We start from the raw sequence: 57671 nt of genomic DNA on the forward strand, positions 1-57671 counted from the left end.
CAAACTTTTTGAAAAGGTATTAAAAACCTCACAGCAGTGGGCTACCAATGAGCAGATGATGTACGTGGTAGGCGCTACCCGTGGGGCGGCTTTTGCTGATGTGCGTAAACTTGCCCCTGATCATTTTCTGCTCGTACCGGGGGTAGGTGCGCAAGGGGGAGACCTGCAGGAAGTTTGTAAATATGGACTAAATGCCCAGTGTGGATTATTGATCAATTCCTCCAGAGGGATTATTTATGCAGGTAAAGGGGAAGACTTCGCCGAAAAAGCAAGAGAAGAGGCTTTGAAGCTGCAGAAGGAAATGGAAGGGATACTGTCAGCCGCAGGACTTTTATAATTTTATGCAAATCATAATCTTAATGGGCGGGCTCTTTAGGATGAGATACCTTGTCAGCTACGCTGGTTTTAATCCTCCCGAATATGAAACCCAAAATAGACCTTAAACTTATACTTGCCTTAACCGGTGTTGCGCTGATTTGGGGAACAACTTACCTGGGCATTCGGGTGGCTGTTGAAAGCATTCCAGCCTGGTATGTTACCGCCATACGCCAAACCATTGCTTCACTAATCATTCTGGTTATTTTAATTAAGCAAAAAGAATTAAAATGGATCGGGTGGCCGGCCTTTAAAAGACAGATTTTACTGTCGCTGCTAATGGTTGTTGTTGCCAATGGCATGACCACGGTAGCAGAGAAAACCATTCCAAGCGGTTTAACATCGCTAATAAATGCCACCTCACCCTTGATGGTATTTTTAGGGTGTGTATTCCTTGGAATTCAAAAATCAAGTTTAAAAGGATTTATCGGCGTATTCATTGGCTTTCTTGGGATAGTTTTTATATTCAGGGACGGTATCAACGATCTGTTAGAGCCTAATTACCGCAATGGTATTTTATCTTTGGTTGTGGCAGTTTCAGGTTGGACCATTGGTACTATTTATTCAAAAAAACACAGCGGAAAGCCTCAGTACATATTTTTAAATCTGTTTTATCAGTTTGTATTTTCTGCAATTGTGCAGTTTGGACTTGCGTTAATCTTTTCCGGAAATGCCGATGTGGCATCCTGGAAAACATCAAGCATTTTTGCTGCAGTTTACCTCGCCATTTTTGGTTCGGTTCTGGGCTATTTCTGTTATCATTATGCATTGAAAAAGGTATCGGCATCAGAAGTGTCAATTCTGACTTACTTCAATACAGTTATTGCTATATTTTTGGGTTGGCTCATCCTCGATGAACACGTTGATATGGATTTAATTGTAGCAACGATTTTGATTATTGCGGGCGTTTTTATCACCAATTATAAAAAGAAACCTCAAATCGCATAAATCAGACATATCGTTGAATGCCCTTTGTTCAACAACTATTCCAAGCCCGTAATAGATTTTTTTTAAAACTATTGAGAATATATTTTATTTTCAGTAATGAATTTTACTGAAGACTTTCTTCATTATGTATGGCAGTTCAGGTCATTTAAAAACCGGGACCTACAAACATGTGCCGGAGAGTCGCTGAATATCATTTACCAGGGTTTGTTGAACCGAAATGCAGGTCCTGATTTTGGCCATGCTAAAGTTCAGATTGGTAATACGCTTTGGGCCGGAAATGTTGAAATTCATATCAAATCGTCAGATTGGCTAAAGCACAACCATCAAAGCGATTTTGCCTATGAGAATGTCATTCTTCATGTGGTATACGAGAACGACGTTGTGATCAAGCGGATGGATGGGACAGTGTTACCTGTGCTGGAATTGAAATCTCTGATCGATGATGCCCTTATTTCGAGATATGAAACACTCTTTCTAGCTCTTAGTGATTTTCCATGCATTGCACAGATCAAAAATGTAGATCAGCTGGTGATTAACTCGTTTTTGTCGCGTACCCTAATTGAACGCTTTGAGAGCAAAACAGCTGCCGTAATGGAAACTGTAGCGGCGTTGAACGGAAACTGGGATGAAACATTTTACAGGTTTTTAGCCCGTAATTTTGGCTTCAAAGTAAATGCAGTTCCTTTCGAGCTTTTCGCAAAAGCGCTGCCGCAACAAATTCTAGGTAAACACAAAAATAACCAGATGCAGATCGAGGCGCTGGTCTTTGGTACAGCGGGATTCCTGGAGAATGATTATGAGGATGAATATCCTAATCGTTTGAAATTTGAATTTCGTTTTTTGCAAAGCAAATACAATATAAAGCCTATTGAATTTTCCATGTGGAAATTTTTAAGGATGCGTCCGCAGAATTTCCCTTCCCTTCGCCTGGCTCAGTTTGCGGCACTGATTATTAAAGCAAACCATCTTTTTTCGAAAGCGATGGAGATAGAGGATGTGACTGAGCTGCGGGCTTTATTTGAGTCGTTGCCTGTAAATGAATATTGGCTTACGCACTATCATTTCAGGAAAGAAACAGCACGGGTAGGGATACAGATTGGTAAAGCATCGGTCGACAATCTGTTGTTGAATACGGTTGCGTTGTTTTTATTCGCTTATGGCAAGCATACCGGAACGGATGGGTATGTTGCAAGGGCAATAAAACTATTGGAAAGCCTCCCGGCCGAACACAATGCAATTACCGATAAATTTGCAGAAGCAGGTGTTAAAATTGAACATGCCTTTGCCTCTCAGGGAATTTTGCAGCTAAAAAAATACTATTGCGATAATAAGAAATGTATGTGTTGTGGCATTGGTATCAAAATTTTAAAGCAAGCCTAAAACTTTCTAACATCTAATCGGTTTGATGAATATGGAATTCCCACATGAACTTAAAGAACATTACCCTGATAAAATTATTGAAGTTAGAGGGAATGCAGATGCATTGACCGTAATTCTGAACGCAGGTGTAGACATTGAGAAGTTCAAAAATGAACTGAAGAAAAAATATACAGGTTTAGAAGAACAACAGATTTTGTTCATTAAACATGAGGACCGGCAAGATTTCGAAAAATTGATTCTGGAATAATTTCAAATCTCTTTCTACGTTTTAATCAAATATTATTGCTAAATTAGTTATCATAAATAACTAGTTGTTTTGCTTTTGATAGTTTTGTTTTTTAGTGAAATTTAATAAGCTTAAAATGTTCCAGCGAATTATAACTTATTTTGAGCAACAGAGCTTTGGTGTATCTACCTATTTGGCTAACAAGTTAAATATGAGTACAGCAAAAGTTCGCCTCTTTTTTATCTATTCCTCATTTCTCGCTGTAGGTTTTCCTATATTATTTTACTTTCTCGCCGCTGTTGTGCTGGATATCAGGACTTATATGAAGCGGATGCGGTCAAGGATTTGGGAGTAACAATTAATCTTCCCTTAAAATTTCTGCAATTTCATTATAGCCTTTTTCTGCAGCCAGATCTGCAGGCAGTTTTCCTCCCTCCATACGCAGACCAACTTCGGCTCCATGTTCCAGGAGGAGGATAATCATCTCAATATTCCCCAGTTGCGCGGCACTGTGTAGTGGTGCGAGCCCGGCCTTTTGGCAAACGTTAGGATACGCACCTGCATCCAATAACATTTTAGTAATATTAATGTTGTTTGCCGCTACCGCAGAATGTATTGGGAATACGTTGAAACCATTTTTGGAAGCCAGGTTAACTTCTGCTCCTTTCAGTACCAGGAACCTGGCGAGATCTTCGTGACCAAAGTAGCAAGCCAGGCCAAGAGGAGTAAAACCATCTTCCGAAAATTCGTTAAGGCTATCCGGTTTTTGAAAAATCAGTAGAGTAGCCGTATCGAATTTACCTACAGCACAAGCTTCAAACAGGGTCAGATCATCGGTAAATTCGGCAATCACATTTGCAATATCCTGCTTCTTGTAGTAGCAGGCTAAAAGGAGAGGTGATATATTGTGGGACGTATTTGTATTTGCTAATCTTGGGTTTTGAACCAAGGTTGCTTTTACAGCCTGCAAATTACCTGTTTCAATATATTCTTCGAGCTGGGCTATACTCATAATTGCGGTTTTGTTTCAAAAACTGTTTAATTACAGATAATAGACAACAATTTAATTCTAAATATATATAGAGTTATGTTAAATGCAAAATATGGACAACTTCTTTATCGTAATTGATCAAAGCATATCAAATTAATAATAGAAATCTTTCGGCTGCCTTGGGGTATGTTTTAAACAAGAATCCCGTTTTCTCCTCTCGCAGGATAAAACGGGATAAACCTAAAACAAAATCCGTTTCATTTGACAAAACGTACAACTTGTGTGTTGTATTTAAATAGACAGATTTTCTTCGTTAAGGTTTAATATGGGTGGAATATATTATTTATGGTACTAATAAAACTATATCTTTTATATTTGTTAAATATTAATTTGAGTACAGAAAATGGCGATAAGGGGAAACCAGTTTAAAACCAATACGTTTAAAGATAAAGGTGCCGAAAATGCATCGGGGAGGTCGTCTTCTAGTCGCCAGCCTAAAGAGAAAAGGGAATTTCTGCCAAGTTTCGACTTGCAGGACGGGCGTGCAGTAAAAATTGTAGGTTTATTTTTTGTTATCCTTTCTCTTTATTTTTTAATTGCCTTTACCTCATATCTGTTCACCTGGCAGGACGACCAGAGTTATGTTATTGATGCAAACGGTGGCTGGGGAAATCTTTTCAAAACCAGCGAAGAATTAAAAAATTCTGGTGTTATGATTCCTGTGGTTCAAAACTGGTTAGGGAAGTTTGGTGCATTATTGTCTCACCAGTTTATTTACGAGTGGTTTGGAATTGCCTCTTTCTTATTTGTGCTGGCATTTTTTATTATTGGCTACCGCCTTCTTTTTAAAGTTAAAATTCTTTCTATCTCAAAAACACTAGGATATAGCTTTTTCTTTTTACTATTTATTTCATTAACATTAGGATTTGCCCATAGTTTCTGGTCAGAATCACCACATTATGTTGAAGGAGAGTTTGGCTTCTGGAGCAATAGGTTACTGGCTGCGCAAATAGGTGCTGCGGGTGTAGCAGGCTTAATTGCATTTGCAGGTTTAACCATCCTCATTATTGCATACAATATCGACTTCAAGCTACCAGAGCGTAAGGAAAAAGAAGTTTATCTTGATAATGATACGCCGGATTACGTAAATGAAGTGAGGGAGAAATTTGCGCGTAATAAGGAAGTGGAAGAACCTTCCGAATCTATAGAATTTCCGCTTAGGGATAAGCCCAATTTAAATAACGATCGTAAACAACAAAACGTGGTGCTCAAGCCTGGCAGATTCGAAGATCGAGAAGAACCTGAGGATGGCGTCATTGCTCCTGTGGTTCTATCTCCGTTGGCTACTAATTTACCTTTACCCACTCCTCCGGCATCCATACCAGTTGCAGCTGCCGTAGCGGCTTCGATGCCACTGACTGTTGAGCCTGCAATAGAAGAAGAGCATGAACCTGATTTTACGATCGAGAAAACCGAAGAAGAGAAAAAATCTGATGATCTGGTTGAACAGTTTGGTAATTACGATGAAAAACTGGATTTATCCGGTTATAAATATCCTACCATTGATTTACTTGAAAATTACGGTACCAATAAAATTTCTGTAAATGCAGAGGAACTGGAGGCCAATAAGAATAAAATTGTAGAAACGCTTAATCACTACAATATCGAAATCGATAAGATTAAAGCAACGATAGGTCCGACCGTTACGCTTTACGAAATTATCCCTGCACCCGGAGTAAGGATTTCCAAAATCAAAAACCTGGAAGACGATATTGCACTTTCACTGGCGGCTTTGGGGATTCGTATTATTGCGCCAATGCCAGGAAAAGGTACTATAGGTATTGAGGTGCCTAATCAGCATCCGGAAATGGTGCCAATGCGCAGTATTTTAAATACAGAAAAATGGACCAGCAATACGATGGATTTACCTATTGCCTTGGGTAAAACTATCAGCAATGAGGTTTTCATTGCCGATTTGGCCAAAATGCCCCACTTACTGGTAGCAGGTGCTACAGGCCAGGGTAAATCGGTTGGTATCAACTCTATTCTGGTATCGTTACTGTTTAAAAAGCACCCCGCCCAGTTAAAGTTTGTACTGGTAGATCCGAAAAAAGTGGAGTTAACCCTGTTCAACAGAATAGAGCGCCATTTTCTGGCTAAACTCCCAGGAGAAGCTGATGCAATTATTACCGATACCAAAAAAGTTGTCAATACTTTGAACTCTTTGTGTATTGAAATGGATCAACGGTATGATTTATTAAAAGATGCTCAGGTAAGGAATTTAAAGGAGTACAATGATAAGTTCATCAAGCGTAAACTTAATCCGAACAATGGTCACAGGTTTTTACCTTTTATTGTACTGGTGGTAGATGAGTTTGCGGATCTGATGATGACTGCCGGCAAAGAGGTGGAGGCGCCAATTGCCCGATTGGCACAGCTGGCACGTGCTATTGGTATCCATTTGGTTCTGGCTACCCAGCGTCCTTCGGTGAATATTATTACAGGAACAATCAAAGCCAACTTCCCTGCAAGGTTAGCATTCAGGGTACTCTCTAAAATTGATTCACGGACCATTCTTGATAGTGGTGGTGCGGATCAGCTGATTGGACGGGGAGATATGCTTTTGTCCACGGGAAGCGACTTAATCAGGCTACAGTGTGCGTTCGTTGATACACCAGAGGTAGACAGAATTTCCGAATTCATCGGTAATCAGCGTGGTTATGCGGATGCTTATCAGCTTCCAGAATATATCGATGAAGCAGGAGAGGGAAGCAAAGCTGATTTTGATCCTAATGAACGCGATAAGTTTTTTGAAGATGCTGCACGCCTCATCGTGATGCACCAGCAAGGTTCTACTTCACTTATACAACGTAAGCTGAAACTTGGTTATAACCGTGCCGGGCGTATTATTGATCAGCTGGAGGCTGCGGGCATTGTAGGCCCTTTTGAAGGAAGTAAGGCCAGAGAAGTTTTATATCCCGATGAATATTCTTTGGAACAATTCTTGAACGGTATGGATGACAAAGATTAGATTAAACCAATACTAGTTAATCTGCTCTAACGTTTCAACAAAAAATTAAATATACAAGATGAAAAAACTAATTTCGGCATTAATGGTTGTGGTTGCCTTTGCTACCTCAACTTATGCTCAAACCGATGCGAAGGCTAAAGCTATTTTGGCAGAGGTAAGTAAAAAATACAAATCCTACAATATTGTAAAGACTGATTTTACCTTTACTTTAGATAATCCGAAAGCCAAAGTGAAAGAGACTCAGCAGGGTACACTGTATGTAAAGGCAAATTCCAACAAATATAAAGTTGCAATGACTAACCAGGAGTTATTTAGTGATGGTAAAAGCCAGTGGACCTACCTAAAAAAAGATAAAGAAGTTCAGGTGAGCAGCATCGACCCTAATAGTGATGCAATTAATCCGGCCAAAATCTTTACTGTTTATGAAAAAGGCTTTAAATACATCTACACTGGTGACGAGAAAGTGGGTGGCAAAACATATCAAATGATCGATCTTACGCCCGTAGATGCAAAAAAATCGATCTTTAAAGTGAGATTAAGTATAGACAAAACAGCCAAGCAAATTGCAAACGTAGTTTTGTTTGATAAAAACGGAAATAAATACACTTATAATGTGAAAACCTTTTCATCTAACGTGAACGTTCCGGAAACTACTTTTGCTTTTGATGCCAAAAAATATCCTGGTGTTGAGGTTGTCGATTTAAGATAATATTCTTTTCCTTTTTCGGAATGAGATTAAAAGGTTCAGGTATCGTTACCTGAACCTTTTTTTATATCTTTTCGTCGCTGTCTTTATGAATGCTGCTCATATTTCTCTAAGTTTGTTCCAATGTCATTGCCACTAACAAACCATACTTTAGAAAAACTCGAACTGTTGCTTTTTGCGATGGGTTATAAGGTACGTTATGAGAAAGGGAATTTTAAAACAGGATCTTGCCTGCTGGAGCATAACAAAGTTATTGTGGTTAACAAATTTTCTAACCTTGAAGGCAAAATAGCTGCGCTGGTTACACTGGTTAAACAAACCAACGCTGACGAAAATCTTTTGGATGAAAAGCAACGTCAGTTTTACCATTCACTACAGCAAACGGAATTATTTTAATGCACACAGAACAAACAATTTTATGCGTAGAGAGGAGCGTTTTTTAGGATGAAGATTACTTTTTTAGGCACCGGGACCTCGCAGGGAGTTCCAGTAATTGCATGTAATTGTGCTGTGTGTACTTCTACAGATAAAAAAAATAACCGGTTACGGACATCAGTTCTAGTTGAAACAGACGATAAAACCATAGTGGTAGATAGCGGCCCTGATTTTCGCTACCAGCTCTTGCGTGAAGGGGTAAAGGATTTAGATGCTGTATTATTCACTCACGAACATAAAGATCATATCGCGGGCTTGGATGATATCCGTCCCTTTAATTACCTTTTGCACAAGGTTATTGATGTGTACGCTACGGAACGCGTTCAAAATGCTTTAAAAAGGGAATTCTATTACATCTTTGCGGATACTAAATACCACGGATTGCCACAGATTAATCTGCATACTGTGGTAAATGGTGAGGATTTCCAGATTGGTAAAAATACCATAACACCAATTGAAGTGATGCATCATTTGTTGCCAATCACTGGTTATCGTATCGGCGATTTTACATACATCACTGATGCAAAAACCATAACACCAGAAAGTGTGGAAACAATCCGTGGAACAAAAGTCCTTGTAATTAACGCATTGCAGAAGGAAGCCCATATTTCGCACTTCAACCTGAATGAAGCTATTAATTTTGCACAAATGATTGGTGCTGAAATAACTTACCTTACGCATATCAGTCATAATTTAGGACTACATGAACAAGTAGAGCAGGAGTTGCCTGCGAATATCAGACTGGCTTATGACGGTTTAAAAATAGAATTGTAATTCGCTGTTCCGAAAATCTAAAATTAATTTATATTTGCAGCACAAACCCAGGTGGCGAAATTGGTAGACGCACCATCTTGAGGGGGTGGCGCTGGCAACGGCGTGGCAGTTCGAATCTGCTTCTGGGTACAACCGGACTTTGAACATTTCAAAGTCCGGTTTTTTTATGTTAAATCGGCGTTTTTTGCCATGTTATATAGGAGCAATGTCTTTTGTCTTTCCACAAATACCCAATAGATGGCATGTTCGTGATATGCCTAGTGGATTGGCTTCCAGTACAATAAAGTCAGTCTTTTTACCAATTTGTAAAGCACCCTGTTTATCCTTGATGCCAAATATTTTCGCGCCGTTCTGTGTTGTGGGAACAATCGCATCCATCGGGCTTCACCCTGCTTTCACGAAAAGCTCCATTTCCGTGTATTCGTGAAACCCATGTGGCCGGATGGACTTGACAAAGCAAGTACTTTTTTGTTTATCGTTTATACACTCATAAGCATTCCAAACCCATAAAATAGCATCCTCGTCCCTGAAATAAAACTACGATGTAGTTTTGCGTTTGCCCACCATAAATACATATTTAGGTCAATACATACATTTGGGAAGGATCAGGTAACCTTCCTCCAGGGTTCCGATGGCCTCATACTTATTGTCGGCGAAGAAATGGCCTACCAGTGCGGCGGTTATCGCATCAATCTCATCATGGCTGGTCAGTTCAGAGCTAAAATTGCCCTTTAAACCAAATTGCTGTAAACCGTTCATTAGTTGAGGTAAGTCTTTCTGTTTTCTTGGTATGCCCAGAATATCTTGTGCAGCGCCAGGAAAGCTTTCTATCACCGTGTAGCCCAAGGATCGAAAAATGTGGGCCAGCTTAATCCCCCTCAAAGTCAGCTGCTGCATACTCCTGATCAATGGAGGATAAGATCTGATCCCTCTTTTGGACATGATTCGTTCACAAGTTCTGGTTATTCCAAAGGCTGCTCTGCCTGGGTCGTCGTCAAACACCGACAATCGACCAAATGGGAGCGAAAGGGGAGAATCAATTGAAACAACGGCCGGATTTGCAGAGACAGTTTTATTGATAAGATCCTCGTTGGTAAACAATCTTGAGGTGCTGGCCAAATCGCCACGTAATGCGCACCAGCCCGAAGCTTTTTTCTCATTACCGGTAAGGTCAATGCCTACCGAATTAAGTAATGTTCCAGATGTAAAATCAGAAAAACTGAATGGCAATTTTTTATTGCGGTCAATATCTATCATAAGTCTCTTATTTAGACGTGGTATGCAATCTTTAGCTAGTAGATGAGAGCATGCGATTGAAGGGTCAAACTTGCTGATCGAATTAATAAGATCTTAAGTGAACCCTTCGAAATTTTCATAGACTTCGCGAAATTCATCTCAATGATTAGCAAACCATTCTTTGGTATTGTATTTCTTCAGTCCCTTAAGAAAGGTGAAGGTTGTTTTTTAGCATATTTTTTTCAGTTAAAGTCTACCGCCCAGTTTTGCTGCTCAATTTTTTTATTACTAGGAGTATCTTTTTTTCCTGACTGTTCTCGTCATTTTGTGAGAGGATATCTTTGAGGATAGGTTCATGCACCATGATTTGGGATATAATTTAATTTCAGTTCTTTGTTTTTTAATAGTTCTTTCATACCCTTTTATATTCAAAAAACCAATGAGTTTAAGTAATCTTCTAACTATTATTTAACAGCGAAATTGTTTTTTCTCTGATAAAACCTTCCTTGTCTTTTTTTACTTCTTCGAGCATTGCTTTTCTTTCTTTTGGAAGTGCAAAATATTTATCAGCCCATAAGTTGATTTCCATCATCAAGGGAAGTAGGTCAACGCCTTTTGGGGTTAGCTTGTATAAAACTTTCGCTTTGCTTTCCGGATGGCCATGCTTCGTGATTATTCCATTTGTTTCGAGGGTCAGCAATCTGGAAGCCAAAATATTGGTCGCTATTTTTTCATCCGACTTCAAGAAGTCGCCATACGTGCATTCTTTGGCAAACATCAGGTCCCTAACGATCAGCAAAGACCATTTGTCTCCCCAAATATCCAATGAGCTGCTAATAGGGCAGTCAGACCTTTTTTTTATATCCTTCATAAAAAAAAATTATAAAATCACTTGCAAATTAAAAGTTGTTTATATATTTGCACTTGCAAAACGCAAGCAAAATTACTTAATTAAACTATAGATGCAATGGAAAAAGCAATAATTTTTGAACCTTATAGCCTAAGCGGCTTAATGCTGAGCAACCGTCTGGTTATGGCACCAATGACACGTTCCCGTGCCAATAACGAAGGTAATGTAGCTACAGAATTAATAGCAGAGTATTATGCCCAAAGAGCCACAGCAGGACTTATCATTACAGAAGGAACATTCGTGAACGAAGAGGCTATAGGTGTGGTAAATGTGCCCGGAATTTATACAGATGAACAGGTAAAGGGCTGGAAACTAACTACAGAGGCCGTACACCAAAAAAGCGGAAAAATATTCGCACAATTATGGCACACTGGTGCTTATTCGCATCCAGACCTTCACAATGGTAAAAAACCCTTAGCACCATCTCACGTAAATCCAGAGCAACAGGTATTTACTGCTGAAGGTTTTAAAGCATCAGAAACACCCCAGCCCATGACGATCGAGGATATCAAAAGAACAGTTAACGCTTTTAAACAAGCGGCAATCAATGCTTTTGAAGCAGGTTTTGACGGTGTTGAATTGCACGGCGCCAATGGTTATCTGTTACAACAGTTTTTCAGCAAAAACACTAACCTGCGTACAGATGAATATGGTGGTTCGGTAGAAAACCGGGCAAGGATCCTGTTTGATATTTTGGATGAACTGAAACGATCGGTTGACATTACAAAAGTTGGTGTTCGTTTAAATCCTTCGCTAAATGGCATTATGGGCATTCTTGTAGATGATGAAACCATAGCTCTTTATGATTATATCGTAAACAGGTTAAATGACTACGGACTGGCGTACCTGCACCTGATAGAACCTTTTACCGATGTGTCTGCAATCCCAGAGGCGGTACAGGAGGTAGCCAAACATTTCCGTCAGATTTACAAAGGTACCATCATCATCAACCGCGGTTTTAACAAGGAAACAGCAACCAAAGTATTAAATAATGGGGATGCGGATCTGGTGTCCTTTGGTGTTCCATTTTTAGCAAATCCTGATCTAGTTGAAAGATTTAAAGCAAATGCTGCCCTTAACATACCTGACCAGAATACTTTTTATACACCAGGCGAAAAAGGGTATACCGATTATCCAACGTCGGATAAATAACATATAAGTTTTTAAACTCAACAATCATGAAAACAACAGGAAATACAATATTCATCAGCGGCGGAAGTGCCGGTATTGGTTTGGCGATTGCCAAAAAATTAAGTGGGGCAGGTAATCATATAATCATCAATGGACGTGATGAAGCGCGTCTTCAGCACGCCTTAAAAGAATTGAATAGTGCAGTAGCCATTCAGGGCGATTTATCTATAAAAGCAGATAGAGTTCGGATCGCAGAAGATCTGAGAACCAACCATCCAGAGGTTAACATCGTCATCAATAATGCTGGTGCTGCTTTTATGAATGATTTAAGCGATACCAACAATGATGCTGCTGAAAAAGCATACCACGAAATGAATACCAATTACATCAGTGTAATTGATTTTACTGCCTTAACTTTGCCTTTACTTTTACAACAGGAAGAGGCAGCAATCGTAAATGTTTCCTCCATCGCTGTATTCAGGTCAAATAAATATCTGCCAACCTACTCGGCAAGCAAAGCGGCACTGCACAGCTACACGCAGGGGTTGAGAGATACATTTTCAGATAACGAAAATTTAAATATTTATGAGCTTTATCCGCCTTTGGTAAATACCGGGTTTTCTGCAGAAATTGGTGGAGCGAATGGAATTCCGGCGTCGGAAGTGGCAGATGAACTGTTCATCGCATTGGAAAAAGATCAAGTTGAGATTCCGGTTGGCGACACAAAAAAAATCCACGAATTGGTTATTCCAGTTACGGAAAATGTTCCGCATTAATTTCAAGGAGTAATGGATTTAAAAGGAAAAACAATACTCATCACAGGCGGTGGTTCGGGTATAGGACTGGAAGCGGCAAAGCAATTTTTAGAAATTGGGGCAAGTGTTATCATTACGGGCAGAAATCAGGAGAAATTAAATGCAGCAAAGCAATTGTACCCTAGTTTAATTGCCATACAAAGTGATGCGGGTAATGAAGCAGATGCGCAATCTCTTTTCGACAAGGTTAAACAGTTGGGGGGCATTGATATATTGTACAATAATGCCGGTGTTGGTGTTCCGCCTATTAATTTGGGTATAGCAAACGACAAGCATCTCAAAGGCGCTGTTTATGAAATGGAGGTCAATTATTTTGGTGTTATCCGCCTCAATAATCTTTTTATGGAAATGCTCAATTCAAGAAAGGAAGCAGCTATCATTAATACTACCTCCATTTTGAGTATTGTGCCGTCAATGATAGAAGCTACTTATTCGGCATCAAAATCTGCACTGGCCTTCTATACCAAGTCTTTAAGGGGGCATCTACAAATTTTGAACAGCAATGTAAAAGTTTTCGAATTGTTGCCTCCACTGGTGGATACAGAAATGGTTGCAGACCGCGATGATAAAAAAATTAGTCCCGAAAAATTGGTAAAGGAACTGATAAAGGGATTGGAAAAAGACCAATATACCATTCGTGTTGGCGATACGAAGTTGATCTATGTATTGAACCGACTTTTCCCTAAATTGACATTTGGATTGATCAATCCAAAGAAATCAGAAGCAATATTAAAATCATAACCATCAGAATGAAAGCATACACCATTAATAAGTACGGGAAAAAGGAAACGTTACACCTTGACGATGTGCCGGTTCCACAGGTAAAAGACAACGATGTGTTGATAGAGATTCATGCAGCAGGCTTAAACCTATTGGATTCTAAAATAAAATCAGGTGAGTTTAAACTGATTTTACCTTATAGGCTTCCGCTAGTGTTGGGACATGATGTTGCAGGTGTGGTAACCAAGGTGGGGAAAAATGTGAAAAAATTCAAGGTCGGCGATGAAGTTTATTCACGACCTGCCGATTTTCAGATCGGTACATTTGCAGAATTTATTGCCATAGACGAAAAGGACGTTGCGTTTAAAGCCAAAAACCTGACGATGGAGGAAGCCGCATCAATTCCATTGGTAGGGCTGACCGCATGGCAGGCGCTGGTAGAAAAAGCAAATCTTAGAAAAGGGCAAAAAGTTTTCATCCAGGCAGGTTCCGGTGGTGTAGGTACCATTGCCATTCAATTGGCAAAAAACTTGGGTGCAACGGTTGCCACAACGGCCAGCGAAAAAAGTTTTGCCCTGCTTAAGGAACTTGGTGCAGATGTGTTGATTGATTATAAAACACAGGACTTTGAAGATATACTAAAAGACTATGATGCCGTACTGAACAGTCAGGATACGAAAACCCTTGAAAAATCAATCCGCATCCTAAAACCTGAAGGAAAGGCAGTTTCCATTTCTGGTCCGCCAACACCAGAATTTGCAGAAGAAGCAGAAGTACCCTGGTTTGTAAAAATCATTCTTAGACTTATTAGCAGCAGAATCCGCAGGAAAGCAAAAAAACAAAATGTCAACTATACTTTCTTATTTATGAGGGCAGAGGGCGAGCAGTTAAATAAAATCACTGAGCTTATAGAGGCAGGTGCCATTCAACCGATTATAGACAAGGTATTTCCATTTGAGCAAACCAACGAAGCTTTAACTTATGTTGAAAGTGGACGTGCCAAAGGGAAAGTTGTAGTGAAAGTGAAGTAAGGCCATAGCTTCTATCCTGGAATTCTCAGCTCAGATTTCCCAGTATTTCTACGAAAGGAATAAATTTTAGCTGTAGCTTATTTCTCTTTTTCCTGTACTGGCTCCTGCACTTTTTCCATTTGCGCCGCCTGGATACTATCTGGAGTGATATTACCCATAGCTACTTGAACCTTGTTTTTAAAGCCTGATACCACCATGTCTTTTCCCGCTAATAAAGCATCATAACCGTCTTTGGCGACAATGGCCGGATCAGAAAGTTCACCCTCCTGAACAATTTTAGAATCCAGCATATCCGCTTTATTGAAAAAGTCAGTATTGGGATAATATCAAACGACGGTTAAAAACCGGAAACAGAATCAGCTGAAAATTTATAACAGAGTAGGCAACATTTAAAACTTGAAATCATGAAAATGCAAGAATTGAATTTAAACGAAATGAAAGAAATTAACGGTGGTGGAATTTTTGGTAACAATGACTCCGCAAGTTCTGGTGGTTTGGGCGGTGCGCTGAATATCGGCAATCTGTTATCATTTTCTAATTCTACACAGGATGGAGATGAGTCCAGCAGTACCTCGTTCTCATTAGGTAATAACATTGGTGGCAGCGAAGCTGGTATCTTTGATAGCCTTAAATCATAATCCATAACGGGTCATGATAGGATGGGAAGCACTACAAAGTGCTTCCTTTTTAGTTTTAGCGACCTGTCTATCTAACTGCATCGAACTACTTTATTAATTAATTTCACGGAAGGCCTCGAAGTTAGCGAGGTTTTTTTCGTTTAGCGGTCCCTTAAAACCAACAGAAGTGTTTTTTCAGAGAACATCTCCCTCATTACGCTTGTTTTAAGGAAACATTAACATCAAAATAAAAACCTATGAAATTTATCAAAACCACATCCGCTAGCGGAGAAGAAGTCAGTATCCATTACCAGGACCTTGGAAAAGGCCGTCCGGTGATTCTCGTCCATGGCTGGCCGTTGGACCACCAGATGTGGGACTACCAGTCTGCTGCCTTGACTGATGCGGGCTTTCGCGTAATCAGTTACGACCGCAGGGGATTCGGTAAATCCGATAAACCCCTGGATGGTTACGATTATGATACCCTTGCCGATGATCTCAAAGCGGTAATTGAAGAGTTAAAGCTGGAAGATGCGGTACTGGCCGGATTTTCGATGGGCGGAGGGGAAGTGGTGCGTTACTTTAGCCGCCATGGCGGAAAGGGTATTGCCAAAGCCATCCTGATCAGCTCCATTGCGCCATACATGCTACAGACCGCAGACAATCCGGACGGAGTGCCCCAGGAAAAGATTGATGAGATCACCGCTGGCCTCATAGCAGATCGTCCGGGATTTCTGGGCACGTTTACCAAACAGTTTTATGGACAGGGACTGCTTAATAAACCGGTAAGCAGTGAAAGACTGGCTACCGATCTGAATATTGCCATGCAGGCAACGCTGAAATCGACTCTTGGCTGCGCGGCAGCTTTTTCTTCGACGGATTTACGGGGGGAAATGAAAACGATCAATGTACCAACCCTCATCATTCACGGCGATGAAGACCAGACCGTGCCGATCAAAGCGACCGGTGAACAAGCGGCCCAGTTACTCCCTGAAGCAGAGTATATCGTTTATGAAGGGGAACCGCATGGACTTTTCATTACTGCAAAAGACCGTTTAAATGCTGATCTGATAGATTTTATTTCCCGGAGCTAAAACATCGCATGCTAACAATTAAAAAGCAGCGCCAATCGGCGCTGCTCTTAAGTTAAAAACAACTTATTATCACTAACTGGCAAAAAGGATTTTTACTTATTTCTCGTATACTTATCTCATCTGGAAATTTGCACCTGCGACTAAAGCTGACCTACGAAACCGTCACTTCAACGCTCAACTCCCAAACCTTTTACCTGTTTGCCTGGTTAGTAAAGAAATAAATTTATGATATACCATGGAAAATAATAATGAAATCATCAGTGACCTCAAAGGACTAATCAATATTTTAAATGACGGTAAAGAAGGCTACGATTCTGCCGCCGAAACCACAGATAGCCCAGAACTAAAAAGCCTGTTTACCGGTTTTGCCAAACAGCGTGAAGCCTATGCAAACGAATTAACGGCTCACATTACCCAGCATGGCGGACATTCAGAAAATGAGAGTGGTGGCATACTGGGCGCACTACACCGCACCTGGATAGACATCAAGCAGGCATTAAGTAGCAAGGATGACATCGCCATTTTAAGCGCCATAGAAACCGGAGAAAAAGCAGCAATTGAAAAATTCGACGCCGCACTCGATGACCAGGCTATTCATGCCGATCACATAGAACTGCTACAAAAACAAAGAACCGCCATCCGCGAAGCGTTAAATGAAATTGAAACTTACCGCGGGCGCCTCGAAGGCCTTAACAATTTGTAAAAACCTGTCTTCCATACTCCATCAGCTATGATAGTAAAGACATGATAGCCAACTGGGATAAACCGGATCAGGAAGAAATTCCTGATCCCGGGGAAATCGGGGAACACTTTACCAATCAAAAAAAGCGGTGGAGAATGGTCTATTTTGCATGCTTTGACCGGTGTGCAAAACTATTGATTCTCTTTAGCAGCCACTTAAAAAAAGTAGCTTGCAGATGGACTTAAAGATGGTAATTTTGTTACATGAAGGTTACGGTAAAAGCTATAGAAGAGACAGATTTCTTGCAGGATCAGGCACTCGCAAAGATCATGAACAGCCGGCTGAAGCGTGCTGCAACCGAACTTCAGGATTTTCATCTGGTCCTTCTCTCTCAAAAAAGGTTTGCCATTGACGAACTGCTCATCCACATCAGTTATAATTCAAAATATAAAATCCGCTATCATATTTTAACGGCCGTGCCAGCCAATATTGAAGGTTTTGTTGCAGAACGATGTGGCAGACTAGGTTATATTTTATGGAAGTCGATGGTTCCTTCCCATTACTAGAGAATCTCAATTAGCGTATTTGGGCGCAGTTTTAGATTGGAGGTGTTATATTGCTGAAATTATTTTCGCTCATTTCCAATCGCTTAAGGAAATTCACTTGTTAGTGTCCGATATCCTGATATTTTTGCTGCATGACAGTAACAGTTCTTCCCATCTTCGAAACTGATTTTAAGCCTGAAAAAGCCCTTGCCAAAGTGATGAACGACCGTTTGAAGCGTGCAGCAACTGAATTACAGGATGTACATTTAAAGACATTGTCGGGCAGAGGATTTTCTTCTGATGCTCTGGTAATCTACCTGAGTTATAATCCTAAGTTCAAAATTCGCTTCCGCATTGTAAATGATGTTCCAGCTGATATAGAATACCATGTGGCTGAACTATGCGGCCGCCTTGGATATATACTTTGGAAAGCAAATGCAATAGGGGTAAGTCAGGAAAAGGGATAAATAAGCAAAAGTTAATTAAAAAATAAAGACCGTACCCTCCGGATACGGTCTCTAATCTAAATTAACGCTCTCAATCTTATGATTGATGCAAGGCTCTCACCCCTTGCGGTATCAAAGGTATAACTTAAACTCTGAAAAATAAAATAGCTGTAGTCATTTTTTTGTTTAATTCTATACTTTAACCCGCTATACCTAATCGTTCCAGATTTTAAAAGTTTTTAATTTAACTTTTCTGACTTTAACCATATCAGGGTATTATGATCTGAATACCGGTAAACATCTTTCCACCAGTTTGCACCGCCGCGGCAGGAGGTATACAGTAATTTGTTTTTTTGATTTAAGGTTACGTCACACAAACCAGCGCAACTGGCTTTAGGATGATCAGGATCAGTCAGGGCCTCAAACCTTTTCGACGAAGGATGGTACAGATAAATACTGAATATTCTGTACACACCCATTCCGGCATCGGGAATGGAAAATGCCACATCATCATAGCCATCAAAATTATAATCGGCTATAGTACCCATGCGAAGTGGATCTGGTTGATCAAAGTCGGGCAGCTGCTTAAGTTTTGAACTGCCATCTGGATAGCTAAAAAGCAGCGGCTTATTTGTGCTATGACTGAATGAGATCAACGTGCCATGAAGCAGGTATTTATCCAGTGTGGTAATGGTATCCCTACTTGTCGCTACCGCAAGCTTAAATATTTTGTTGTCTTTATTACGCTTATACCATGCCGTTGATGAACTTCCAGCTTCCATACTCAATCCATAGCTGCCGGTCGCCTTCCCATCAATTACCTCGTCCCAAACGTAAACTACTTTTGATACACCACCTTTTGCCACTCTGCTTTTTAACTTCAAAGGTATAAAACCATGTTGGCCAAGGTATTGCACACAAGCCCCTTTACCATCGGCGCCGGGGTAAATAGAGAGCTGAAAAGCTTTACGGATCCCCGTAGACCGGAGCACAACAGGCTGTGCACCGGCAAAGGAAAATAGCATTGAAAATAGGATTATGATCGTGAATTTCTTGGACATACTTTTCAGTTTGAGTTACCACTTGTGAACATAAATAATGGCTCCGCCGTAAATATCGTAAAGTTTGCCAGTACTTATCTACAGCGCATTTAAGAATTCTATATATAGTTTTACACTTTTTTCTATGCTTTCTTTCGATGAATTATATTCAATTCCATAGTAAGCAAATATCGGGCGATAGTCTGCCTTGACATATTCGAAACTAAGTTCAAATGGTCGCGTAAGTTCTGTTAAAGGGTATCCATATTTTCCTGTGTTGCTCAACTCCTCTTCATCAACCCCTAATGATATAGCAAGCGTAACCTTCTTCCCTGATATTGGGTAGCCACTCTTACTTCCATATGCCCATCCATGAGTTAATACCTCATCAAGCCATTTCTTCAGGAACCACGGACTGTTAAACCAATAATAGGGAAACTGAAAAACGATTTTATCATATTGCTCAATGAGCTTTTGTTCAGCCACAACATCTATCTTTCCATTCGGATAAGCCTCGTGAAGCTGGTGAACAACGTATTGATCAGGAAATTTATTGAGCTCCTGAATCCACCTTTTATTAACCAGTGAATTTTCGATATCTGGATGGGTAACAATGACTAGTGTTTGCATTTTTTCAAAATTATTTAATACAAAAGTACTGTCCCTTACCCAGCTTTTGTATATTAACAGCCCGTTGTAATATACTATATTAAATGTAAGTAATGACAGATATTAAAACAGCATCGACCAATTTTGCCAATAAACAGGCGCTTGCAGAGGAATGTCCGGAAGCTTACGCTTCGAATATACTAGGTGGACAGTGGACGTTGGTAATATGTTCGTGGCTATTGGAAGGAAAACTGAGATTTAGTGAGTTGAAAAAGCGTTTGCCCAATATCACTGAACGAATGTTAAGTCTGCAATTACGCAAACTGGAAGATAACAAAATGATCAGCCGGACAGTCTATCCGGAAGTACCCCCAAGAGTAGAATATGAACTGACGACGATTGGATATGAATTAAAGCCTATCATTAAGGCGCTGGAGGATTGGGGAAGCCGGCATAAGGCCACGATGGAGGAGGCTTAGATACAAGTAGCCTTAAAGTTGAATTTTTCTGAAACGAAAGGTAAGCAAGCGCAAGCTTGATTGCTGAAGCAGTGACTTGTGGAAAACAGGCAGGCATGTTAGTACTTGGGGCGGGAGGAAAAATTTTCTGTTGGCCTATAGTACATTGTTTAGTGCTAAGGGATATTAGTAGTGAGGACCATTAATTGATACCACATTAAATGAAACACTTATTTTTATTCTTTGCGCTGATTACAGCAAGCCAGTTTACAAAGGCCCAGGTTCAAATACCGCTAATCCCAAAACCGGTTGAAGCCGTTCAGCTGGGTTCAACATTTATTCTTGATCAGCACACGCAGATTTTCGGCGATGAAAATACGGCTGCTATAGCCCACTATCTTCAAGCAGAGATATTGAAATATAGTGCCGTAAGTTTGCGTACAGGTAATCAGGGTAGCGCAAATTATATCCATTTGAAGCTTACGCCCAAAGTGAAGCAACCAGCTGAGGCTTATCAGCTTTTGGTTTTGGAAAATAAGATCGAAATTAAGGCATCATACCCTCAGGGTTTGTTTGCAGGTGTTTCTTCTCTGCTTCAGCTTATCCGGCAAACAGATGTGGTTAAAGGCCGGATTAGCCTCTCAGGCTGGCAAATAAAAGATCAGCCCCGTTATGCCTGGCGTGGAATTATGCTGGATGAATCCCGTCATTTTTTCGGTAAGGAAAAAGTAAAGCAGCTATTAGACTGGATGGCTTTTTATAAGCTTAACAAGTTTCACTGGCATTTGACTGATCAACCAGGTTGGCGGATTGAAATTAAAGCTTATCCGAAGTTAACCCTGGTGGGTGGAATTGGCAATCAAACAGACTCTTTGGCCAAGGCTCAGTATTATACACAGGAAGAAATAAAAGAGATAGTGAGGTATGCTGCTGAACGGTATATTGATGTAATCCCGGAAATTGATATGCCTGGTCATGCCACAGCTGCCAACAGGGCGTATCCGGCATTCAGTGGCGGTGGCTCACCCAAATATCCGGAGTTTACTTTTAATCCGGGTAAAGAGGAAACATATGCGTACCTGTCAAGTATTCTGAAGGAAGTCGATGTGCTTTTCCCATCACAGATGATTCATATAGGTGCTGATGAAGTTCATTTTGGTAACGCACACTGGAATAAGGATGAGGCTGTGCAGCAACTGATAAAAAAGCAGAATTTTAAAGACCTGACAGAGGTTGAAGCTTATTTTGTGAAAAGAATGGCAGATAGTATCAAAAATTTGAACAATGAAGTTTTGGCATGGGATGAGATTGTTAGTGGAAAGTTAAGTACTGATGAAACCACCGTTTTCTGGTGGAGGCATGATAAACCGGAGGTATTAAAGCAGGCCCTGCAAAAAGGGTTTAAGGTTGTACTTTGCCCACGTTTGCCACTATACTTCGATTTTGTTCAGGATTCATCTCAAGTGCTGGGCCGTAAATGGTCGGGCAGTTTTGTTCCGATACAAAATGTTTATAATTTTCCGGGAGCGGCCATAACAGATTTGCCAAATGCCGGTAATTTAATACGGGGAATGCAAGCCAATTTATGGACAGAAGCTTTTGTAGAAAACCAACAAATGGATTATATGCTTTTTCCACGTATGGCGGCACTCGCCGAAGCAGCATGGACAAATCAAGCTGGCAAAAACTACGAAGGATTCAGCGATAGATTAAAAAAACACTTTAGGTTATACAGTGTAGACGGACTTTACTTTTTTAATCCCTTTAGACCTAAAACTTCACCCGAATGGCTTACTCCCCTGCAGCGAAAAGGGCTTGTTCCAAATAATGAAGCTCAAACAAAGCAAGAAAAAGGAGGTTAATAAAGCGCGGTTAATCGTGGTTTTTAATGAGTTCAAAGCTGATTTCTGAAAGGCTTTCCAGACTTAACGCATTAACAGTGGCGCCGATACTGGCAAGTTTTATGAATTTCAGGTTAGTCGGTTTGTTGTCCTGATGGTAAATGATCGAGATCCGACCATCAGGCAGATAGGAGACATCGCCAATAACATGCTGCTTTTCAACCAGACTCTTAACAGGAAGTTTGGTGCTTAGCAGGGCATACTTTTCACGGTGGTCGATGTCCTTCATTTTAAGCGTCATAGGCAATCTGGTGATAAATGCTCTGGTGGTAGCATTTTCAGTCAGTACAGCCTCTACGCTACGGCCTCCGCTGCTGATTTTTAGTTTTTTACCACTTATATTCTGCTGGCGGCTGGCGATAGGTCCCTTATAGTGTTCGCCCTGGATCAATATTGCAGGAATACCAATCAATAAAACAAGAATAAGAATAGCAATTAAATTGAGCCTCTTCATCATAAAATACCGTACGGTTCTTATTGCTTTCATATTTATACAGGAAATTGAAATGGTTTTTATCCTCCTGGTTAGGAAAGGGCTCGTTTTCCAAATGTCGGGATTATTTAACTGAGATTTGGCTCGAATTCAAAACTTATTGTTGTAATGTTGCCGATCAGGAACATGGTTAGCAGGAGCCTTGCAATATATCCTTATTATTGAAACCATTTTTGGGGCACGGCGTTGTAGCTTGTATTGATTAACACCATATCATGAAGATACTGTTCAGATACCTGCTTCCCTACAAATGGCTGATTGTTGCATCGCTGGCACTGGCTGCAGCGTCGCAACTTCTGAGTTTACTTGATCCCGTTATTTTTGGGAAAATTATTGATGATTACTCAACAAATAAACTTGGCCTGAGCCAAAAGGAGCTGATATCAGCAGTAGTTTACTGGTTAGTAATCGCACTGGTGATTGCACTGGTTGCCAGGTTATGTAAATCGGTTCAGGAGTTCATTACCCGCAAGGCAGTGGCCAGCTTTGGAATGAGTATATTCAACGATGGCTTAAAGCAGACGCTTCGGCTTACCTTTCAGGAGTTTGAAGAAAACAGGAGCGGAACCACATTATCTGTATTACAAAAAGTTAAAACTGATGCAGAAAGGTTTATCAATGCTTTCATTAATATTCTGTTTTCATCGCTCGTTGGTATTGCTTTCCTTTTGTGGTATAGCATTAATAAAAACTGGTTGCTGGTTCCGGTTTTTTTTATTGGGGTACTGGTTCTGGGTTCACTAACAGGACTGGTTTCGAAAAGAATAAAGTTTATTCAACGCTCCATTAATCGTCAGGCCGATAAGCAGGCCGGTATTATCACAGAAAGCCTGCGAAACATCGAGCTGGTGAAAAGCCTTGGTTTAACTTTTGCAGAAATCAGACGGCTGAATGAACAAACTAAAAAGATATTTGATCTGGAAATGCTGAAGGCAAAAAAGGTGAGTAGTTTGTCTTTTCTTCAGGGTGGACTATTGATTTTATTAAAGCAATCTGTACTATTTATATTGTTGTGGTTAATATTCCGGAACATTCTCAGTACAGGTGAACTTATTGCCATGCAGTTTATTTCTACGGCTATATTTACGCCGCTACAGGATCTGGGTAATATGATCATTCTGTACCGGGAAGCCGATGCTTCGCTGAATACTTTTGATATGCTGATGCGGAAATCTATAGAGACGCGTCCTGAAAACTCAGTTGAAGTGGCAGACCTTGAAACACTGGCGTTCAAAAACGTGGTCTTTCGTCATAAAACAGCATCTTACAATGCCATCGACGATTTATCCTTCAGCATCAGTAATGGGCAAACGGCTGCCTTTGTTGGTCCCTCGGGATCTGGTAAATCAACGTTAGTGAAGTTATTGGTTGGACTTTATTTGCCTATGGAAGGTGAAATTTCTTTCAATGGCATTTCTTCCAGCCAGGTTCGCTACAATCCCCTCCGCCGGCAAATCGGATTTGTTACTCAGGAAACTCAGCTTTATGCCGGCTCAATCAAAGATAATATGCGCTTTGTTAACCCTGCAGCAACCGACCAGGAGATACAGGATGCCTTGGATAAAGCTTCTGCAACAGGTTTGATTGCCAAAGCAACCAACGGTATAGACACTGTGCTCGGAGAAAATGGTATGAAACTGTCGGGAGGAGAGAAACAGCGTATTTCCATCGCCAGGGCACTACTGAGAAAACCAAGGCTGTTGATTTTCGACGAGGCCACATCAGCGCTCGATTCTATTACTGAAGAAGAAATTTCAAAAACCATTCGGGAAATATCTGACAAGAGGGAACAAATGACGATTTTGATTGCACACAGGCTTTCTACCATTATGCATGCAGACACCATCTATGTATTGGAAAAGGGAAAGGTCTCTGAAGTCGGTTCACATGATTCGCTGCTTGATCAGAAGGGATTATATTATTCCATGTGGAGGCAACAAATCGGGGAACGCAGATAAGTAATTTAAAACTATAGTTAATGTAACTTTTGATTAACGCTGCGCTGTTGTACCTTTGCGCGGAAATGATGAAAGTAATTCAGGTGTCTTAATCGACTGTAGATGCTGATCTATTCAAACTTTATGCGCCCCAGTGGGTTGATTAAGAACCGGATCTTATTTACATCCACCATTTGATCTCAGTGATCCATCAATATAAAATAAAATGAAAAAAGTTGTTATCATAGGAGGAGGTTTTGCAGGACTTAACCTGGCGAAAAAACTTTCCAAATCATCAGAACATCAGGTTACGCTGGTTGATCAGCATAACTACCATTTCTTTCCGCCACTGCTTTATCAGGTAGCTACTGCGTTTATAGAACCATCTAATATCAGCTATCCGTTCCGGAAATTATTTCAGGAGAAAGGGATACGTTTTTTTATGGGGAAACTGGAATCAATTGCAGTTGAAGAGCGTAAGATTACAACAAACAATGGCGTGCTGGACTATGATGTACTGGTACTTGCCATGGGAGCGGAAACCAATTTTTTTGGAAACGAGGAGATCAGCCAGAATTCACTACCAATGAAGAGCATAGAAGATGCCGTAGAAATGCGAAACCATATTTTGCTGCAGTTTGAAAAAGCCATGCGTGCGGAACATGTGGAGGAAAAGAGAAGGCTTTCGAACATTGTAATTGCCGGTGGAGGACCTACAGGTGTTGAACTGGCAGGTATGATGGCCGAAATGGGTAGAAATGTACTTGCAAAGGATTATCCGGAGGCAGGCTTCAAAATGGGCAAGATATATCTCGTTGACGGTTTGAAAACATTGCTTGCACCCATGAGTCAGAAAAGCCAGAATGAGGCCATTAAAGTTTTGAAAAATTTAGGTGTTGAGATATTGCTGGATAAACTGGTGAAGGGATATGATGGGACAAAAGTGAGTTTGTCTGACGGTACGGATATAGAGGCGGCAACGCTAATATGGGCATCGGGGGTTATTGCAAGGTCAGCAGAAGGAATCCCAAAAGAGTCGGTTGGAAAAGGCAGGAGAATTCTGGTGAACGCCAATAATCAGGTTAACGGATTAAAAGGGGTTTATGCCATTGGTGATCAGTGTCTCCAGCTTACCGATCCGAAATTTCCTGATGGGCACCCTCAACTGGCGCAAGTTGCCATTCAGCAGGGAGATTTATTAGGAGAGAACCTAATGCATGAAGTACAGGGGAAGCCTTTGAAATCTTTTGCTTATAATGATAAAGGCTCGATGGCAATTATTGCTAAATTCAAAGCTGTGGTTGATTTACCTAAAGGTTTTTTCAAAGGATTTTTTGCCTGGTTAGTGTGGTTGTTTATCCATATCATTCCAATAGCCGGATTTAGAAACAAAGCAAAACTGGCTTTTAACTGGTTATGGAGCTTTATTACCAACGATCCGACATTAAGGCTGATTATCAGACCAGATAAGAAAGATTAAAGTTTCTATTCGGTTTTACTGTAAAAATGGACGCTTTGATGATTTCGAAGTGGTGTGTCTGTGGTGTAATAAAAATTTTACAATTTCTGTTTGATAATTGTGAAATCTTTCTAATTTCGTAACAGAACTAATAATTAATTATCCTACAAACTCACGCAGCAGATATCTGTCAGAGGTATTGTTGCATCCATTTTTTTATGCATAAAGCGAAATCATTCCTGTCTAGTCTGGTGTACAACAAGTTTTTCTGGCAATTTTTTCTGGCAATATTCATGTTGGGCATGGCCGTCTTCTTCATCAGGTCTCAACATGTAGAGGTTGTTCAAATCACCAGACAACTGGATACAGCAGTCCCCGCCTATGTGGTTTTGGGTATGCTGCTAACAGGAGTTTACATCATAGCACAAGGGCAAATGTATGTTTACAGTTTTAAAGCACTGGATGTAGACATTTCCCTGGTCAACTCCATCAAGCTCTTCTTAAAACGGAATCTGATCAGCATTTTTCTTCCTGCAGGTGGGTTTTCATCTCTCATATTTTTTACCAGGGAAATAGAGGAAAAAGGCATTTCGAAATCAAAAATACACCTCTCTTCTACACTTTTTGCTTTTTGTGGTATTTTATCGGTGGTACTGGTTGCCATTCCGGTTTTGGGAGTTGCGTTATTATCGACCAAGCTTGGGCAGAATGAAATGCTCAGCTTCTTTTTTCTGCTGGTACTAACCGCATTCTTATTTATCACGATTTATTCGATATCACAAAAAACCTGGGCATACCGTTATATTTCAAAAATAAGACCATCACTATCCACTGTGTTTGATGACATGATTGAAGAACAAATCAGTCGTAAGCACTTTTGGCTTACCCTGCTTGTTTCCATTGCAATTGAATTTATCGGTATACTGCATCTTTATATCTGCATGCTAGCCCTTGGTTTTGAAGCCAGTATTCCAGCGGCAATTGTGGGTTATATTGTAATGGTAATCCTACTTATAGCTTCTCCCTTTTTACGGGGATTAGGAACCATCGAAGTTTCTCTGACCTTTATTCTCGGACAATTTGGCTTTCCCCTCATTGCTGCAGCTACGATTACTTTAATGTTCAGGTTTTTTGAGTTCTGGCTACCACTAATCGGGGGGATTGTTAGCTTCGTTATGAAAAAGGACAGTATTGTTCTTCGTTTGTTGCCTGCATTCATTATCCTGATCCTTGGCGTTGTCAATATAATATCCTCTATTACGCCATCTATTCCTACACGGTTACGTTTGGTAAAAAATATCATTCCTGAAGATTTGATCGTAACCAGTAATGCTTTGGTATTGATTTTCGGTTTAATACTAGTCATGCTTAGCATCTTTCTGTTGCAGGGATCGAAAAGGGCTTGGTACGTAGCACTTGCCCTTACTTTGTTTTCGATTATCGGACATTTACTAAAAGCAGCAGACTATGAGGAGGCGCTATTGGCTTTGGTTGCCGGAGCATCATTATTTTATACCCGGGAAAATTACCAGCTGAAGCCGCATCCAAGGTTCGTTAAAATTTCGTATGCTGTATTTGTTTACGCCATTGTTGCCGTGTTTGCCTACGGCGTTGTTGGGTTTTACTTTATGGAGAAACGGCATTTCGGCGTAGAGTTTAAATTTACAGATTCGGTAGTTGCCGTATTGAAAGTGATTTTTTTTATCGACGACCGTGCATTGCACCCCCTTACCACTTTTGGTGTTCATTTCGAAGAATCTATATATGGGGCGAGTGGGTTGGTTATTTTGTTTATTATTTTCAGTTTACTTAAACCGTACTTTTCAAAACCATACAATACAACTGAGGATTTCACAGAAGCAGATGTTTTATTGAAAGATAATGGTATTTCCGCGCTCGACTATTTTAAAACATACCCTGACAAGTTTGTGTACTTCAATGAAGCCAGGACTGCATTCATCAGTTTTAAGATCACCCGCCATTTTGCGCTTGTTTTAGAAGATCCTGTGGCCGGATCAGTTGAGGATAAACTGGCAATGATTCAAAAGTTTGAGGAGCGTTGCCGTGATACCGGATTTATTGCCGCTTATTACCGGGTGCCTGAAGAATCTCTTCAAATGTATAGGTCGCTTGGGAAGAAATCAATCCCGATAGGGGAAGAGGCTGTTTTGGATCTGACTAAATTTACCATCGATGGGGGAAAAATGAAGACCACCAGAAGTGCGATTAACCGGCTAACCGGAGAGGGTTATGTATTTAAGGTATATAAAGGACAGCAGAAGGAGGGGTTTTTACAAAAGCTTCAAACTGTTTCTGATAACTGGCTCAGGGATTTAAATCAAAAAGAGGTAGCATTTACGCAGGGTGTATTTGATAAAACAATCTTAAAAAATCAAACAATCCTGACTATTGAAGATCAGGAAGAAAAAGTATATGCATTTTTGAATCTGGTGCCAGACTATGCTCCTGGAGAAGCAACTTACGATTTAATCCGTAAAGAGACAGATGCTCCAAATGGCGTGTTGGATATGTTGCTGGCTAAAACATTCTTGTTTTTAAAAGAAGAGGGTTACCAGTATGTGAATATGGGCTTAGCGCCTCTATCAGGCATTGATGGAGAAGACCTTACCCAAAAAACCATTAAATATGCCTATGAGAATCTCAAAGCCTTTGCTCAGTTTAAGGGCTTAAGAAAATATAAAGAGAAATTCTTCCCGGAATGGAAAAAGAAATACCTTATTTACGGACACCATTACCATCTGCTTCAGGTGCCAAACGCACTGAAAAGAATCTCTGAAGGAAGCTAGATCAGAGGGCTGTTTGAATGGTAGCAACTACTTTTTTAATGTCATTATCAAATTTGTGCGATCCGGGTATTTGTGTTTTGGTGATGTTTTTCTTTTCCGGGATTAATTTATAGAGATCGCTTTCTTCATCCTTGCCGAAAATAAATAATAATGGACTGGTGACTTTACTGATTTCTGGTACCAGTTTATATTTAGCTTCCTTATTGCCAAAACCCATCATATCCGTAAGTTTAATCACCAGATCGGTAGAGGTTGAAGGCGAAAGCAGGATCGTGGCTTTCAGTTTTACCTGCAAGTCTTTTGATAAGCGATGGCTCAAAAACAAAGCTGCATCTGCACCAAAAGAATAACCAATAATCGCAAATTCATCCTTATCCCAGGCTTTCAAATAATATTCAACCGCCGCACTTAAATCCTGTGTCAGCTTTTCAGGAGATTTTTGCTCCCAGAAATACTTTCTGCTGTCGAGGCTTACCACGGCGTAATTTTTATCATTTAATGAAGTGGTTAAACTCTGGGAAAAGCTATTCATGCCACCATCGCCGCTTAGATAAAAGATGACTTGTTTTGCCGTTGATTTTGCTTTAGCCGTTAAAGGTAATTTTGATACATCTTGTGTCATCCCCTTAAGGCAGATAAACATTAAAGCGATAATGAATGTAAATTTGTAATGCATTGCTAGGGTTTTTGCTTTAATACAGAAATAATCTTGTCATATTCTGAGTCCTTATAATGATGATCGCCATAAAGGCTCCCAATTACGAAGTTCTTTTGAACAATAGTTTCCAGGGCTTTTTCATTTTCGTCGAGGCCATAAAAGCAAAATACAGGTATTTTTAATTTCTTCACCTCAAGGTCGACCTTATAAGGATAGTTATCGCTGGAAATATTTGCCAGATCACCAAAGTGAACCATAAAGTCGGTAGTTGAAAAAGGAGAGAGCATTTCCAGTGCCATGACATGTCTTTTTGCACGAAGGGGAAGTTGATTGTAAATAAACGGCAGTACGTCGGCACCAAAAGAATAGCCTAACAGGTAAACCTGATCAGTTTTATATCTTAAGGCATATTTCCGGATCAACTGGACCAGATCGTGTGCAGTTTGTTCGGGCGTTTTCTGATCCCAGAAATAATCACGGGAATTTATCCCGATGGTAAAAAAGTTATTTTCAGCAAATTTTACAGACAGATCATCTTCAAATTTGATCCAGCCACCGTCTCCTGAAAGAAAAATAAGCAGCTTTCTGGTCTGCGGTTTTTTAGCAGGATATAAAAATATAGGAAGGTTGAATTCTCTGCTTTCAATTGCATTGTGTTCGTGTACCCTGGCACGTTTGAACAAGGCACAGCCGCTCAAACTTATGATTCCAGTGACCAGTAGTAATAACCCCGCTGTTTTCATTTTAAAGGAATGTAAAACCCAGCATAAACGATAACCCATGTGGATTAATATCTAAATCATTGGTACTCATTTTATAACCTTTAAAGCCTACAGCTAAAAACGTATTTAACCCAGGAGTAATGCTGTACTTGGTACCAAATCCTGTGTAAACATAAAATCCCTGTTCTTTGACTTTAGACTTGATATCAGGCGTGGCATCTACGGCGATGTCATATTTGTTAAATGATATCCCCAGTGAAGATTCTACATAAGGTTTGATTTGATGGCTTGTTTTGAAGTTGTATTTCAGGTTCCCGTAAACAGGTAAAAACTTAAGTTTGTACAGTACATAGCCGTTATCGTGATGGAGTGGTGTGGTAGCATACTCGAATCCAAAACCAGGTTCCAAGCCATTTGCAAACAGATAATTTGTTTTTAAAGAGGGGGCATAAAACAGGTTGCCATGTGTTGATCTTAACAATTCAAATGCGGGTGATAAGGAAAATTTACCAGTACCGTTCGCTTCTTTCTGTGCAAAGGTAACAATAGGAGCATAGATTAATAACAGATAAATGATTGTTCTTTTTAGCTTCATGAAGGGATAGTTTAGTTTGTTTTTTCACTCGCTGGAATCGAATTCCGGGCGTAATGTTATCATAGTTTGTGTAACAAATATATTATAAATAAGAATTTCTGCAAATAGCGGTTCTTTTTTTTCGCTAACATGAAATTGTTTACAGTAAACTTCAGAGTAAGCCTTAATGACGGTTCAGGGAGGTAAAGCTTCTATGCAGAAAGCCAACTTCATTATAACTTCATAATTCTGTAGTTATTTCGTATTAGAAAATTAAGAAATGGAGCATGACTTATTGAAAATACCTGGTCATTATTAAAAAAAGGTATTTTAAATCGGCTTACCATCTCATAATCAGTAAAATAATCAGATAAACTATCAGACAAACGATGAAAAGAGTTTTCATTTCCCTTAGCCTGTTCACGATGCTTTACGTAACAGGTTGTTCTCAAAAGAAAGAAGAAAAAGCAGAAGAAGTTACTTACACCGCAACATCGCCGCTCACAATCGACACCTCTTTTACCAAAGAGTATGTGTCACAAATCAAGTCCGTGCGCAATATTGAAGTGAGGGCTTTCGAAAAAGGTTACCTGCAAAACATTTATGTTGATGAAGGTCAACATGTAAAGGCAGGACAGGTTTTATTTAAAATTATGCCTAAAATGGCACAGGCTGAGTTATTGAAAGCGCAGGCTGAAACCAAGGCGGCAGAAATTGAATTGGAAAACACCAAACTGCTTACCGACAAAAACGTAGTTTCTAAAAATGAACTGGCTATGGCGAAAGCTAAATTACAGCAGGCTAACGCTGAAGCCAGTCTGGCCAGATTCCACCTGACCAATACTGAAATCAAGGCGCCATTTGATGGAACCATCGATCGTCTGCCGATTAAGATAGGAAGCCTGGTTGATGATGGCGCATTGCTTACGAGCCTGTCTGATAATAGTCAGGTATTTGCGTATTTCAATGTGTCGGAACCAGAATATCTTAACTATCAATCATCTAAAAATAAGGGCCAGCAGGAAGTAAGCCTGCTCATGGCTAACAACGAATTACTGAAATCAAAAGGTAAAGTCGAGGTAATTGAAAGCGAATTTGATAATGAAACCGGAAATATCGCATTCAGGGCACGCTTCAATAATTCGGATAATCTGCTGAGAAATGGTGAAACGGGTAAAATTCAAATGGTTGTTCCTTTGAAAAAAGCGCTTATCATCCCTCAAAAAGCCACTTACGAATTGCAGGATAAGACCTATGTGTTTGTAATTGACCATAACAATACCGTTAAATCGAGAGAGATTACCATTGGGGGTGAGCTTCCGGATATTTATATCGTGTCCGGAGGCCTATCATCAGGCGATAAAATCCTTTTGGAAGGTGTACAGAAAGTGAAGGATGACGATAAAATCAAGTTCAAATTTGTATCCCCTAAAGAAGTGATAAGCCAATTGACATTAAAAGCCGAATAGTTTAATCTAAAGAGATTTATCATGTTTAGTAAATTTATTAAGAGACCCGTTCTCTCTATAGTAATATCCCTTGTCATTGTGTTTTTGGGTATTCTGGCCTTAACAGGTTTGCCGATTACACAATTTCCTTCCATTTCTCCGCCAAAAGTTAATATCACGGCAGAATATCCGGGAGCAAACAACGAACTGTTAATTAAGTCGGTTGTGATTCCCCTGGAACGTGCATTAAATGGTGTACCAGGGATGAAATATATTGCTTCCGACGCAGGTAATGACGGCGAGGCATCCATTCAGGTTATCTTCAACCTCGGAACCGACCCGAATCAGGCTACGCTTAATGTGCAGAACAGGGTAGCCGCAGTGACCAACAAATTACCACCTTTGGTTATCCGTGAGGGGATCAAAATCAGCCGTGAAGAATCGAGCATGTTAATGTATATCAACTTGTATAGCAAGGATAAAAACATGAACGAAAACTTCCTCTATAATTATGCGGATATCAATCTTTTGCCTGAGCTCAAACGTGTTGACGGGGTTGGTTTTGCAGATATTTTGGGTAACAGGGAGTATGCCATGCGCGTTTGGCTGAAGCCTGACAGAATGCTCGCCTATAAAATCTCGGCTGATGAGGTAATGGAAGCTTTGAATAATCAGAGTTTGGAAGCTTCGCCTGGTAAAACAGGTGAAAGTTCCGGAAAGCGTTCGGAATCGTTTGAATATGTATTAAAGTATTCAGGCCGTTTTACCACGAAAGAAGGATATGAGAACATCGTATTGCGTGCCAATCCGGATGGGCAGTTGCTCCGCTTGAAAGATGTAGCCAATATTGAATTTGGAAGCTCGATGTACGATTTGTATTCACACCTGAATGGTCGCCCCTCAGCAGCAATTGTTTTAAAGCAATCTTATGGAAGTAATGCACAGGAAGTAATTGATAATATCAAGGCCAAAATGAAAGAGATCAAGGGTGCATCTTTTCCAAAAGGTATGGATTATGAAATCAGTTACGACGTTTCTAAATTTCTCGATGCATCAATTGAAAAGGTTATCCACACGCTGATTGAAGCATTTATTCTGGTAGGATTGGTTGTATTCATCTTTCTTGGCGACTGGCGTTCAACCTTGATTCCGGCTATTGCTGTTCCGGTATCGCTGATTGGTACGTTCATGTTCATGCAGTTTTTCGGGATCACGATCAACCTGATCACGCTGTTTGCACTTGTACTCGCTATTGGAATCGTGGTGGATGATGCCATAGTAGTGATAGAGGCGGTGCATGCCAAGATGGAAAAAGACCGGCATTTATCGGTACTTAAAGCGACCCAGCAGGCCATCAGTGAGATTGGAGGTGCCATTATTGCAATTACTTTCTTAATGGCATCAGTGTTTATCCCTGTTGCATTTATGGCTGGCCCTGTCGGTATATTTTACCGCCAGTTCTCTATCACCATGGCTACAGCCATCATCTTGTCAGGTATTGTAGCGCTTACCTTAACACCGGCATTATGTGCCATCATGTTGAAGAAACACGATCCGCACCATACCAAAAAGAAAACTATTGTTGATAAAGGCCTGGATGCCTTTAACAACTGGTTCTTTAAACTAACCGGTCGCTATCAGAAAATTCTCGACAAGGTAGTTACGCGCAGGCTGGTAACCTTTGGAGTACTTGCTGCTTTCTGTGCCGGTACTTATTTCCTGAGCAGTACTGTTCCCTCAGGTTTTATCCCGAACGAAGATCAGGGAATGATTTACGCCGTAATTCAAACCCCTCCGGGATCCACGTTGGAGCGTACCAATCAGATTTCTGAGCGTTTGGAAGAAATATCTGAACATATTGAAGGTGTTAGATCCGTTTCAGCGCTTGCAGGTTATGAGGTACTTACAGAAGGTACAGGCGCCAACTCGGGTACTTGTTTAATTAACCTTGATGACTGGAAAGATCGTAAACAAACTGCTCAGCAGATTATTGAAGAACTTGAAGAAAAGGCCAAGGATATTCCAGGGGCGACCATCGAGTTTTTCCAGCCACCCGCAGTTCCTGGCTATGGTGCAGCAGGAGGTTTTGAGCTTCGTCTTTTAGATAAAGCCGGAAATAACGACTATGCAAAAATGGAGCAGGTGAGTAAGGATTTTGTAAAAGAGTTAAATAAACAAAAAGAACTACAGTCTGTATTTACCTTTTACAGTGCCAGTTTCCCACAGTATATGCTTGATATTGATAATGATAAGGCACAGCAAAAAGGGGTAACACCTGATAACGCGCTTAATACCTTATCTACATTGATTGGTAGTAACTACGAAACCAACTTCATCAAGTTTGGCCGTCAATATAAGGTTATTGTACAGGCTTTACCTCAGTACCGTGCTTTGCCAGAGGATATCATGAAACTTTATGTCAAAAATGATAAAGATCAGATGGTTCCTTACTCTGCCTTCATGAGAATGAGAAAAGTGTACGGACTTTCGGAAATTACCCGTCACAACATGTATAATGCAGCTGAGATCAGTGGATCTGCCGCACCGGGATACAGTAGTGCCGAAGCGATTAATACCATTAAAGCCGTTGCAGAAAAAACACTTCCAAGAGGTTATGGTATTGATTGGGCTGGTATCTCTAAAGATCAGGTATCAAGAGGAAATGAAGCGATTTACATCTTTTTAATCTGTTTAGGTTTTGTTTATCTGGTTCTTTCAGCACAGTATGAAAGCTTTATTCTGCCTTTGGCTGTAATCATATCATTACCTGCAGGTATTTTCGGCGCTTTCTTCTTTCTGAAGTTATTCGGACTGGAAAATAACATTTATGCACAGGTATCGATGGTGATGCTCATTGGTTTACTGGGGAAAAACGCGGTACTGATTGTAGAGTTTGCGGCATTGAAACATGCTGAAGGCAAAACTATTCTGGCGGCAGCCATGGAAGGGGCAATTGTAAGGTTCAGGCCAATCCTGATGACATCATTTGCATTTATTGCAGGATTGATTCCATTGGTATTTGCTACAGGACCGGGTGCCATTGGTAACCGTACCATTGGTTCAGCTGCGGCCGGCGGGATGTTGTTCGGTACCATTTTCGGTGTAGTGCTGATCCCCGGACTTTATTATGTGTTTGGCACCATTGCCGACAAACGTAAGTTGATCAAAATTGAAGAAGAACATCCTTTAACCGAAGACTTATAATATCATGTTAAATAAAAATATATATAAAATCGTTGGTTTAGGCTTTATATGCGCTGCTTACAGCGCATGTAAAGTGCCTGATTTTGCCCAACGTACAGAAAATAAAAATGTGCCGGGAAGTTTTAATACTTCAGTTGATACATTGAGCAGTGGAAAAGTACAATGGCGTCAGTTTTTTACTGATCCACATCTGGTAAGTCTGATTGACACGGCTTTAAAAAATAATCAGGAGCTGAATGTTACTTTGCAGGAGATTGAAATCGCCAAAAATGAAATCAAGGCCAGAAAAGGAGAGCTTTTACCTACTATTGGATATAGGGTTGGAGCAGGTTTAGATAAAGTTGGACGCTATACCAGCAGTGGTGCGGGTGATGCATCAACCGATATTACGCCAGGGAAAGAAGTTCCGGAGGTTTTACCGGATTATGCTTTTGGTTTGGAAGCAAACTGGGAAGCGGATATCTGGCACAAGTTGCGCAATGCAAAAAAGGCAGCCCTAACCCGTTATTTATCTACCGTAGAGGGCAGAAATTTTGTAATTACAAACCTGATTGCCGAAATTGCAAATACTTATTATGAGTTGCTTGCACAGGATAACCAGCTGGAAATTGTAAAACAAAATATTGCTTTACAAAGTAATGCGCTAGAACTGATGAAAGTACAAAAGCAGGCCATGCGGGTTACTGAACTGGCGGTTCGTAAATTTGAGGCAGAAGTAATGAGTTCCAGGAGTCTTGAGTTTGATATTCAGCAACAGATTACAGAATCCGAGAATAAAATTAATTTTTTGCTCGGTCGCTACCCACAACCAATTGCCAGAGATCATTCGGGCTTTACTGATTTAGTTCCGCCAACGGTTCAGGCAGGTATTCCTTCGCAATTGCTGGCGAACCGTCCTGATATAAAACAGGCAGAGTATGATCTGGCGGCTGCAAAATTAGATGTTAAAGTGGCTAAGGCTCAGTTTTACCCTTCATTGGGTATTTCAGCTACTCTAGGTTATCAGGCATTTAATCCTTCTTATTTATTGAGAACACCTGAATCTTTAGCTTATTCATTGGCAGGAGATCTGGCTGGTCCGATTATAAACAAAAATGCAATTAAAGCAGAGTACCTGACCGCAAATTCGAAGCAGTTGCAGGCGGTATTTAATTACGAAAAAACCATTCTCAATGGGTATATTGAGGTGGCCAACCAACTGTCGAATATCAACAATCTGCAAAAAAGCTATGATTTAAAGTCAAAGCAGGTCGTGGCGCTAACACAGTCAATTGATATTGTGAACGATTTATTCAAAGCAACGCGGGCAGATTATTTCGAAGTACTAATGACCCAGCGGGATGCTTTACAATCAAAACTAGAACTAATTGAAACCAAAAAACAACAGCTTAATGCGGTGGTGAATATTTACCATGCCTTAGGTGGCGGCTGGAATTAATATGTTTTCGTAGATCCTTAAAAGACAGCCCTGAAAAGCTGTCTTTTTTAGTATCTTATCGTTTCGTTATATTTGCTTTTGTTTCTTTTTCTTAAGCTTTTCTTCAACAAAATTTTGAAATGGTACGTAATAGATTAAATTTGCAATACTAACTGAGTATTTTTTATGAGCGATAATCTTAATCCGGAACCAGATCAACAGGAAAACAGGATTGACCATGACCATAATCAATTTAATGAACCTTATCATCCTAAATCAAAGCATAAGTTTGAGGGTTGGCCGATTTTATGGATATTAATTGTTATCTTTTTGATCGCTGCTGTGATCTGGTATACGGGTTCGGCAAGAAATCTAATCAGGTGGATAGATCGTTAAAGCAGAAATATGTGGCTTTAGCGATGGCTGAAGGGTTATTTGAAAGTTGAGAGGTTAATCCAGATTTTATAAGATTAAAACTTTTCGTCATCACTTGGAATCTGCTCCGCAGAAAAGTAGCAATAAAGCATCAGTGAAAATGATACTACGTAAAAAGCTGCGGTAACTAACAGGAATGTGCTCATAAATTTAATTTTTTTTGGTTGTCTGTTTGGTTAATTGGGATAGCGCTGGTATAGTTTCTTTTGGTTAATTATTCTCTCTCGGGTTTCTTATCATAAATATAATATTTCGTTAACGTTTTAATAACCTCAAGTTATAGTTAATTTTTATAATTGCGAAACTTTTTGAAATAAATTATTAACATTTCGAAATTGATTGTGAATAACTTGTTCCAGTTCTTTCGATCGTCCAGTTGCTGAAATACTGAATTGGAGCTTGGAAAAAAATAAGTATATTTATCCTAACTAACCATTAAGCAAATTAATTTAAACATTATGAAAATTGTTACAACTGTAGCCCGCGTGCTATTGGGCGCCTTGTTTCTATGGGGCGGAATTGCCTTTTTCTTCCATTTGGGACCGAAAGAAATGCCTAAAATGTCAGCAGATCAAACCACATTTATGTCTGGTTTAAATGTATCTTACTTGTTCAAGTTTGTGAAAGTAACCGAGCTGCTGGCGGGTTTGTTGCTGTTAATTAACAGAACGGCTGCTTTAGGTGCAATTGTTGCTTTACCGATAACATTGAATATATTTTTATATAATGCGATTTTAGCACCAGAGCAAATGGTGATGGGAATAGTGATTTTACTCTTTAACCTTTATCTGCTCTATGCTTACCGCGAAAAATATTTACCGATGGTATCAAAGTAATTTTTGCTTTCTTAAAACTTTCTAATACTTTTTACCTTTATTTAGAGTTTCGATATAAAAGTCAAATTGCTATATTTAAAAACTAACTAGAAAATAAAAAATTATGAGAAAGCTTCCATTTTTAATGCTACTTTTTGTAGCAGTGTCTTTTACGGCAATGGCACAAAGTAAAGATGCCATCGTTGGCAAGTGGTTAAATCCTACAGGAGAAGGACAAATTGAAATTTATAAAAAAGGAGACAAATATTTTGGTAAACTGGCCTGGATGAAAGAACCTAATTTAAATGGTAAACCGAAACTGGATGCTAAAAATCCTGACGCAAATTTACAAAAACGACCTTTGCTGAATTTAGAAATCCTGAAGGATTTTGTGTACGAAGATGGTAAATGGACTGATGGTACAATATATGATCCAAAGAGTGGAAAAAACTATAGTTGCAATATGAGCTTGAAGGGTGCTGATGTTTTAAATGTTAGAGGCTATGTGGGGATTTCACTATTAGGGCGCTCGGAAACGTTCAGGCGGGTTAAATAGATTTATATGAAAAAAATAGTATGGTGCCTGTTATTGGCACCTTTTTTTTGCGCTGCACAATCGTATTCGTTCAAACCGCTGAATGAAAATACAAAAACAAGTTTGCGTGGATTGTCAGTCGTTTCAGATCAGGTATCATGGGTAAGCGGTAGCAATGGTTCAATTGGCAAAACAGTGGATGGCGGTAAGACCTGGGAATGGGTGAAACCGAGGGGTTACGAAAAACTTGATTTTCGTGATATTGAAGCGTTCGACAATGAAAATGCCATCGTTGTGAATGCTGGGTCACCAGCTTACATCCTCAAAACAACGGATGGCGGAGCTACCTGGACAACACATTATAAAAATCTCGATTCTGCCATATTTCTGGATGGATTTAGTTTTTGGGATAAAAAGAGAGGGCTGGCCTTTGGTGATCCTATTATGGATAAGTTGCAACTGCTTGGCACATCGGATGGGGGAGCTACCTGGCAGGATATCTCCTCAAACCTAAAAACTGCGTTGGCTAAAGGTGAAGCTGCCTTTGCAGCGAGCGGTACCACGATTAAAGCCTTGCCTGGTGGCAAAGTATGGATCTCTACCGGAGGGACAGTTTCCAATATTTATTTTTCTACTGATTATGGCAAATCCTGGGCCATATATAAGTGCCCGATATGGCAGGGTGAAAGTACTACAGGTCCTTTTTCCATCGATTTTTTCAATGATAAAAAAGGTGTTGTGGTTGGCGGCAACTACGTAAAGGATAAAGAAAATTCTAACAACATCCTGCTAACGGCGGATGGAGGGAAAACCTGGCAGAAACCGGAAATACCGGTTGCCGGATTCAGATCTGCAGTAACTTATATTAATGCGAATACCCTTGTGGCAACTGGCACTTCCGGAACAGACATTTCCACAGATAGCGGTCAAACCTGGAAGCACATTTCCGATAAAAGTTTTAACGCGGTGCAAAAAGCAAAAAAGGGTAAGCTGGTTATTCTAGCTGGTGAAAAAGGATCGGTGTATCAGTTGGTTATCAATTAAAAAAAATAAGCTTGTAACAGTATTGCCGCTTCTGCTTCTAAATATTGAAATAAGGCCTCGAGATTCAAATATTTTTGTTTCTTTGCTCAACTAAATTATTAATTATATAAAAGGGTACGCTCAATATGGATTTCTTACATACCGTTCTTGGTGATGACATACAGGCTGGTTTACTGATTATTTTAAACCTTGTTGTAATAGAAAGTTTGCTTTCAGTAGACAATGCTGCTGTTCTGGCAACCATGGTAATGGATTTGCCAAAAAGCCAGCGTGATAAAGCATTGAAATATGGGATCATTGGTGCCTACGTTTTCAGGGGGATATGCCTTTTTCTCGCGGCATGGTTGGTTAAAATATGGTGGCTCAAACCATTAGGAGGTTTGTATCTGCTCTATCTTGCCTTCGATTATTTTAGAAAAAAGAACAGTGGTAAAAGTGAAGAGGAAGAAGAGGTGGATAAAAGCAAAAGCTGGATATACAAATCGACAGTTGGCCTGGTGGGGACATTCTGGGCTACTGTAGCCCTTGTAGAAGTGATGGACTTAGCCTTTTCTATTGATAATGTGTTTGCTGCGGTAGCTTTCACTGATAATATTTACCTGATTTATATAGGCGTATTTATCGGAATCCTGGCGATGCGTTTCGTGGCGCAGGCATTTGTTAAACTGATGGAGAAATTTACATTTCTTGAAACAGTTGCCTTCATTGTAATTGGTGTGCTGGGCGTTAAACTTACAGCATCTGTATTCACCCATTTCAATCCCGAATCGGAAATTTCTCATGTATTGGAAAGTGAAAAGACGGATCTTTTTGTTTCGATTTTTACAGTTGGTATTTTCATTATCCCTGTACTAACCTCCTTGTTTTTCAACTTTCCAAAAAAACATACCGCTGATGCTCAGGTTGCTGAACAGGCAGAGGATGTACTCGATAAATCTTAAAGATTAGCTTACCTTTCGAAAAACTTACAATCTATATTTCTATAAATGAATCATTTTGGCAATATTAGAATTTTAAACAGATAAGGAATAAGTGCAATGGCTTTTTACAAACACTACTCATTTGATCTCTGGCTAACATTAATAAAATCGAATCCATCTTTCAAGCATGAGCGTTCCAGGTATTTCTTTGAAAAGTTTAATAACAAAAATAAAACTATTGAAGAGGTAAGTTCAATTGTCAGGCAGGTAGATTTAATGGTAAATGCCATGAATGAAAAAACGGGCAAGAATGTTGATGCCGAGGAAATGCACCTGATTGTGATCAGCATGATCAATGATTACAGTTTTTCCTTTTCAGATATCAATCTTGAAGAAATTTATACAGATATAGAAGCTTTGTTTTTTGAATTTACACCTATGCTATATTGCGAAAACTGTTTGCCGGTTTTAGCAAAAATTCAGGAATCACAAAGCAGTACAGTTAACATCTTAAGCAACACGGGATTTATCAGGGGGCATACGCTTCGTCAGGTGATTCAACAGTTGGGCATTGCACCATTTATTGATTTTCAAATCTATTCTGATGAGGTCAGGATGTCGAAGCCCAGCAAAAGCTTTTTCCAGTTGATGCTCAATGGCATATGCAGGGAAAAACACCCTGATCTGCATCTTGCTGACGTGGTACATGTGGGTGACAATCCGGTTGCTGATGTACTTGGAGCCAAAAGCATCGGTATAAACAGCATCCTCATTAATTCTAATAATCAATCTATCTTAACACTACTTTCATGATTCCATATACCTTCTCTTTACATAAAATTGAAAACACCAGCCATTTCGGCTTTGATCCTAACGACTACAGCAGGTTCAAATTCGGGGATGATCTGGTAGCCAGGACATTTGGGAGAAACCTTGCCGATGCTTTTATCAGGTATTATTTAGCTGATAACCTGATCAGTGGTCAAATCGTGGTGATATCAAGCCCTTACAGTTTTATACCAACAGCCACATTTGCGATGAAAAATTATTTCGTTTCTCAGCTAAATCGATGGCTTGTCGAGAATGGGGCACAATCGGTTCAGGAAGCCAAGGTACACCGCACGATTACCTACAAAGAAGATTATGGTGAACTGAGTGCTGAGCAACGCCTGAACCTGATCGGTAATGACTCCTTTCATATCGATAAGGGTTTTTTAACAGGGAAAACCCTGTTATTTCTCGACGATATCAGAATCACGGGGAGCCATGAAAAAATGATTTTGAAAATGGCAAAGGAATATAATCTGACCAATGAAATACACATGCTTTATTTTGCAGAGCTGATCAATAAGAATATTCATCCGAACGTCGAAAATTTTCTAAACTATCACCAGATCAAGTCGATATTCGATCTGGAGGAAATCATTGAAAGTGGCAACTTTTGTTTCAACACGAGGATTGTAAAGTATATTTTAAATACGCAGGAAAATAGTTTTAAAATCTTTCTGGAGCGACGCAGCAGTGATTTTATCAATCAGCTTTATGATTTGTCGCTGGGAAACAATTACCACACCATCGAGGCTTACGCCAATAATTTACATTCAATAAAAGACTACATTAAAAACAATAACTATAAATTAATTTAGATATGGCTATTAACTTACAGAAGGGGCAGAGAGAAAATATCGAGGCACCTAAATTTACCATAGGCCTGGGCTGGGATACCAACAATTCAACCACCGGAAGTGCATTTGATTTAGATGCCTCGGTGTTCATCCTAAACGATCAGAAAAAGCTGGTTTCGGATGAGAACTTTGTATTTTACAACAACCTGGTTTCTCCTGACGGAGCAGTGGAACATACCGGCGATAACTTAACGGGCGATGGTGATGGTGATGATGAACAAATTAAAATCGACTTAACCAAAATTGATAGTCGTGTAAACGAAGTATGTGTGGTGGTAACCATTCATGAAGCTGATGTTAGAAGGCAAAATTTTGGGCAGGTAAGAAATTCGTTTATCCGTATTTTTGATTCAGTTACTGGCGAAGTGATTTTAAAGTACGAACTGGAAGAAGACTTTTCAATCGAAACTGCAGTTGAATTTGGACGGATTTACAAACGTGAGGGTAAATGGAAATTTGAAGCAGTTGGATCGGGTATGAAGGGTGGTTTACAGGATTATTTAAATAGATATCAATAAGTTATGGCAATCAATCTCGAAAAAGGACAGCGTATCAGTCTGGAAAAAAATAATGGCAGTAAACTGCAAAATGTTTGTGTAGGTATTAACTGGGGCGCTATCGAAAAGAAAGGCTTATTTGGCTTTGGTTCATCGAAAGAGGCAGTAGATTTAGATGCAAGTTGTGCACTTTATAATGAGAACAAACAGCTGTTGGAAGTGATTTACTTTGGCAACCTTAAATCAAAAAACGGCTCAGTAAAACACAGCGGTGATGATTTAACTGGTGATATGGGGGGCGATGATGGGTTAGATAACGAGATCATTACGATTGACCTTAGTCAGCTTGATTCGGGTGTGAGCTATGTTGCCTTCGTGTTAAACAGCTTCAGAGGTCACGATTTTGGAACCATTCCATTTGCGTCTATCCGCATTTATGAAGGCACTACGAAACGTGTAAATGAGGTTTTTGCTAAATATGATATTGCTAACGGAGCTGCCTTTAAAGGATCAGTTTCAATGGTACTTGGTGTTTTTTATAAGAAAAATGGTGAGTGGAAATTCAATGCCATCGGCGAACCAACAAAAGACCGTAAATTGGAAGAAACTGTAAAAACAGTAACCCAGAACTATTTATAGCCCGCAAACCTATTCACTATGGAAACGAACCCAAATGCAACACCTTCCCTAACACCGGTAGTACTGGATAAGGATGGGAATGTAAATGTTGAGCATATTAGTCCTGAAAATACCGCGAAGTATAAGGAGATCGCGAAATCCCTTGAGCCATCTGACGTGAACTCTATCCTGAATTATGGAAGTGAGGCTCAGAATTCTATGGAGAAGTATAGTAACGATTTCCTTGCGTCTGTGAGAACTTACAATAGTGGCGAAGTGGGTGGTTTAATCAACGAACTCCTTACTGAGCTTAACTACATTGATGTAAACGAGCTTGAGCAGAGCGGTTTTAAGAGTTTCATTTCTAAAATACCTTTTCTGAAAAACCTGGTCGTAGATGTGAAAAAGCTTTTTCAAAAATACGACGTGGTGGTTAATAATATTGATAAAATCACCAACAAGATTAAGGCCGGAAGGTTAAACTCGATCAAAGACAATACAGCTTTGCAAACGATGTTTGATAGCAATGTAAGCTATATTCATCAGATGGAAGAGCTGATTATCTCCGGGCAGCTGAAATATAATGAGCTTCAGGTTAAGCTAGCCGAGATGGAAGGCAGGCCAGCAGATTATCAGGATTATGAGATTGCCGACCTGAGAGATTTCACCAGCCGCCTGGACAAGCGACTGGCGGATATGAAAATTGTGCGGTTTATCATGCTGCAATCTCTTGCCCAGATCAGGGTGGTGCAAAATAATAATACTTCGATAGCCGAAAAGGCGCAGTCGATCATTTCGACCACTATACCGGTCTGGAAAAATCAGCTAACCATTGCGGTAGCCCTTCAACGCCAGAAAGCCAACGTGGAGATGCAGAAGAAAATTTCAGACACCACCAACACGATATTGCAAAAGAATGCAGAAATGCTGAAACAGAACAGCATCGATGTTGCTAAAGAAAATGAGAAAACGGTAGTATCTCTGGATACCTTGAAGCAAACCACCTCTTCATTGATAGAAACTTTGAATGAAGTTAAAAAGATTCATGAAGCGGGAGAACAAAGCCGCAGGGTGTTGGACGGTGAACTTAAAACACTTGAAAGCGAGCTGAAAAAGAATGTGACGCGGGTGGGTAATTAAATATGGATGATTATCGCTTAAATATTTTAAAGAAATCAAACACAGAGATCAGCAGGTTGCAACTGCTCTCTGTGTTTTTTGATGAAGAGATTATCTATAAAATTTATTTAAGGACACAGGTTATTCATCAGCTTTTTAACAATAATGAAGATCTTGAAATTGAAAAACTGGATCTTTTTCATCTTCAGTTTACCGACAGTGTAACCGCATTACTGAAAAAAATCAAAAAAAGCAATGAAAAGAATGTTTCACTTATTTATGATGAAATCCACTTAAATGAGGAGCTGATTGCTAAAATGGGTACAACCTTTAACGATCAGAAAAGCTTCAATCTTGAAAAACAACAACAGTCTTTAAAAATAAATCAATCGCTGAGGCGGCTCTATCAGGTGCTTTCTGATTTAAGCAGTGATTTTCCATTTTCGCGCAATATCAATGCCTTCAGTGCGAAATATGCAAACGACTTTTATTTCAACCTCAATACCGATCAGTTTGCCCGTCTGATCGACCATGGCACTAAAAACGTTTACACCAGTAGTTATGCCGTTATTGAGAAAAAGCTGATGGGCAAACTATGTAAGCATGATTTCAGGACAGCTTTTCATCTGGGTTTAAAATCAGGTGAACTGGTGTTAGAGGTTTACCGGTTTCTGGATGAGGATAATTATTATTTGTTCTTTCCGGCCCGTAATCTTTTTGTGCTCTGCGATCTGACTGTGATTGAAGGAATAGATGTTTCCACTAATTTATCAGAACGCGAGCGTATTGTTCAGGAGCTGCAGTTCAAAAATGATAAGCTGAAGAGTAGTGCGGCAATCCTTAAAACTGCTATCCCAAATGAAATCACAGATTTGCTGGAAAACAGTTATCAGAAAATTTCTGATGTTAATTTCCTCCATCACCTGAGCAATTTCGATGTTCAGTCGAACATTTTAAAAGAGATGTTAAAAACGGATCTCTTTTAAAATATCATCAACCGCCTATCTGGTCAAAATAGCCAGTTCTTTTTTAAACAGTTCAATTGTTCTTCCCCACGCTAGTTTTGCAGCTGCTTCATTGTATCGCGTTGGCGATGTATTATTATTGAAAGCATGATTTACGCCCTCGTAAATGAATATCTTATAATCAATATTGTTTTCTTTTAAAGCCTTTTCATAAGCTGGGATTCCGGCGTTAATTCTTTCATCCAAACCACCGTAATGACACATGATGCTGGCTTTTATTTTAGGAACATCTGCAACGTTTGGCTGTGCGCCGTAATAGGCAACTGCTGCCTGAAGCTTAGGGTCATTTACTGCCAGTTTATTGGCCATGCCACCTCCCCAGCAAAATCCTACACAGCCCACTTTACCATTACCATCTTTTAAATTTCTTAAATACTCCAGTCCTTTTAAATAGTTCTGCAGATTTTTCTCCGGATCCAGTTTGCCGATAAGCTCGCGGCCTTTGTCCTCATCGGCAGGCGTACCGCCCAGGGGCGAAAGGGCATCGACACCCAAAGCCAGGAAGCCCTCTGCAGCGACCCTTTTCGTGACGTCAATGATGTGCGGGTTTAGCCCTCTGTTTTCGTGAATAACCAGAACGGCACCCAGGCTTTTTTTGCCCTTCGGTTTTGCCAGTACGGCTTTTATCTCTCCATCCACACCTGTATAGCTAACGTTGCTGACTTCAATTTCATCATTTACATAGCTGGCCGCGGCATAATTATTCTCCAATAGGGGGAGAATAGTCATCGCTAAAGCCGTGCTACCCGCAAGCATAGACAGTTTTTTGATAAAATCTTTTCTACCCATCTGGCTGTGGGTATATTCGTCGTACAGGTTTATTATTTTCTGATCCATGAGCTAGGTTTTGAAGACAATATAGCTAAACTGCAGGTATTTCAGCAGTATATAACAATGTTACTGCTGAACTGGCTATTCACTTAACGCTGCTTTGATGGCCGTTTTAAGGTCGGGTATCGTTAATCTCGAACTACCGGCAACAGCATAATTAATAATCTGATTCTTGTTACTCACAATATAAGCAGGAAATTCGGTGATTGCGTAGGCATCTGCGATGGTTCTTCCTGAACCGATTACCTCAGTATTGGGAAGTGGATTTTCTTTAAGCTTTTTATTTACCAATGTGATATCATCAGTAGTGATGATGGCAAATGACAAGTTTTTAGGGTTGTTAAGTTCTTTTACGAATGCAGAAAGTTGGTTAAGGGATTCATCGCAGCTTTTGCATCCGGCATACCAATAAACCTGAACAAGCACCTGCCTGTTTGATTCAGGCCCTTTGAAATAAGGGCTGAGCACTGAAACATCCAGCTTCTTACCGGTGGCAATATGCTCATTTTGAATGCTGGTATTATCTCGTATAAAATCATTAAGCTTTTCGTAGGCTTCAGGAGATAATTTTTGAAGAGATATTCTTTTAGGATTGGTGATTTCTTCAGCAGGCTTAGCTACATATTGTCCACTGGTCAATAATTTGTTGAACTGCGTATAACTCAGGGCAACTCCTTTATCATCAAAATATAATTGATTGGTATCTGTTCTTTGAACTGCTGCTGGCTTTAGCTTAATCATGTCGTCAGGAACATTTCTGACAGCTGTATAACTTTGCGCATTTAAACTGATGAAGCCGAAAATTAAGCCCAGGGCGAAAAAGTATTTCATTTATATTTGGTTTGAAACTGCAATTTAATATTAAATTTAAAATAACCGAAAGGTTAAGCAGTTTTTGAGGGTTAAAGCTTTGATTTTGTTACGCTAACATTGGTGTCCAAATACTGGATGAGCTTGTTTTTTAACTTCTGTAAGTTCGCGGTGTGCAGTTCATTCGCCTTTTAAAGAAAAGGTTGAAATTGGCAGGATACTCAAAACCCAGGCAATAAGCAATTTGGGAGATGTTCCAGTCTGTATTTTTGAGAAGTGCAACCGCTTCCGTCGTAATACGTCCTGTAATGTGTTCGGAAGTTGTTTTGCCTGTTACTTCTTTTACCACATGATTTAGGTGGTTTACGTGTACTGATAAACGGGATGCAAAATCCTGTGCGGTTTTTAACTCCAGCGAGTGTTCTGTAGAACCGATGGGGAACTGTCGTTCTAACAGTTCGATAAAGAGGGAGGTGATGCGGACTGAGGCATTATTTTGTTTCAGGACCATTCCTGTGGGTTGAACCTTTAATGCCTCATGTACAATCAACTGCACGTAGTTGCGGAGCAGATCGTATTTATGAATATAATCACCATCCATTTCATTCATCATTCTGGCAAAAATGCGTTTAATGTAGTCTTCCTGTTCATGATCAATGCAAATCACCGGGCAGTTGTTCAGCCTCAGCAGGAGGGAGTCTTTCAGGCTTTCATTTTTACTATGAATAAAATTATCGGTAAAGAGGCAGAAGTAGCCATTAGGCTGCGGGGATGTGCTGTGCCAGGAATAGGGGATATTGGGATTGGTAAACAATAATGCCCGCTCTTTGATTTCGATTGTGGCATCGGCATAATTTAAAATGCCATTGCCAATAATGAGGGAAATTTTGTAGAAATCCCTGCGGCTAAATTCAGATGGAAGATTGGAACACACTATTGCCCTGTTGAACACATTAAAGTGCCCGATATCATTGATCATTCCCAGGCTGGGCATAGGGATTTCAGGCAGGCGGATTTTTAGGTTATTGTAAAAATCAACAAGTGTCTCCTTCTTTGCAATTGAATTTATCATGGTGGTGTTCCTGAACGTAAAGTTAAGGATTCACAATCGTTCCGTCGTGCATTTCTTCACTAGGTTCTGCAACAAGTTTTTCACCTTCTTTCAAGTCGCCAAAAATCTCTATCTTATCTTCTGTTTCCCTACCCGTTTTAACAGCAACCTTTACTGTCTTGTTATTACTTACTTTAAGTACATAAAATCCTTCGCTGGTATCCAGCAAGGCTTTTTTCGGGATAATGAAAGTACTGGCGTTAGCGGGTAAAGGTATATTCACTTCTGCAACCATGCCCGGCAGAAGTGTTTTATTTTGGTTTGGAACATCCATTTCTATGCGTTCAGCCCTTAAACGCAAGTCTAACGCTCCTGAAAGTCTTTTTACCTTCGCTTTAAATTGTTGATTCGGTAGAGATTTAACGGTAAAGTTAACCTCATCACCGGCAGTCAGATAGCCTGTATAGATTTCGGGTATAGACACTGCAAGACGGAGGTTTTTCTGATCCTGAAGCGTAAATATTGGTAAATCAGAACCCTTGCCTGTAGGCCCGACATAGGCACCAAGATTTACATTTCTTGCTGAGATTACCCCACTAAATGGTGCTCTGATGGTGAGATAGTCTTGTATTGCACCAACCTCTTTGAAGGCCGCTTTTGCCGCGTCCAGCTGTGCGAGGTCTGCATTTTTCCTGGCAAGTGCCTGGTCTAAATCATTTGTTGAAATGGTTCCCGGGGTTTTGCTGGTTTCATACAAGCGGTTATAATTCGCTTTGCTTGCCGTATATACCGCCTCCTGAGCTTTTAAACGCGATTGTGCGGCAGCCGCTTGTGAAACCATTTCCGGTGCTTCCAGTGTCATTAGCAATTGTCCCTTGCTTACTTCGGAACCGATATCCACTTTAAGTGTTTTTACAAAGCTGCTTACCTTTGCATATAAATCTACCTGTTGCAAAGCAATCAGCTCACCGGGAAGGCTCAGGGCTGTAGACAATTTATCTTTTTTAAGATCAAAGGTGGCAATTGCTGCTTGTTTTTCTTTTCTAGCCGCTTGTTTTTCTGAATGATTACAGCCGTAGATTGCGCTTAATATGATTAAGGCAGTAATGGTAATGGATGATGAGAATGTGTTAGTTTTCATTTGTTTGTGCTGTTATTCGTTTTCGGCTAAACCTTTAATGTAGTGTAAACTTTCCGGATCTTCAGGATCCAACGACAATGAATTGGTATCTTGTTTGCCCTGTACCCATGCAAATACAAGAGGGAGAACAATTAATACCGCAAATGTTGATGCCAGCAGGCCTCCGATTACGGCACGGCCCAGCGGAGATACTGCACCACCGCCTTCGCCATGGCCAATGGCCATTGGCAGCATACCTGCAATCATGGCAATACTGGTCATGATAATCGGACGTAAACGCAAGGCCGCAGCCTCTCTTGCTGATTCAAGCGCGTTTCCGTTATGCTTTCTCAGCTGTTCGGCGTTGGTGATCAGTAGAACAGCATTGGCAATGGATACACCTACCGACATGATGATGCCCATATACGACTGAAGGTTGAGCGTAGAGCCTGTTAAAGTTAGTAATAATAATGAGCCCAGGATTACTGCCGGAACAGTAGCCAGGATGACTAATGGAACTTTAAATGACTGGAAGTTTGCAGCGAGCATGAGGAAGATCACCACAATGGCTACCAGTAAACCCGATTGCAGACTATCCAATGTTTCGGTTAATACTTTACCTAAACCCACCGCCGATACATTCAGGCCCCTAGGTAGTTCGCCTAAATTTTTAATCGCTTTATCCACGTCTACCGAAGCCTTGCCCAGATCTTTGTGGTATAGGTTGGCGGTAACCGATAGAAAAGGCAAAGCGCCCACATTATCGTTTTCACCGTACGTAGTATCGGGAGTAATTTTCGCCACATCGCTCAACACCGGCCTTGCCGTGTTTCTTAACAAGGGGATTTCACCAATATCATCTTTACTGGTCATCTGGTTTAGTGGTACCTGTACCTGTACACTATAAGGCAGTGCAGCTTTTTCATCCAGCCAGATGTTTTTATCTGTATAGCGGGATGAAGAGGTAGATGCAATCAGCGACCTGGAGATGTCAGCCATATCCACGCCAATCTGTGCTGCCCGGGTTCTGTCGATGTCGATATTCAGTGACGGGTATTTAATCGGCTGTGCAATCTGAACATCGCGCATGTAAGAGATGTCTTTCAATTCCTGTAGCACCTTGTTGGCGTATTTTTCGTTAAGTTTTTTATTCTTGCCCGAGATACGGATTTCAACAGGAGTTGGAGAGCCCTGACTTAATACTTTATCCGTTAGTTCTATCGGTTCAAATGAAAGCTGAAGATCAGGTGATGCTTTCTTGATACGTGCACGAAATTCATCCTTGAAATCATCCATATCTTCTTCAAAGTCCTTTAAACTCACCTGAAAAACGGCCTCATGAGGTCCGGCCATGAACTGATAGATGGGATTTACTGAATATTGAGCAGGGTGCTGACCTACATAAACGGATGATATGCCTACGTGTTCAGCGCCTACCATTTTTTTAAGCTCCGCTAACACAATATTTGCTTTCTCTTCTGTACGTTCCAGACGTGTGCCATCGGCAGCTTTGATCCGGAGCTGAAACTGGCTCGAATTAACCCTGGGAAGTACATCGCGCCCGATATTCAATAGCAGCAGTGCGGCAAGGCTGATGATAGCAATCAAATAAATGATTACCACCGGCTTGCGGTGAGGCATCATCCTGTCGATAAAGCGCGTAAACCTGTTTCTGAACTTATCGAAGAAACTGATCTTACCGTCATCGTTAAAATCCTCACGCTCTACCAATACCTTCTTCTGATTCACCGTGTCTTTTTCTGATTCGAGGGGAATTTCGGTAGCTTTGAAATCTGCTTCGTCCTGAGTCATCCCCGGGTGATGTTCAGCACCTTTTTTAGGATGGGCAATCATCAGCCAGTTGGCCATAATGGGCACGAAAGTTTGAGACAGGAGAAAGGATACGATCATGGAGAAACCTATGGCCAGTGCCAATGGTAAAAATAGTGCGCCGGGTATCCCTGTCATGGTAAATGCAGGGGCAAAAACGGCTAAAATACAAAGCAAAATCAAAAGCTTTGGAAATGCGATTTCCTTGCAGGCATCCCATATGGCCAATGCCTTGGGTTTTCCCATGTCGAAATGCTGGTGGATATTCTCAATGGTTACGGTTGATTCGTCTACCAGAATACCAATGGCCAAAGCCAGACCGCTTAAGGTCATAATGTTGATGGTTTGCCCAAAAAGCTTAAGAAACAGAACGCCTGCAATAATGGACGTTGGGATTGTTAAAATTACAATTAATGCTGCCCGTTTGTCGCCCAAAAAGAGCAATACCATCAGGCCCGTCAGAATTGCACCGATTGCACCCTCACTCACCAGACTTTTTACGGCATTAATCACGTAAACCGACTGGTCGAACTCGTAGGATAATTTTACATCTTCGGGCAAGGAGTTTTGAATATTTGGTAAGTTTTTTTTCAGGTTCTTTACCACGTCCCAGGTGGATGCATCACCAGATTTTGCAATGCTCAGGTATACCGAACGTTTGCCATTGATCAGTGCATAGCCTGCAACCAGATCTGCACCGTCTTTGATGGTGGCCACATCTTTCAGCTGTAAATTTTGTACGCCACCTTTAAAGAGTGGAATGGTTTCAAAATCTTTAACTTTTTTGATGGTATAGTTTGTTGGGGTCAGGTAGTTTTTATCGCCAATTCTAACATTTCCTGATGGGGCCGTTTGGTTATTCAATCTGATGGCTTCTACCACCTGATCTACTGTAAGGTTGTGTGAACGCAGCAGGGAAGGATTAACATTAATTTCTATTGTACGCGGACTTCCACCAAAAGGGGCGGGGGACAACAAACCAGGAATTGCTGAGAAACCCGGGCGTATGTAAGTATTTGCCATATCCTGCAATTCGTTATTGGTACGCGTGGCGCTGCTCAATACCAGCTGACCAACCGGCAAAGATGAGGCATCAAAACGGATGACGAAAGGGGGCTGGGAACCTGGCGGGAATATGGCCTGGGCTCTATTAGAAAGAGCACTGAGCTCTGCTGCTGCCTGGGCCATATTAGTTCCCTCATAATAGGTGAGTTTCATCAGCATTAAACCCTGTGTGTTTTTAGTTTCGATGCTTTTGATTCCATTTGCAAATAGAAGAATGTTTACATATTGCTTTCCAAAATAGGCTTCCATTTGCGATGGGGTGTAACCGCCAAAAGGATGGGCAATATAGATTACAGGCAAATTCATTTGTGGTAAAATATCAACCTTGATCTGGTTGATTGCACCTATTCCGAAGAAAAATAATCCCGCTACCAAAACGAGTATGGAAATGGGCTTGCGTAGTGCGAAACGTATTAAATTCATTGTTATAGCCTGTTAAAATTCGTTAATAAATACTTCGTAGTTACCAATCGCAGCCGATTTAAGTAGCAGCGCCTGCCATACATTAGTGTAGGCAATGTCGCGGTCGGTCTCTGCCCTGTTCAAAGCGAATAATGTCTGGGTAAGATCGACAAGGGTCGTTAGCCCGTTCTTGTATAACGTACTTTTCTGCAGGTAGGCATCTGATGCAGCTTTTACCTGTATTGGTGCCTCACGATAATTTTGAAGGGCGTTATTTAGCTTGGTTTCTGCCAGGAGTAGCTGAGCTTTCAATTGCTGATCAACCTGATTGTATTCTTCTTTCAATCCTTGGCTCGTATATTCCTGTGCCCTTACCTGCGGGTGGTTCCTGAGCAGGCTGCTGATATTCCAGGTCATTCCTATTCCAATCAAATAGTTTCCACGGGTTGGATTGATTCCGTCGGCGTAGCTCGTACTGAATGCCGTCTGGTCAAGTGCATAACCAGAACTAAAGCCTGAGCCTCTGCCTTGTAGCACACCGAAGAGTGAAAAACTAGGGTAATAAAGTTTTTTAAGGTAATTCACCTGCTGCTGACTTACGTCGAACCTGTTCTGGTAGAATTTCAGCAGGGGATGTGCTGATTTACCAGTGGTATCAGTAAGCAGGTTTGATGGTATGCGGGTAATGGAACTGGTATCGAGCTGATAAGAAACCGCACTTGATCCCATTAACACGCTCAGTCTGTTGGCTTGTTCCTGTTCCAGATCTCTGGCCTTTGTCAACGATATTTTTGCTGCTGATACTTCTGCATTCGCGAAAGAAGAATCCACACCTGGATTCAATCCGTTTTTAGCCCGGACGGTAGCTGTGTTTTTGAAGGTAACGGCCCGAGAAAGGTTTTTTTCCTGCGAGCGTGTAATGCGTTGTGCGGCAAGGAGGTTGAGGTACGCTGCGGAAACCCTGATTTCCTGCTGAAACTTTTCCTGTTCCAGGTCTTGCTGATCTCTTCGGTAAGCCGCATTGGCCCCCTGGATGCGCTCCCTTATTCTGCCAAAAGTAAAGAAGTCCCAGTTAACGTTGGCTAGATATAACGCACCAAAGGCAGCATTCCAGTTCTGTTTATCAAGGGCTGGTCCTGATGAAGCTGTCCCGAGGCCGCCAAGTCCGTATTGGGGTCCATTCTGACCATTAATTGTACCAAAATCCTGCTGCGCACTCAGGTTAAGATTAGGCAGGTATTCTCTTTTTGTTTGCTGTATGGTTGCTCTCGATGCATTTGCATAGCTTTCTTTGGCTCTTATCGTGCCATAATTCTTTAATGCGGTATTTACAGCCTCTTTTAACGTTAAGGTTTGAGCGGCACAGTAACTTGATGAAAAAAGAATTAATGAAAGTAGTGGATGAAATAAGAATCTACGCGACATAGTGTATAATTTACACGGCAAATGTAATTTTTCACAGCAATATCAAAGTATGTAGTTCAAATCAAAACTTATTCAAATCAAATAATATTGGAATTGTTACTTAATGATGATTTCAAAATAACAAAGATCGTTATAACGGCAGACTAAACAGGAAGGTACTTCCTTCACCTTCGGTACTTTCTACCCATATCTTTCCACCATGACGCTGAACAATTTCAGCACTCAGGTATAGGCCAATACCAAAGCCAGATATCGTTTGATTGCTGCCAACTCTATAATAGCGTTGAAATAACTTTTTCGCATCATCGCCGCTGATTCCGATACCTTGATCAGCGACGCTCACCGTTACTTCATTCCCGGTAATGTTACAGCTGACATGAACAACTGTGCCTGCTGCTGAGTATTTTATTGCATTACTTAACAGATTGGAAATAACGTTGCCGATTTTATCCCGGTCGGCATTAATGGTAATGTTTTCTTTTACTGATAATGTAATGGTGTGCGAATATTGAATCAGGTCGCTTTCTTCAACCATTTCAGCAAGGAGCTTGTTCAGGTTGAATTCAGCTTTCTGAATGACAAGCTGTGCAGATTCTAACCTCGAAACATTCAGAAATCCATTGATCATGGTGGTCATTTTTCTGATCTGATTTAGTGTTTTATCCAGGGCGAGCAAAAAGTAATCGTTACTTTCCTTTTTTGCTTTACTTTGCAGAACCTGTACAAAGCCGTTTATAGCCGTTAAAGGCGTTTTTAGTTCATGGCTCACCATTCCAATGAAATCATTTTTACGTTGCTCATCTCTTTTGAGATCAGTAATATCAATGCATGAACAAATGTAGCCTTCAAATGATCCGTCTTCATTAAACCGCGGAGGGCCTTTGGCCAGGAGCCAGCGATAATCACCCTCTTTATTCAAAATTCTGAACTCTCCGGTAAAAGGAATCTGTTTTTCAAAAGCGGAAAGGTAAACTCCCCAAAAGAGGTCTTTATCTTCCGGATGAATGAGCTTAGTCCATTGCGTGCCTAAAAGCTTGTTCATTTCAATCCCGGTAAGATCTATCCAAGCCTGGTTAAAGTACACTGCGTCTCCAGTTTCATCACCTACAGAAATCAGCACATCGGTACCTTCAGCCATCGTTCTGAATCGTCTCTCACTTTCCTCAATTTCATTCCGGTGTTCCACCTCCTGAGTAATGTCGATGATGACACCAATAAACTTTCCGGATTTGGCTTCTGTAGCGCTAATACTCTTGCCAACTACCCGGATCCATCTGATCTGGTTGCCAGACTTGGGAACAATAGGGTATTGCACATCATAAGGTAGCCCGTTAAGAATTGCATCTTTCCTTGCCTGTTCGATCACCGGAAGGTATTCAGGCACAACCGTTGCTGTGATTTCGTTCCAATAGACATCTCCATCAGGTTCAAGCCCATAAAATTCTCTGGCTCTTGCAGAAATATTAAACTTTCTGCTGGATAAATCTACACTGTAGGTTCCTAGATTACCGGATTCCAAAGCCAGTCGCAGACTTTCTTCTGCGTTGCTTAGTGCTTCGTTATTTTTGAAAAGGTTTTCCTGCGACTCCTGCAATTCCTCGTTTGTTGCTGCCAGCTCTTCGTTTGTAGCAGCCAGTTCTTCATTGGAAGCTGCGAGTTCTTCTCCGATTACCTGAAGGTCGAATCGGTTGGTTTCCAGTAGTTTTCTGTTTTCTACGATTTCCGTGATATCTATTACTGTTGCCAGAATATATTCCGCTTTTCCCGCATCATCGAAAATTGGATCGTATGAAAAATTAACATAGATCAGTTTGCGGCTACCATCGGTATGTGATATGTCTACAGGTACCTCCGGCATAGCAATTTTCTTGCCTGTCTTAAAAACTTCCGCCAGCAAAGCGGGAAATTGCTGCTCGTGAAGTTCGGGAAATACGTCGGTTATTTTTCTTCCAACGGTTTGCTCACGACTTCTTTGCCAGATGTGCAGCATGTGAGGATTAGGATGTTCAATAATTAAATCATCTCCGCGCAACAAAGTCATGGCAACAGGAGTGGTTTGAATAATATTCTCCAGGAGATGCCGATTGGATTCCAGGTCTTTCGTGCGTAAGGCTATCCGTTCTTCAAGTTCAATATTGAGGAATTCCAGGTCTCCCTGCGATTGACTTAATGCCTCATTTGCACTCAATAGTTCTTCCACACTTGCCTGTAACTCTTCATTTGAAGCCGCAAGCTCTTCATGTGTTTCGGCCAGGGCCATATTTAAATCTTCTTCACGTTTTAAAGAAGAATTCAGTTTTCGTTCACTTAAAATCTGTTCAGTAAGGTTGCGGTTATTTGTAATTAACAGGTCAACCTCTCCGGAAGCATCCAGCACCGGAATAATTTCAATCTGCCACCAGCTGTCCTCTTTTTGAGATCCCTCTGTTGTTGGGATCTGGTATTGGAAAACAGGAAGTTTAAGGTTTTTTTTATCTCTTGTAACAGTTAATAAACCCTCTGAGAGCAGCATTTTTGCTACAGGAGAATCGTTATCGGGATAAGCTTCCCACAAAGAGAGTCCTGTTAAATTTCTGCCATGGTTATGGGTACTATCATCATAAGCCTGATTATATGCCAAAATAGTAAAATCCGGCGCATTGGCTTTCAATACAACTCTGGGTATATCAGTTTCAAAAATAGCCTTAAACAAGGGAGAATTTAAATCGTTCATTAATTGGGGGGATGCTTACAAAACTTTAACGAATATAACATCTTCATACAAATTATTCTATATCATTCAAACACTTTCACCTTATACGGGGATGGAAGATAGGGTTTTCAGGCGGCTGCAGGATAATTTTTTATGTATCTTAAAACGGATATGAACGTATTGATGATGCATTTGGTTTTATTTACTTTGATTTTTCGTTTGTATCCATTTGGTATACAGTTGTTAATGCAGGTATCTTTTAAAATTAACTTTGAGATTACAGGAACAATCATCTATTCACATATTTTTGACCGCGTTTTTGAATAACACATAAAAGGAAGAACGAGCCGAACAAATGAAATACTTAGTCAAAGAAATAAGTGAGGGAAATTGTGACATCACCTTATTGCCGGAAAATTTAAGCGACAGGAATTTATTAACTGAACCAAGGGAGCGCGCAGAGAAAGAACTTCAGTTTCATTTTGAAGATGCACTCAGGAATGAACTGCATCAAAATGCAGCTTTCGTTTCTTTAAATTTTGAGGAGAGCAATTACCCGAAAAGGGTGAATGTGAACTATCAGATTATTGAAAATTAACAGTTAAAGGCTTCCAATAGGAAGCCTTTATTGTTTTACGATTGCTTTTGATCAGACCCCTTAAAAATTACATGCCGCGGGCATATCGATAGTGAGGTTATAGCTGGTTTGTTCAATTTTCTGGTTCACTTTATAAGTGTCGCCACCATATACAATCTGGAAATCATACGTCTCATTCAGCTGTAATAAATTGGTTGTAATATTTCCCCTGTCCATATAACCGAGATACTGGAAAGCGTCGACTGAACCTGTTTTTTTAAAATAAATGTAAACACTCGGCCTGATTTCAATATCTGTACGGCTTGGGCACCTTCCGGTAAAGGTTAGAGAAGTA

57 protein-coding genes and 1 tRNA gene (2 of these 58 running past the window's edge) are annotated in these 57671 nt (G+C 40.4%); 39 read left to right on the forward strand and 19 right to left on the reverse strand.

Annotation, left to right across the window (positions count from 1 at the left end):
• The 5 genes from pyrF to R2Q80_RS16865 all read left to right on the forward strand — a co-directional run.
• Window positions 1-337 carry the 3' portion of an orotidine-5'-phosphate decarboxylase gene (pyrF, locus tag R2Q80_RS16845; RefSeq protein ID WP_316800721.1) on the forward strand. The gene continues 494 nt to the left of window position 1, outside the view, so the window shows 337 of its 831 coding nt (coding positions 495-831); its start codon lies beyond the left edge, outside the window; its stop codon occupies window positions 335-337.
• Window positions 338-420: 83 nt separating this feature from the next.
• A complete protein-coding gene (locus R2Q80_RS16850) occupies window positions 421-1323 on the forward strand; it encodes a DMT family transporter (RefSeq protein ID WP_316800722.1) in 903 nt (300 codons plus the stop codon).
• 96 nt (window positions 1324-1419) lie between these two features.
• Window positions 1420-2703 (forward strand): DUF2851 family protein, encoded by a 1284-nt coding sequence (locus tag R2Q80_RS16855; protein ID WP_316800723.1) that lies wholly within the window; start codon window positions 1420-1422, stop codon window positions 2701-2703.
• A gap of 25 nt (window positions 2704-2728) precedes the next feature.
• A complete protein-coding gene (locus R2Q80_RS16860; protein WP_316800724.1) occupies window positions 2729-2950 on the forward strand; it encodes a hypothetical protein in 222 nt (73 codons plus the stop codon).
• Between the two features lie 115 nt (window positions 2951-3065).
• The gene (locus R2Q80_RS16865) at window positions 3066-3284 is read left to right on the forward strand and encodes a PspC domain-containing protein (protein ID WP_047799560.1); all 219 of its coding nucleotides are present in this window, start codon (window positions 3066-3068) and stop codon (window positions 3282-3284) included.
• A 3-nt stretch (window positions 3285-3287) separates the two neighbouring features.
• On the opposite strand, the gene R2Q80_RS16870 is transcribed toward R2Q80_RS16865, so the two are convergent.
• A complete protein-coding gene (locus R2Q80_RS16870) occupies window positions 3288-3941 on the reverse strand; it encodes an ankyrin repeat domain-containing protein (RefSeq protein ID WP_316800725.1) in 654 nt (217 codons plus the stop codon).
• A 382-nt stretch (window positions 3942-4323) separates the two neighbouring features.
• On the opposite strand from R2Q80_RS16870, the gene R2Q80_RS16875 reads away from it, so the two are divergent.
• The 5 genes from R2Q80_RS16875 to R2Q80_RS16895 all read left to right on the forward strand — a co-directional run bounded on the left by R2Q80_RS16875 (window position 4324) and on the right by R2Q80_RS16895 (window position 8995).
• Window positions 4324-6951, forward strand: a complete 2628-nt coding sequence (locus R2Q80_RS16875) for a DNA translocase FtsK (RefSeq protein ID WP_316800726.1) — start codon at window positions 4324-4326, stop codon at window positions 6949-6951.
• Window positions 6952-7009: 58 nt separating this feature from the next.
• Window positions 7010-7660 (forward strand): LolA family protein, encoded by a 651-nt coding sequence (locus tag R2Q80_RS16880; RefSeq protein WP_047799292.1) that lies wholly within the window; start codon window positions 7010-7012, stop codon window positions 7658-7660.
• Window positions 7661-7780: 120 nt separating this feature from the next.
• Window positions 7781-8053 (forward strand): hypothetical protein, encoded by a 273-nt coding sequence (locus tag R2Q80_RS16885; RefSeq protein WP_047799291.1) that lies wholly within the window; start codon window positions 7781-7783, stop codon window positions 8051-8053.
• 48 nt (window positions 8054-8101) lie between these two features.
• Window positions 8102-8866 (forward strand): MBL fold metallo-hydrolase, encoded by a 765-nt coding sequence (locus tag R2Q80_RS16890; protein WP_316800727.1) that lies wholly within the window; start codon window positions 8102-8104, stop codon window positions 8864-8866.
• Between the two features lie 45 nt (window positions 8867-8911).
• Window positions 8912-8995, forward strand: a tRNA-Leu gene (locus R2Q80_RS16895).
• Between the two features lie 63 nt (window positions 8996-9058).
• Here R2Q80_RS16895 and R2Q80_RS21935 read toward each other — a convergent pair.
• The 3 genes from R2Q80_RS21935 to R2Q80_RS16905 all read right to left on the reverse strand — a co-directional run bounded on the left by R2Q80_RS21935 (window position 9059) and on the right by R2Q80_RS16905 (window position 10973).
• A complete protein-coding gene (locus R2Q80_RS21935; protein ID WP_410478757.1) occupies window positions 9059-9244 on the reverse strand; it encodes an amidohydrolase family protein in 186 nt (61 codons plus the stop codon).
• A gap of 204 nt (window positions 9245-9448) precedes the next feature.
• The gene (locus R2Q80_RS16900; RefSeq protein WP_316800728.1) at window positions 9449-10123 is read right to left on the reverse strand and encodes a DUF429 domain-containing protein; all 675 of its coding nucleotides are present in this window, start codon (window positions 10121-10123) and stop codon (window positions 9449-9451) included.
• Between the two features lie 436 nt (window positions 10124-10559).
• Window positions 10560-10973, reverse strand: a complete 414-nt coding sequence (locus R2Q80_RS16905; RefSeq protein ID WP_316800729.1) for a helix-turn-helix domain-containing protein — start codon at window positions 10971-10973, stop codon at window positions 10560-10562.
• Window positions 10974-11069: 96 nt separating this feature from the next.
• Here R2Q80_RS16905 and R2Q80_RS16910 point away from each other — a divergent pair, with 96 nt between their 5' ends.
• Genes R2Q80_RS16910 through R2Q80_RS16925 form a run of 4 tightly spaced genes read left to right on the forward strand, consistent with a single transcriptional unit; the run spans window position 11070 to window position 14709 of the window.
• A complete protein-coding gene (locus R2Q80_RS16910) occupies window positions 11070-12164 on the forward strand; it encodes an alkene reductase (protein ID WP_316800730.1) in 1095 nt (364 codons plus the stop codon).
• Window positions 12165-12190: 26 nt separating this feature from the next.
• Window positions 12191-12919 carry an SDR family oxidoreductase gene (locus R2Q80_RS16915; protein ID WP_316800731.1) on the forward strand — a complete coding sequence of 243 codons (729 nt, stop codon included), beginning with the start codon at window positions 12191-12193 and terminating at the stop codon, window positions 12917-12919.
• 12 nt (window positions 12920-12931) lie between these two features.
• Entirely contained in the window at window positions 12932-13699 is a 768-nt protein-coding gene (locus R2Q80_RS16920; RefSeq protein WP_316800732.1) for an SDR family oxidoreductase, read from the forward strand.
• Between the two features lie 8 nt (window positions 13700-13707).
• On the forward strand, window positions 13708-14709 hold the full coding sequence (locus tag R2Q80_RS16925) for an NADP-dependent oxidoreductase (RefSeq protein WP_316800733.1): 1002 nt from the start codon (window positions 13708-13710) through the stop codon (window positions 14707-14709).
• A gap of 77 nt (window positions 14710-14786) precedes the next feature.
• Here the strand turns inward: R2Q80_RS16925 and R2Q80_RS16930 are convergent, their stop codons facing one another.
• Window positions 14787-14999 carry a hypothetical protein gene (locus R2Q80_RS16930; RefSeq protein ID WP_316800734.1) on the reverse strand — a complete coding sequence of 71 codons (213 nt, stop codon included), beginning with the start codon at window positions 14997-14999 and terminating at the stop codon, window positions 14787-14789.
• Window positions 15000-15113: 114 nt separating this feature from the next.
• Between R2Q80_RS16930 and R2Q80_RS16935 the strand changes: the two genes are divergently transcribed.
• The 5 genes from R2Q80_RS16935 to R2Q80_RS16955 all read left to right on the forward strand — a co-directional run bounded on the left by R2Q80_RS16935 (window position 15114) and on the right by R2Q80_RS16955 (window position 18114).
• Entirely contained in the window at window positions 15114-15347 is a 234-nt protein-coding gene (locus R2Q80_RS16935; protein ID WP_316800735.1) for a hypothetical protein, read from the forward strand.
• A 236-nt stretch (window positions 15348-15583) separates the two neighbouring features.
• Window positions 15584-16420: an alpha/beta hydrolase gene (locus R2Q80_RS16940; protein ID WP_316800736.1), complete on the forward strand. Its 837-nt coding sequence runs from the start codon at window positions 15584-15586 to the stop codon at window positions 16418-16420.
• Between the two features lie 235 nt (window positions 16421-16655).
• Window positions 16656-17123: a PA2169 family four-helix-bundle protein gene (locus tag R2Q80_RS16945; protein WP_316800737.1), complete on the forward strand. Its 468-nt coding sequence runs from the start codon at window positions 16656-16658 to the stop codon at window positions 17121-17123.
• 242 nt (window positions 17124-17365) lie between these two features.
• Window positions 17366-17668: a hypothetical protein gene (locus tag R2Q80_RS16950; protein ID WP_316800738.1), complete on the forward strand. Its 303-nt coding sequence runs from the start codon at window positions 17366-17368 to the stop codon at window positions 17666-17668.
• Between the two features lie 131 nt (window positions 17669-17799).
• Window positions 17800-18114 carry a hypothetical protein gene (locus R2Q80_RS16955; RefSeq protein ID WP_316800739.1) on the forward strand — a complete coding sequence of 105 codons (315 nt, stop codon included), beginning with the start codon at window positions 17800-17802 and terminating at the stop codon, window positions 18112-18114.
• Window positions 18115-18332: 218 nt separating this feature from the next.
• Here R2Q80_RS16955 and R2Q80_RS16960 read toward each other — a convergent pair whose 3' ends face one another.
• Window positions 18333-19118 (reverse strand): XAC2610-related protein, encoded by a 786-nt coding sequence (locus R2Q80_RS16960; protein ID WP_316800740.1) that lies wholly within the window; start codon window positions 19116-19118, stop codon window positions 18333-18335.
• 114 nt (window positions 19119-19232) lie between these two features.
• A complete protein-coding gene (locus tag R2Q80_RS16965) occupies window positions 19233-19763 on the reverse strand; it encodes an NAD(P)H-dependent oxidoreductase (RefSeq protein WP_316800741.1) in 531 nt (176 codons plus the stop codon).
• A gap of 92 nt (window positions 19764-19855) precedes the next feature.
• On the opposite strand from R2Q80_RS16965, the gene R2Q80_RS16970 reads away from it, so the two are divergent.
• Together R2Q80_RS16970 and R2Q80_RS16975 are read left to right on the forward strand one after the other, a co-directional pair.
• Window positions 19856-20221, forward strand: a complete 366-nt coding sequence (locus R2Q80_RS16970) for a winged helix-turn-helix transcriptional regulator (protein WP_047799276.1) — start codon at window positions 19856-19858, stop codon at window positions 20219-20221.
• A gap of 200 nt (window positions 20222-20421) precedes the next feature.
• Window positions 20422-22062 carry a beta-N-acetylhexosaminidase gene (locus R2Q80_RS16975; protein WP_316800742.1) on the forward strand — a complete coding sequence of 547 codons (1641 nt, stop codon included), beginning with the start codon at window positions 20422-20424 and terminating at the stop codon, window positions 22060-22062.
• A gap of 10 nt (window positions 22063-22072) precedes the next feature.
• On the opposite strand, the gene R2Q80_RS16980 is transcribed toward R2Q80_RS16975, so the two are convergent.
• On the reverse strand, window positions 22073-22588 hold the full coding sequence (locus R2Q80_RS16980) for a cyclophilin-like fold protein (protein ID WP_316800743.1): 516 nt from the start codon (window positions 22586-22588) through the stop codon (window positions 22073-22075).
• Window positions 22589-22809: 221 nt separating this feature from the next.
• Between R2Q80_RS16980 and R2Q80_RS16985 the strand changes: the two genes are divergently transcribed.
• The 3 genes from R2Q80_RS16985 (at window position 22810) to R2Q80_RS16995 (ending at window position 28797) form a co-directional block, all read left to right on the forward strand.
• Window positions 22810-24552, forward strand: a complete 1743-nt coding sequence (locus R2Q80_RS16985) for an ABC transporter ATP-binding protein (protein WP_316800744.1) — start codon at window positions 22810-22812, stop codon at window positions 24550-24552.
• Between the two features lie 205 nt (window positions 24553-24757).
• Window positions 24758-26011 (forward strand): NAD(P)/FAD-dependent oxidoreductase, encoded by a 1254-nt coding sequence (locus R2Q80_RS16990; protein WP_316800745.1) that lies wholly within the window; start codon window positions 24758-24760, stop codon window positions 26009-26011.
• Between the two features lie 197 nt (window positions 26012-26208).
• Window positions 26209-28797 (forward strand): phosphatidylglycerol lysyltransferase domain-containing protein, encoded by a 2589-nt coding sequence (locus R2Q80_RS16995; RefSeq protein WP_316800746.1) that lies wholly within the window; start codon window positions 26209-26211, stop codon window positions 28795-28797.
• Window position 28798: 1 nt separating this feature from the next.
• Here R2Q80_RS16995 and R2Q80_RS17000 read toward each other — a convergent pair whose 3' ends face one another.
• From R2Q80_RS17000 to R2Q80_RS17010, 3 genes are read right to left on the reverse strand one after another with little or no spacing between them, the layout of a single operon-like run.
• Complete coding sequence (locus tag R2Q80_RS17000) at window positions 28799-29473, reverse strand: AcvB/VirJ family lysyl-phosphatidylglycerol hydrolase (RefSeq protein WP_316800747.1); 675 nt, start codon at window positions 29471-29473, stop codon at window positions 28799-28801.
• Window positions 29474-29475: 2 nt separating this feature from the next.
• Complete coding sequence (locus R2Q80_RS17005; protein WP_316800748.1) at window positions 29476-30198, reverse strand: AcvB/VirJ family lysyl-phosphatidylglycerol hydrolase; 723 nt, start codon at window positions 30196-30198, stop codon at window positions 29476-29478.
• A gap of 1 nt (window position 30199) precedes the next feature.
• The gene (locus R2Q80_RS17010) at window positions 30200-30772 is read right to left on the reverse strand and encodes an outer membrane beta-barrel protein (RefSeq protein WP_316800749.1); all 573 of its coding nucleotides are present in this window, start codon (window positions 30770-30772) and stop codon (window positions 30200-30202) included.
• A gap of 368 nt (window positions 30773-31140) precedes the next feature.
• On the opposite strand from R2Q80_RS17010, the gene R2Q80_RS17015 reads away from it, so the two are divergent.
• The 14 genes from R2Q80_RS17015 (at window position 31141) to R2Q80_RS17080 (ending at window position 45474) form a co-directional block, all read left to right on the forward strand.
• The gene (locus tag R2Q80_RS17015; protein ID WP_316800750.1) at window positions 31141-32220 is read left to right on the forward strand and encodes an efflux RND transporter periplasmic adaptor subunit; all 1080 of its coding nucleotides are present in this window, start codon (window positions 31141-31143) and stop codon (window positions 32218-32220) included.
• Between the two features lie 21 nt (window positions 32221-32241).
• Entirely contained in the window at window positions 32242-35403 is a 3162-nt protein-coding gene (locus R2Q80_RS17020; RefSeq protein ID WP_316800751.1) for an efflux RND transporter permease subunit, read from the forward strand.
• A 4-nt stretch (window positions 35404-35407) separates the two neighbouring features.
• Entirely contained in the window at window positions 35408-36841 is a 1434-nt protein-coding gene (locus R2Q80_RS17025; RefSeq protein ID WP_316800752.1) for a TolC family protein, read from the forward strand.
• Window positions 36842-37006: 165 nt separating this feature from the next.
• On the forward strand, window positions 37007-37216 hold the full coding sequence (locus R2Q80_RS17030) for a hypothetical protein (protein ID WP_316800753.1): 210 nt from the start codon (window positions 37007-37009) through the stop codon (window positions 37214-37216).
• 497 nt (window positions 37217-37713) lie between these two features.
• Window positions 37714-38091, forward strand: coding sequence for a DoxX family protein (locus tag R2Q80_RS17035; RefSeq protein ID WP_316800754.1), 378 nt, complete (start codon window positions 37714-37716; stop codon window positions 38089-38091).
• Between the two features lie 103 nt (window positions 38092-38194).
• Window positions 38195-38626, forward strand: coding sequence for a DUF2147 domain-containing protein (locus R2Q80_RS17040; RefSeq protein ID WP_316800755.1), 432 nt, complete (start codon window positions 38195-38197; stop codon window positions 38624-38626).
• A 6-nt stretch (window positions 38627-38632) separates the two neighbouring features.
• On the forward strand, window positions 38633-39649 hold the full coding sequence (locus tag R2Q80_RS17045; RefSeq protein ID WP_316800756.1) for a WD40/YVTN/BNR-like repeat-containing protein: 1017 nt from the start codon (window positions 38633-38635) through the stop codon (window positions 39647-39649).
• Window positions 39650-39774: 125 nt separating this feature from the next.
• Entirely contained in the window at window positions 39775-40590 is an 816-nt protein-coding gene (locus R2Q80_RS17050) for a TerC family protein (protein ID WP_316800757.1), read from the forward strand.
• A 96-nt stretch (window positions 40591-40686) separates the two neighbouring features.
• Window positions 40687-41382, forward strand: a complete 696-nt coding sequence (locus R2Q80_RS17055; protein WP_316800758.1) for an HAD family hydrolase — start codon at window positions 40687-40689, stop codon at window positions 41380-41382.
• On the forward strand, window positions 41379-42215 hold the full coding sequence (locus R2Q80_RS17060) for a phosphoribosyltransferase family protein (protein ID WP_316800759.1): 837 nt from the start codon (window positions 41379-41381) through the stop codon (window positions 42213-42215). The genes R2Q80_RS17055 and R2Q80_RS17060 overlap by 4 nt, the downstream gene beginning before the upstream one ends.
• A gap of 2 nt (window positions 42216-42217) precedes the next feature.
• The gene (locus R2Q80_RS17065) at window positions 42218-42772 is read left to right on the forward strand and encodes a TerD family protein (protein WP_316800760.1); all 555 of its coding nucleotides are present in this window, start codon (window positions 42218-42220) and stop codon (window positions 42770-42772) included.
• Between the two features lie 3 nt (window positions 42773-42775).
• Window positions 42776-43390 carry a TerD family protein gene (locus tag R2Q80_RS17070; RefSeq protein ID WP_316800761.1) on the forward strand — a complete coding sequence of 205 codons (615 nt, stop codon included), beginning with the start codon at window positions 42776-42778 and terminating at the stop codon, window positions 43388-43390.
• A gap of 18 nt (window positions 43391-43408) precedes the next feature.
• Window positions 43409-44509: a toxic anion resistance protein gene (locus tag R2Q80_RS17075; RefSeq protein ID WP_316800762.1), complete on the forward strand. Its 1101-nt coding sequence runs from the start codon at window positions 43409-43411 to the stop codon at window positions 44507-44509.
• A gap of 2 nt (window positions 44510-44511) precedes the next feature.
• Window positions 44512-45474 carry a hypothetical protein gene (locus tag R2Q80_RS17080; protein ID WP_316800763.1) on the forward strand — a complete coding sequence of 321 codons (963 nt, stop codon included), beginning with the start codon at window positions 44512-44514 and terminating at the stop codon, window positions 45472-45474.
• A 15-nt stretch (window positions 45475-45489) separates the two neighbouring features.
• Here R2Q80_RS17080 and R2Q80_RS17085 read toward each other — a convergent pair whose 3' ends face one another.
• The 7 genes from R2Q80_RS17085 to R2Q80_RS17115 form a co-directional block, all read right to left on the reverse strand.
• Complete coding sequence (locus R2Q80_RS17085) at window positions 45490-46350, reverse strand: dienelactone hydrolase family protein (RefSeq protein WP_316800764.1); 861 nt, start codon at window positions 46348-46350, stop codon at window positions 45490-45492.
• A 75-nt stretch (window positions 46351-46425) separates the two neighbouring features.
• Window positions 46426-47175 carry a hypothetical protein gene (locus R2Q80_RS17090; protein WP_316800765.1) on the reverse strand — a complete coding sequence of 250 codons (750 nt, stop codon included), beginning with the start codon at window positions 47173-47175 and terminating at the stop codon, window positions 46426-46428.
• A 130-nt stretch (window positions 47176-47305) separates the two neighbouring features.
• The gene (locus tag R2Q80_RS17095) at window positions 47306-48226 is read right to left on the reverse strand and encodes an AraC family transcriptional regulator (protein ID WP_316800766.1); all 921 of its coding nucleotides are present in this window, start codon (window positions 48224-48226) and stop codon (window positions 47306-47308) included.
• Between the two features lie 22 nt (window positions 48227-48248).
• Window positions 48249-49346 (reverse strand): efflux RND transporter periplasmic adaptor subunit, encoded by a 1098-nt coding sequence (locus tag R2Q80_RS17100; protein ID WP_316800767.1) that lies wholly within the window; start codon window positions 49344-49346, stop codon window positions 48249-48251.
• 12 nt (window positions 49347-49358) lie between these two features.
• The gene (locus tag R2Q80_RS17105; protein ID WP_316800768.1) at window positions 49359-52643 is read right to left on the reverse strand and encodes an efflux RND transporter permease subunit; all 3285 of its coding nucleotides are present in this window, start codon (window positions 52641-52643) and stop codon (window positions 49359-49361) included.
• 12 nt (window positions 52644-52655) lie between these two features.
• Complete coding sequence (locus R2Q80_RS17110; RefSeq protein WP_316800769.1) at window positions 52656-54047, reverse strand: TolC family protein; 1392 nt, start codon at window positions 54045-54047, stop codon at window positions 52656-52658.
• 130 nt (window positions 54048-54177) lie between these two features.
• A complete protein-coding gene (locus tag R2Q80_RS17115; protein WP_316800770.1) occupies window positions 54178-56760 on the reverse strand; it encodes a PAS domain S-box protein in 2583 nt (860 codons plus the stop codon).
• Window positions 56761-57094: 334 nt separating this feature from the next.
• Between R2Q80_RS17115 and R2Q80_RS17120 the strand changes: the two genes are divergently transcribed.
• Window positions 57095-57337 (forward strand): hypothetical protein, encoded by a 243-nt coding sequence (locus tag R2Q80_RS17120; protein WP_047799246.1) that lies wholly within the window; start codon window positions 57095-57097, stop codon window positions 57335-57337.
• Between the two features lie 60 nt (window positions 57338-57397).
• Here the strand turns inward: R2Q80_RS17120 and R2Q80_RS17125 are convergent, their stop codons facing one another.
• Window positions 57398-57671, reverse strand: partial view of a hypothetical protein gene (locus R2Q80_RS17125; protein WP_316800771.1) — the final stretch only. 458 nt of this gene lie beyond the right edge of the window; 274 of the gene's 732 nt are visible here — the last part of the coding sequence; its start codon lies off the right edge, out of view; the stop codon is at window positions 57398-57400.

The organism is Pedobacter frigidisoli (genome assembly GCF_032678525.1).
Classification (GTDB): domain Bacteria; phylum Bacteroidota; class Bacteroidia; order Sphingobacteriales; family Sphingobacteriaceae; genus Pedobacter; species Pedobacter frigidisoli_A.

Coding starts and splice junctions, on each gene's coding strand:
- R2Q80_RS17075 (WP_316800762.1), top strand. CDS start 43,409: ATGGAAACGAACCCAAATGCAACACCTTCCCTAACACCGGTAGTACTG.
- R2Q80_RS17115 (WP_316800770.1), bottom strand. CDS start 56,760: ATGAACGATTTAAATTCTCCCTTGTTTAAGGCTATTTTTGAAACTGAT.
- R2Q80_RS17020 (WP_316800751.1), top strand. CDS start 32,242: ATGTTTAGTAAATTTATTAAGAGACCCGTTCTCTCTATAGTAATATCC.
- R2Q80_RS17050 (WP_316800757.1), top strand. CDS start 39,775: ATGGATTTCTTACATACCGTTCTTGGTGATGACATACAGGCTGGTTTA.
- R2Q80_RS16950 (WP_316800738.1), top strand. CDS start 17,366: ATGAAGGTTACGGTAAAAGCTATAGAAGAGACAGATTTCTTGCAGGAT.
- R2Q80_RS16905 (WP_316800729.1), bottom strand. CDS start 10,973: ATGAAGGATATAAAAAAAAGGTCTGACTGCCCTATTAGCAGCTCATTG.
- R2Q80_RS17100 (WP_316800767.1), bottom strand. CDS start 49,346: ATGAAAACTAACACATTCTCATCATCCATTACCATTACTGCCTTAATC.
- R2Q80_RS16935 (WP_316800735.1), top strand. CDS start 15,114: ATGAAAATGCAAGAATTGAATTTAAACGAAATGAAAGAAATTAACGGT.
- R2Q80_RS17080 (WP_316800763.1), top strand. CDS start 44,512: ATGGATGATTATCGCTTAAATATTTTAAAGAAATCAAACACAGAGATC.
- R2Q80_RS17040 (WP_316800755.1), top strand. CDS start 38,195: ATGAGAAAGCTTCCATTTTTAATGCTACTTTTTGTAGCAGTGTCTTTT.
- R2Q80_RS17105 (WP_316800768.1), bottom strand. CDS start 52,643: ATGAATTTAATACGTTTCGCACTACGCAAGCCCATTTCCATACTCGTT.
- R2Q80_RS17005 (WP_316800748.1), bottom strand. CDS start 30,198: ATGAAAACAGCGGGGTTATTACTACTGGTCACTGGAATCATAAGTTTG.
- R2Q80_RS17060 (WP_316800759.1), top strand. CDS start 41,379: ATGATTCCATATACCTTCTCTTTACATAAAATTGAAAACACCAGCCAT.
- R2Q80_RS16915 (WP_316800731.1), top strand. CDS start 12,191: ATGAAAACAACAGGAAATACAATATTCATCAGCGGCGGAAGTGCCGGT.
- R2Q80_RS16965 (WP_316800741.1), bottom strand. CDS start 19,763: ATGCAAACACTAGTCATTGTTACCCATCCAGATATCGAAAATTCACTG.
- R2Q80_RS16955 (WP_316800739.1), top strand. CDS start 17,800: ATGACAGTAACAGTTCTTCCCATCTTCGAAACTGATTTTAAGCCTGAA.
- R2Q80_RS16970 (WP_047799276.1), top strand. CDS start 19,856: ATGACAGATATTAAAACAGCATCGACCAATTTTGCCAATAAACAGGCG.
- R2Q80_RS17085 (WP_316800764.1), bottom strand. CDS start 46,350: ATGGATCAGAAAATAATAAACCTGTACGACGAATATACCCACAGCCAG.
- R2Q80_RS16885 (WP_047799291.1), top strand. CDS start 7,781: ATGTCATTGCCACTAACAAACCATACTTTAGAAAAACTCGAACTGTTG.
- R2Q80_RS17110 (WP_316800769.1), bottom strand. CDS start 54,047: ATGTCGCGTAGATTCTTATTTCATCCACTACTTTCATTAATTCTTTTT.
- R2Q80_RS16855 (WP_316800723.1), top strand. CDS start 1,420: ATGAATTTTACTGAAGACTTTCTTCATTATGTATGGCAGTTCAGGTCA.
- R2Q80_RS16990 (WP_316800745.1), top strand. CDS start 24,758: ATGAAAAAAGTTGTTATCATAGGAGGAGGTTTTGCAGGACTTAACCTG.
- R2Q80_RS16890 (WP_316800727.1), top strand. CDS start 8,102: ATGAAGATTACTTTTTTAGGCACCGGGACCTCGCAGGGAGTTCCAGTA.
- R2Q80_RS16940 (WP_316800736.1), top strand. CDS start 15,584: ATGAAATTTATCAAAACCACATCCGCTAGCGGAGAAGAAGTCAGTATC.
- R2Q80_RS17045 (WP_316800756.1), top strand. CDS start 38,633: ATGAAAAAAATAGTATGGTGCCTGTTATTGGCACCTTTTTTTTGCGCT.
- R2Q80_RS16995 (WP_316800746.1), top strand. CDS start 26,209: ATGCATAAAGCGAAATCATTCCTGTCTAGTCTGGTGTACAACAAGTTT.
- R2Q80_RS17030 (WP_316800753.1), top strand. CDS start 37,007: ATGAGCGATAATCTTAATCCGGAACCAGATCAACAGGAAAACAGGATT.
- R2Q80_RS16945 (WP_316800737.1), top strand. CDS start 16,656: ATGGAAAATAATAATGAAATCATCAGTGACCTCAAAGGACTAATCAAT.
- R2Q80_RS17065 (WP_316800760.1), top strand. CDS start 42,218: ATGGCTATTAACTTACAGAAGGGGCAGAGAGAAAATATCGAGGCACCT.
- R2Q80_RS17055 (WP_316800758.1), top strand. CDS start 40,687: ATGGCTTTTTACAAACACTACTCATTTGATCTCTGGCTAACATTAATA.
- R2Q80_RS16960 (WP_316800740.1), bottom strand. CDS start 19,118: ATGCTATTTTCCTTTGCCGGTGCACAGCCTGTTGTGCTCCGGTCTACG.
- R2Q80_RS16865 (WP_047799560.1), top strand. CDS start 3,066: ATGTTCCAGCGAATTATAACTTATTTTGAGCAACAGAGCTTTGGTGTA.
- R2Q80_RS16930 (WP_316800734.1), bottom strand. CDS start 14,999: ATGCTGGATTCTAAAATTGTTCAGGAGGGTGAACTTTCTGATCCGGCC.
- R2Q80_RS16985 (WP_316800744.1), top strand. CDS start 22,810: ATGAAGATACTGTTCAGATACCTGCTTCCCTACAAATGGCTGATTGTT.
- R2Q80_RS16880 (WP_047799292.1), top strand. CDS start 7,010: ATGAAAAAACTAATTTCGGCATTAATGGTTGTGGTTGCCTTTGCTACC.
- R2Q80_RS17000 (WP_316800747.1), bottom strand. CDS start 29,473: ATGCATTACAAATTTACATTCATTATCGCTTTAATGTTTATCTGCCTT.
- R2Q80_RS17095 (WP_316800766.1), bottom strand. CDS start 48,226: ATGATAAATTCAATTGCAAAGAAGGAGACACTTGTTGATTTTTACAAT.
- R2Q80_RS17070 (WP_316800761.1), top strand. CDS start 42,776: ATGGCAATCAATCTCGAAAAAGGACAGCGTATCAGTCTGGAAAAAAAT.
- R2Q80_RS17010 (WP_316800749.1), bottom strand. CDS start 30,772: ATGAAGCTAAAAAGAACAATCATTTATCTGTTATTAATCTATGCTCCT.
- R2Q80_RS17015 (WP_316800750.1), top strand. CDS start 31,141: ATGAAAAGAGTTTTCATTTCCCTTAGCCTGTTCACGATGCTTTACGTA.
- R2Q80_RS16870 (WP_316800725.1), bottom strand. CDS start 3,941: ATGAGTATAGCCCAGCTCGAAGAATATATTGAAACAGGTAATTTGCAG.
- R2Q80_RS16910 (WP_316800730.1), top strand. CDS start 11,070: ATGGAAAAAGCAATAATTTTTGAACCTTATAGCCTAAGCGGCTTAATG.
- R2Q80_RS17090 (WP_316800765.1), bottom strand. CDS start 47,175: ATGAAATACTTTTTCGCCCTGGGCTTAATTTTCGGCTTCATCAGTTTA.
- R2Q80_RS21935 (WP_410478757.1), bottom strand. CDS start 9,244: ATGGATGCGATTGTTCCCACAACACAGAACGGCGCGAAAATATTTGGC.
- R2Q80_RS16975 (WP_316800742.1), top strand. CDS start 20,422: ATGAAACACTTATTTTTATTCTTTGCGCTGATTACAGCAAGCCAGTTT.
- R2Q80_RS16860 (WP_316800724.1), top strand. CDS start 2,729: ATGAATATGGAATTCCCACATGAACTTAAAGAACATTACCCTGATAAA.
- R2Q80_RS17120 (WP_047799246.1), top strand. CDS start 57,095: ATGAAATACTTAGTCAAAGAAATAAGTGAGGGAAATTGTGACATCACC.
- R2Q80_RS16920 (WP_316800732.1), top strand. CDS start 12,932: ATGGATTTAAAAGGAAAAACAATACTCATCACAGGCGGTGGTTCGGGT.
- R2Q80_RS16925 (WP_316800733.1), top strand. CDS start 13,708: ATGAAAGCATACACCATTAATAAGTACGGGAAAAAGGAAACGTTACAC.
- R2Q80_RS16875 (WP_316800726.1), top strand. CDS start 4,324: ATGGCGATAAGGGGAAACCAGTTTAAAACCAATACGTTTAAAGATAAA.
- R2Q80_RS16850 (WP_316800722.1), top strand. CDS start 421: ATGAAACCCAAAATAGACCTTAAACTTATACTTGCCTTAACCGGTGTT.
- R2Q80_RS17035 (WP_316800754.1), top strand. CDS start 37,714: ATGAAAATTGTTACAACTGTAGCCCGCGTGCTATTGGGCGCCTTGTTT.
- R2Q80_RS17025 (WP_316800752.1), top strand. CDS start 35,408: ATGTTAAATAAAAATATATATAAAATCGTTGGTTTAGGCTTTATATGC.
- R2Q80_RS16900 (WP_316800728.1), bottom strand. CDS start 10,123: ATGATAGATATTGACCGCAATAAAAAATTGCCATTCAGTTTTTCTGAT.
- R2Q80_RS16980 (WP_316800743.1), bottom strand. CDS start 22,588: ATGAAAGCAATAAGAACCGTACGGTATTTTATGATGAAGAGGCTCAAT.